General features: G+C 45.1%; 52 protein-coding genes and 1 riboswitch (1 of these 53 running past the window's edge). Of the genes, 26 read left to right on the forward strand and 26 right to left on the reverse strand.

Annotation, left to right across the window (positions count from 1 at the left end; all coding sequences use genetic code 11):
- Positions 1-326 precede the first annotated feature (326 nt).
- Together ACN0W5_RS10205 and ACN0W5_RS10210 are read left to right on the forward strand one after the other, a co-directional pair.
- Positions 327-2,342: an ASKHA domain-containing protein gene (locus ACN0W5_RS10205; protein WP_417454034.1), complete on the forward strand. Its 2,016-nt coding sequence runs from the start codon at positions 327-329 to the stop codon at positions 2,340-2,342.
- Between the two features lie 314 nt (positions 2,343-2,656).
- Complete coding sequence (locus tag ACN0W5_RS10210; protein ID WP_417454035.1) at positions 2,657-2,836, forward strand: hypothetical protein; 180 nt, start codon at positions 2,657-2,659, stop codon at positions 2,834-2,836.
- A 52-nt stretch (positions 2,837-2,888) separates the two neighbouring features.
- Here the strand turns inward: ACN0W5_RS10210 and yaaA are convergent, their stop codons facing one another.
- Positions 2,889-3,668, reverse strand: a complete 780-nt coding sequence (gene yaaA, locus ACN0W5_RS10215; protein ID WP_417454036.1) for a peroxide stress protein YaaA — start codon at positions 3,666-3,668, stop codon at positions 2,889-2,891.
- 279 nt (positions 3,669-3,947) lie between these two features.
- Between yaaA and ACN0W5_RS10220 the strand changes: the two genes are divergently transcribed.
- The 3 genes from ACN0W5_RS10220 (at position 3,948) to map (ending at position 6,313) form a co-directional block, all read left to right on the forward strand.
- A complete protein-coding gene (locus ACN0W5_RS10220; protein ID WP_417454037.1) occupies positions 3,948-5,177 on the forward strand; it encodes an alpha/beta fold hydrolase in 1,230 nt (409 codons plus the stop codon).
- Positions 5,178-5,264: 87 nt separating this feature from the next.
- Positions 5,265-5,519, forward strand: coding sequence for a ParD-like family protein (locus ACN0W5_RS10225; protein ID WP_417454038.1), 255 nt, complete (start codon positions 5,265-5,267; stop codon positions 5,517-5,519).
- Positions 5,519-6,313: a type I methionyl aminopeptidase gene (gene map / locus ACN0W5_RS10230; RefSeq protein ID WP_417454039.1), complete on the forward strand. Its 795-nt coding sequence runs from the start codon at positions 5,519-5,521 to the stop codon at positions 6,311-6,313. Before ACN0W5_RS10225 ends, map begins: the two co-directional genes overlap by 1 nt.
- A 32-nt stretch (positions 6,314-6,345) precedes the next feature.
- On the opposite strand, the gene ACN0W5_RS10235 is transcribed toward map, so the two are convergent.
- Complete coding sequence (locus tag ACN0W5_RS10235; protein ID WP_417454040.1) at positions 6,346-6,762, reverse strand: GNAT family acetyltransferase; 417 nt, start codon at positions 6,760-6,762, stop codon at positions 6,346-6,348.
- 154 nt (positions 6,763-6,916) lie between these two features.
- Positions 6,917-7,097: riboswitch (FMN riboswitch) on the forward strand.
- A 141-nt stretch (positions 7,098-7,238) separates the two neighbouring features.
- Here ACN0W5_RS10235 and ribB point away from each other — a divergent pair.
- Together ribB and ACN0W5_RS10245 are read left to right on the forward strand one after the other, a co-directional pair.
- Positions 7,239-7,928: a 3,4-dihydroxy-2-butanone-4-phosphate synthase gene (gene ribB / locus ACN0W5_RS10240; RefSeq protein ID WP_417454042.1), complete on the forward strand. Its 690-nt coding sequence runs from the start codon at positions 7,239-7,241 to the stop codon at positions 7,926-7,928.
- A gap of 208 nt (positions 7,929-8,136) precedes the next feature.
- Positions 8,137-8,622, forward strand: a complete 486-nt coding sequence (locus ACN0W5_RS10245; RefSeq protein ID WP_417454043.1) for a DUF1203 domain-containing protein — start codon at positions 8,137-8,139, stop codon at positions 8,620-8,622.
- Positions 8,623-8,704: 82 nt separating this feature from the next.
- Here ACN0W5_RS10245 and ACN0W5_RS10250 read toward each other — a convergent pair whose 3' ends face one another.
- The 3 genes from ACN0W5_RS10250 to ACN0W5_RS10260 form a co-directional block, all read right to left on the reverse strand.
- Complete coding sequence (locus ACN0W5_RS10250) at positions 8,705-9,280, reverse strand: FlgO family outer membrane protein (protein ID WP_417454044.1); 576 nt, start codon at positions 9,278-9,280, stop codon at positions 8,705-8,707.
- A 12-nt stretch (positions 9,281-9,292) separates the two neighbouring features.
- Complete coding sequence (locus tag ACN0W5_RS10255) at positions 9,293-10,081, reverse strand: hypothetical protein (RefSeq protein WP_417454045.1); 789 nt, start codon at positions 10,079-10,081, stop codon at positions 9,293-9,295.
- 149 nt (positions 10,082-10,230) lie between these two features.
- A complete protein-coding gene (locus ACN0W5_RS10260; protein ID WP_417454046.1) occupies positions 10,231-10,863 on the reverse strand; it encodes a hypothetical protein in 633 nt (210 codons plus the stop codon).
- Positions 10,864-11,106: 243 nt separating this feature from the next.
- Between ACN0W5_RS10260 and cysQ the strand changes: the two genes are divergently transcribed.
- Complete coding sequence (gene cysQ, locus ACN0W5_RS10265; protein ID WP_417454047.1) at positions 11,107-11,964, forward strand: 3'(2'),5'-bisphosphate nucleotidase CysQ; 858 nt, start codon at positions 11,107-11,109, stop codon at positions 11,962-11,964.
- A 14-nt stretch (positions 11,965-11,978) separates the two neighbouring features.
- A complete protein-coding gene (locus ACN0W5_RS10270; RefSeq protein WP_417454048.1) occupies positions 11,979-13,031 on the forward strand; it encodes an L-threonylcarbamoyladenylate synthase in 1,053 nt (350 codons plus the stop codon).
- A 19-nt stretch (positions 13,032-13,050) separates the two neighbouring features.
- Here the strand turns inward: ACN0W5_RS10270 and ACN0W5_RS10275 are convergent, their stop codons facing one another.
- A complete protein-coding gene (locus ACN0W5_RS10275) occupies positions 13,051-13,659 on the reverse strand; it encodes an HAD family hydrolase (protein ID WP_417454049.1) in 609 nt (202 codons plus the stop codon).
- A gap of 125 nt (positions 13,660-13,784) precedes the next feature.
- Between ACN0W5_RS10275 and ACN0W5_RS10280 the strand changes: the two genes are divergently transcribed.
- Together ACN0W5_RS10280 and ACN0W5_RS10285 are read left to right on the forward strand one after the other, a co-directional pair.
- Positions 13,785-15,230, forward strand: a complete 1,446-nt coding sequence (locus ACN0W5_RS10280; protein ID WP_417454050.1) for an FAD-binding oxidoreductase — start codon at positions 13,785-13,787, stop codon at positions 15,228-15,230.
- A gap of 69 nt (positions 15,231-15,299) precedes the next feature.
- Complete coding sequence (locus ACN0W5_RS10285) at positions 15,300-15,764, forward strand: GNAT family N-acetyltransferase (RefSeq protein WP_417454051.1); 465 nt, start codon at positions 15,300-15,302, stop codon at positions 15,762-15,764.
- 101 nt (positions 15,765-15,865) lie between these two features.
- Here the strand turns inward: ACN0W5_RS10285 and ACN0W5_RS10290 are convergent, their stop codons facing one another.
- Positions 15,866-17,365, reverse strand: a complete 1,500-nt coding sequence (locus ACN0W5_RS10290; RefSeq protein ID WP_299374488.1) for a CoA-acylating methylmalonate-semialdehyde dehydrogenase — start codon at positions 17,363-17,365, stop codon at positions 15,866-15,868.
- Positions 17,366-17,760: 395 nt separating this feature from the next.
- On the opposite strand from ACN0W5_RS10290, the gene ACN0W5_RS10295 reads away from it, so the two are divergent.
- On the forward strand, positions 17,761-19,227 hold the full coding sequence (locus ACN0W5_RS10295; RefSeq protein WP_417454053.1) for a PLP-dependent aminotransferase family protein: 1,467 nt from the start codon (positions 17,761-17,763) through the stop codon (positions 19,225-19,227).
- On the opposite strand, the gene ACN0W5_RS10300 is transcribed toward ACN0W5_RS10295, so the two are convergent.
- Positions 19,224-19,679, reverse strand: a complete 456-nt coding sequence (locus ACN0W5_RS10300) for a hypothetical protein (protein WP_417454055.1) — start codon at positions 19,677-19,679, stop codon at positions 19,224-19,226. The genes ACN0W5_RS10295 and ACN0W5_RS10300 overlap by 4 nt on opposite strands.
- A 192-nt stretch (positions 19,680-19,871) precedes the next feature.
- Here ACN0W5_RS10300 and ACN0W5_RS10305 point away from each other — a divergent pair, with 192 nt between their 5' ends.
- A complete protein-coding gene (locus ACN0W5_RS10305) occupies positions 19,872-20,198 on the forward strand; it encodes a PilZ domain-containing protein (RefSeq protein WP_417454056.1) in 327 nt (108 codons plus the stop codon).
- Positions 20,199-20,283: 85 nt separating this feature from the next.
- Here the strand turns inward: ACN0W5_RS10305 and ACN0W5_RS10310 are convergent, their stop codons facing one another.
- Both ACN0W5_RS10310 and ACN0W5_RS10315 read right to left on the reverse strand, forming a co-directional pair.
- Positions 20,284-21,276: a GlxA family transcriptional regulator gene (locus tag ACN0W5_RS10310; RefSeq protein WP_417454057.1), complete on the reverse strand. Its 993-nt coding sequence runs from the start codon at positions 21,274-21,276 to the stop codon at positions 20,284-20,286.
- 273 nt (positions 21,277-21,549) lie between these two features.
- Entirely contained in the window at positions 21,550-23,118 is a 1,569-nt protein-coding gene (locus ACN0W5_RS10315; protein WP_417454058.1) for a trimethylamine methyltransferase family protein, read from the reverse strand.
- Between the two features lie 513 nt (positions 23,119-23,631).
- Here ACN0W5_RS10315 and ACN0W5_RS10320 point away from each other — a divergent pair.
- Complete coding sequence (locus ACN0W5_RS10320; protein WP_417454059.1) at positions 23,632-26,151, forward strand: GcvT family protein; 2,520 nt, start codon at positions 23,632-23,634, stop codon at positions 26,149-26,151.
- An 82-nt stretch (positions 26,152-26,233) separates the two neighbouring features.
- Here the strand turns inward: ACN0W5_RS10320 and ACN0W5_RS10325 are convergent, their stop codons facing one another.
- A complete protein-coding gene (locus ACN0W5_RS10325; protein WP_417454060.1) occupies positions 26,234-28,045 on the reverse strand; it encodes a gamma-glutamyltransferase family protein in 1,812 nt (603 codons plus the stop codon).
- Between the two features lie 347 nt (positions 28,046-28,392).
- On the opposite strand from ACN0W5_RS10325, the gene ACN0W5_RS10330 reads away from it, so the two are divergent.
- Together ACN0W5_RS10330 and ACN0W5_RS10335 are read left to right on the forward strand one after the other, a co-directional pair.
- Positions 28,393-29,220, forward strand: coding sequence for a sulfite exporter TauE/SafE family protein (locus ACN0W5_RS10330; protein WP_299374511.1), 828 nt, complete (start codon positions 28,393-28,395; stop codon positions 29,218-29,220).
- A gap of 37 nt (positions 29,221-29,257) precedes the next feature.
- Positions 29,258-29,995, forward strand: coding sequence for a FadR/GntR family transcriptional regulator (locus tag ACN0W5_RS10335; RefSeq protein WP_417454061.1), 738 nt, complete (start codon positions 29,258-29,260; stop codon positions 29,993-29,995).
- A gap of 4 nt (positions 29,996-29,999) precedes the next feature.
- Here the strand turns inward: ACN0W5_RS10335 and ACN0W5_RS10340 are convergent, their stop codons facing one another.
- The 5 genes from ACN0W5_RS10340 to ACN0W5_RS10360 all read right to left on the reverse strand — a co-directional run bounded on the left by ACN0W5_RS10340 (position 30,000) and on the right by ACN0W5_RS10360 (position 36,699).
- Positions 30,000-31,505: an FMN-binding glutamate synthase family protein gene (locus tag ACN0W5_RS10340; RefSeq protein WP_417454062.1), complete on the reverse strand. Its 1,506-nt coding sequence runs from the start codon at positions 31,503-31,505 to the stop codon at positions 30,000-30,002.
- A 223-nt stretch (positions 31,506-31,728) separates the two neighbouring features.
- Positions 31,729-33,123, reverse strand: a complete 1,395-nt coding sequence (gene lpdA, locus ACN0W5_RS10345) for a dihydrolipoyl dehydrogenase (RefSeq protein ID WP_417454063.1) — start codon at positions 33,121-33,123, stop codon at positions 31,729-31,731.
- Positions 33,124-33,126: 3 nt separating this feature from the next.
- Positions 33,127-34,446, reverse strand: coding sequence for a dihydrolipoamide acetyltransferase family protein (locus ACN0W5_RS10350; protein WP_417454064.1), 1,320 nt, complete (start codon positions 34,444-34,446; stop codon positions 33,127-33,129).
- Between the two features lie 3 nt (positions 34,447-34,449).
- Positions 34,450-35,463: an alpha-ketoacid dehydrogenase subunit beta gene (locus ACN0W5_RS10355; RefSeq protein ID WP_417454065.1), complete on the reverse strand. Its 1,014-nt coding sequence runs from the start codon at positions 35,461-35,463 to the stop codon at positions 34,450-34,452.
- Positions 35,464-35,466: 3 nt separating this feature from the next.
- Positions 35,467-36,699 (reverse strand): 3-methyl-2-oxobutanoate dehydrogenase (2-methylpropanoyl-transferring) subunit alpha, encoded by a 1,233-nt coding sequence (locus ACN0W5_RS10360; RefSeq protein ID WP_417454066.1) that lies wholly within the window; start codon positions 36,697-36,699, stop codon positions 35,467-35,469.
- 232 nt (positions 36,700-36,931) lie between these two features.
- Here ACN0W5_RS10360 and ACN0W5_RS10365 point away from each other — a divergent pair, with 232 nt between their 5' ends.
- Complete coding sequence (locus tag ACN0W5_RS10365; protein WP_417454067.1) at positions 36,932-37,405, forward strand: Lrp/AsnC family transcriptional regulator; 474 nt, start codon at positions 36,932-36,934, stop codon at positions 37,403-37,405.
- A gap of 218 nt (positions 37,406-37,623) precedes the next feature.
- Here the strand turns inward: ACN0W5_RS10365 and ACN0W5_RS10370 are convergent, their stop codons facing one another.
- Positions 37,624-39,201 (reverse strand): hypothetical protein, encoded by a 1,578-nt coding sequence (locus ACN0W5_RS10370; RefSeq protein ID WP_417454068.1) that lies wholly within the window; start codon positions 39,199-39,201, stop codon positions 37,624-37,626.
- Positions 39,202-39,523: 322 nt separating this feature from the next.
- Between ACN0W5_RS10370 and bmt the strand changes: the two genes are divergently transcribed.
- Positions 39,524-40,609: a betaine--homocysteine S-methyltransferase gene (gene bmt / locus ACN0W5_RS10375; protein WP_417454069.1), complete on the forward strand. Its 1,086-nt coding sequence runs from the start codon at positions 39,524-39,526 to the stop codon at positions 40,607-40,609.
- A 119-nt stretch (positions 40,610-40,728) separates the two neighbouring features.
- On the opposite strand, the gene ACN0W5_RS10380 is transcribed toward bmt, so the two are convergent.
- From ACN0W5_RS10380 to ACN0W5_RS10395, 4 genes are all read right to left on the reverse strand, one after another.
- Positions 40,729-41,427, reverse strand: a complete 699-nt coding sequence (locus ACN0W5_RS10380) for an HAD family hydrolase (protein WP_417454070.1) — start codon at positions 41,425-41,427, stop codon at positions 40,729-40,731.
- 14 nt (positions 41,428-41,441) lie between these two features.
- Positions 41,442-42,641, reverse strand: a complete 1,200-nt coding sequence (gene choV / locus ACN0W5_RS10385) for a choline ABC transporter ATP-binding protein (RefSeq protein ID WP_417454071.1) — start codon at positions 42,639-42,641, stop codon at positions 41,442-41,444.
- Positions 42,642-42,661: 20 nt separating this feature from the next.
- Positions 42,662-43,522: a choline ABC transporter permease subunit gene (gene choW / locus ACN0W5_RS10390; RefSeq protein WP_417454072.1), complete on the reverse strand. Its 861-nt coding sequence runs from the start codon at positions 43,520-43,522 to the stop codon at positions 42,662-42,664.
- Between the two features lie 194 nt (positions 43,523-43,716).
- Entirely contained in the window at positions 43,717-44,667 is a 951-nt protein-coding gene (locus ACN0W5_RS10395; protein WP_417454073.1) for a choline ABC transporter substrate-binding protein, read from the reverse strand.
- Positions 44,668-45,025: 358 nt separating this feature from the next.
- Here ACN0W5_RS10395 and betI point away from each other — a divergent pair, with 358 nt between their 5' ends.
- The 3 genes from betI to ACN0W5_RS10410 all read left to right on the forward strand — a co-directional run bounded on the left by betI (position 45,026) and on the right by ACN0W5_RS10410 (position 47,619).
- Positions 45,026-45,613, forward strand: a complete 588-nt coding sequence (gene betI / locus ACN0W5_RS10400) for a choline-responsive transcriptional repressor BetI (protein ID WP_417454074.1) — start codon at positions 45,026-45,028, stop codon at positions 45,611-45,613.
- 69 nt (positions 45,614-45,682) lie between these two features.
- On the forward strand, positions 45,683-47,149 hold the full coding sequence (gene betB, locus ACN0W5_RS10405; RefSeq protein WP_417454075.1) for a betaine-aldehyde dehydrogenase: 1,467 nt from the start codon (positions 45,683-45,685) through the stop codon (positions 47,147-47,149).
- A 44-nt stretch (positions 47,150-47,193) separates the two neighbouring features.
- Positions 47,194-47,619 carry an HIT domain-containing protein gene (locus ACN0W5_RS10410; RefSeq protein ID WP_417454076.1) on the forward strand — a complete coding sequence of 142 codons (426 nt, stop codon included), beginning with the start codon at positions 47,194-47,196 and terminating at the stop codon, positions 47,617-47,619.
- 165 nt (positions 47,620-47,784) lie between these two features.
- Here the strand turns inward: ACN0W5_RS10410 and ACN0W5_RS10415 are convergent, their stop codons facing one another.
- Positions 47,785-48,933, reverse strand: coding sequence for a zinc ABC transporter substrate-binding protein (locus ACN0W5_RS10415; protein WP_417454077.1), 1,149 nt, complete (start codon positions 48,931-48,933; stop codon positions 47,785-47,787).
- Between the two features lie 115 nt (positions 48,934-49,048).
- On the opposite strand from ACN0W5_RS10415, the gene ACN0W5_RS10420 reads away from it, so the two are divergent.
- From ACN0W5_RS10420 to ACN0W5_RS10430, 3 genes are read left to right on the forward strand one after another with little or no spacing between them, the layout of a single operon-like run.
- On the forward strand, positions 49,049-49,546 hold the full coding sequence (locus ACN0W5_RS10420; protein WP_417454078.1) for a Fur family transcriptional regulator: 498 nt from the start codon (positions 49,049-49,051) through the stop codon (positions 49,544-49,546).
- Between the two features lie 38 nt (positions 49,547-49,584).
- Entirely contained in the window at positions 49,585-50,424 is an 840-nt protein-coding gene (locus ACN0W5_RS10425) for an ATP-binding cassette domain-containing protein (RefSeq protein WP_417454079.1), read from the forward strand.
- Complete coding sequence (locus tag ACN0W5_RS10430) at positions 50,421-51,236, forward strand: iron chelate uptake ABC transporter family permease subunit (RefSeq protein WP_417454080.1); 816 nt, start codon at positions 50,421-50,423, stop codon at positions 51,234-51,236. The genes ACN0W5_RS10425 and ACN0W5_RS10430 overlap by 4 nt, the downstream gene beginning before the upstream one ends.
- A gap of 38 nt (positions 51,237-51,274) precedes the next feature.
- Here the strand turns inward: ACN0W5_RS10430 and ACN0W5_RS10435 are convergent, their stop codons facing one another.
- On the reverse strand, positions 51,275-52,174 hold the full coding sequence (locus ACN0W5_RS10435) for a LysR substrate-binding domain-containing protein (RefSeq protein WP_417454081.1): 900 nt from the start codon (positions 52,172-52,174) through the stop codon (positions 51,275-51,277).
- 108 nt (positions 52,175-52,282) lie between these two features.
- Here ACN0W5_RS10435 and ACN0W5_RS10440 point away from each other — a divergent pair, with 108 nt between their 5' ends.
- Positions 52,283-52,513: a hypothetical protein gene (locus ACN0W5_RS10440; protein ID WP_417454082.1), complete on the forward strand. Its 231-nt coding sequence runs from the start codon at positions 52,283-52,285 to the stop codon at positions 52,511-52,513.
- Between the two features lie 7 nt (positions 52,514-52,520).
- On the opposite strand, the gene ACN0W5_RS10445 is transcribed toward ACN0W5_RS10440, so the two are convergent.
- On the reverse strand, positions 52,521-53,900 hold the full coding sequence (locus ACN0W5_RS10445) for a PLP-dependent aminotransferase family protein (RefSeq protein ID WP_417454083.1): 1,380 nt from the start codon (positions 53,898-53,900) through the stop codon (positions 52,521-52,523).
- Between the two features lie 149 nt (positions 53,901-54,049).
- Between ACN0W5_RS10445 and ACN0W5_RS10450 the strand changes: the two genes are divergently transcribed.
- Complete coding sequence (locus ACN0W5_RS10450; RefSeq protein ID WP_417454084.1) at positions 54,050-55,015, forward strand: threonine dehydratase; 966 nt, start codon at positions 54,050-54,052, stop codon at positions 55,013-55,015.
- 25 nt (positions 55,016-55,040) lie between these two features.
- On the opposite strand, the gene ACN0W5_RS10455 is transcribed toward ACN0W5_RS10450, so the two are convergent.
- A complete protein-coding gene (locus ACN0W5_RS10455) occupies positions 55,041-55,733 on the reverse strand; it encodes a hypothetical protein (RefSeq protein WP_417454085.1) in 693 nt (230 codons plus the stop codon).
- Positions 55,734-56,250: 517 nt separating this feature from the next.
- A protein-coding gene (gene phnY, locus ACN0W5_RS10460; protein ID WP_417454086.1) for a phosphonoacetaldehyde dehydrogenase crosses the window boundary here: on the reverse strand, positions 56,251-57,671 show its 3' portion. Its footprint extends 13 nt past the window's final position; the window shows 1,421 of its 1,434 coding nt (coding positions 14-1,434); the start codon falls outside the window, past its right edge; the stop codon is at positions 56,251-56,253.

Consider the following 57,671-nt stretch of genomic DNA (forward strand, 5'->3'; position numbering starts at 1 on the left):
GACGTTCTGCTTGCAAAAGATCAGGATTGCTTGAAATGGATCGCCAAATACCGCGAGCCAGCCCCGGAAGGTCAGGTCAGTGCACGCGGTGAACGTCGCAACAGACGCAAACGGGCCTAAGTAGCTCCACCGAATAGTTGGTAGTTATAAAAGGTCCTCTTCATATCATTTACGAAGAGGACCTTTTTACCTTAAAAAACAGTTTTCTTTGATATCGAACATGATTTTCCTGTTCCACACAAAGATCCTAAAACAAAAGCTCAGCCCCACGTGTCGCCAGCACGTATAATAACGCTAACAAGGGGCAAAAGTACGAGGAGAGATCCGTGGCTAAAAATGCACATATCGTATTTACCCCCTCTGGTCGGCGTGGTGATTTTCCGATAGGAACGCCTGTCTTAACTGCCGCGCGTAGCTTGGGCGTTGATATTGATTCAGTCTGTGGTGGACGCGGAATTTGTGGACGCTGTCAGGTTCAAGCCGGTGAAGGTGAATTTGCAAAACACAAGATCGTCAGCTCTTGTTCCAATATGACCGGATTTTCAAGTGTTGAAGAACGCTATGCCAGTAAAAAGGGAATGAAAGAAGGACGCCGCTTATCGTGCCAAGCTATGATCGAAGGCGATCTTCTGATTGATGTTCCAGCTGAAAGCCAAGTCCACAAACAGGTCGTACGTAAACGTGCTGATGTTCGTGAAATAGAAATCGATCCCCCCATTCGCCTGCATTATGTCGAAGTATCCGAACCAGATATGCACCATCCGTCTGGCGACTTAGAACGCCTAGAGGATGCACTTGAAGCGCAATGGGGTCTCAAGGAATTACACTGTGAGCTTCGCACACTACAAACGCTACAACCTGCGTTAAGAAAAGGGAAATGGCAGGTAACTGTTGCGGTTGAGAACGAAAAAACAATCATCGCTGTTTGGCCCGGCTATAAAGAAAATGCATTTGGCATTGCCGTTGATTTGGGATCAACCACTGTTGCGGCTCATCTGTGTGATCTACAAACAGGTAAAGTAACAGCGTCTTCCGGCATCATGAACCCTCAAATTCGTTTCGGGGAAGACCTTATGAGCCGCGTCTCATACGTCATGATGAACCCGGGCGGCGATAAGGAAATGACTGTGGCCGTTCGTGAGGCGCTTGATATTATCATCGGCGTAGTTGCAGACGAAGGTAAAATTGAACGGACCGATATTCTCAGCATGACCTTTGTGGGCAATCCCGTCATGCATCACCTTTTGCTGGGCATTGATCCAACTGAGCTTGGCGGCGCGCCCTTCGCCCTTACGTTGAATTCATCCATTAATCTCTATGCCAAGGAACTTGGGCTGAACATCAGCCCAGATGGTCGTGTTTACATTCTTCCCTGTATCGCAGGCCATGTTGGTGCCGATACAGCGGGTGTTATTCTCTCCGAAGGTCCTCACCTTCAGGACGAGGTTACATTGATCTGCGATGTCGGCACCAATGCCGAGATCGTTCTTGGTAACAAGGACAGGTTGCTTGCTTGTTCTTCACCAACAGGCCCGGCCTTCGAAGGCGCGCAAATAACAAGCGGACAACGGGCAGCTCCCGGTGCCATAGAGCGCATAAGAATTAACCCTGAAACGCTGGAACCAAGATATAGGGTCATTGGCTGTGATCTCTGGTCTGATGAGGACGGCTTTGCCGAGCAAACAAAATCAACTGGCGTTACGGGTATCTGTGGATCAGGTATTATCGAAGCGATCGGCGAAATGTTCCTCGCGGGCATTATTCAAACAGATGGCATCATTGATGGATCAAAGTCTGAAAAGTCTCCGCGTGTAAAATTTAACGGTAAAACCTATGACTACGTAATCAGTGAGAATGAACCTCTAATCACGGTAACCCAGACAGATGTCAGAGCTATTCAACTGGCAAAGGCTGCTCTTTATGCCGGGGTTAAATTGCTTATGGAAAAACTAGGCGTAGAAACAATCGACCGTATTCAGCTTGCTGGCGCTTTTGGCAGTCATATTGATGTTAAGTACGCCATGGTAATTGGCCTAATACCCGATTGCGACTTGGAACGTGTAAAATCAGCAGGTAATGCAGCTGGAACTGGAGCACGTATTGCCCTGCTCAATAAGGCGGCACGCAAAGAGATCGAAGATGTTGTTCGACGTGTTGAAAAAATTGAAACAGCAGTTGAACCCAAATTCCAGGAACATTTTGTAAACGCCATGGGAATGCCAAATACAGTCGACGAGTTTGTTAACTTAGCAAAGGTAGTTGACCTTCCAGCACGAAAGGTTGGAGGACCATCATCAGATGGTTCAGAAGAAGGCGGCCGCAGAAGAAGACGCAGACGCTAGAACCTAACACCAATACTTTCAGCTTTAAGAAGAAAAGAAAGAATCAACCCAAAAAAAGGGCGAATTTAGTTCGCCCTTTTTGTTATCTGTAATCTGGCTTTCAATAAATCGTAATCAAAAAGAAATGTAACCTTAAAATCCATGCTGTAAATTGGATAACTGACACATTAAGAACACAATCATTAACAAATTAACTTTTCATTAACTATTAGATACTGTATACTCTAGGCATGAATAGAGAATGTCACAGGCAAGACATCTATAATTTTCGTTTCGAATTATCCGTAATCGCGACGAAGTAAGGGAGGCAAAGAATGCCGTCAACAGAACAACTTGAAAACCGTCTTGCTGAAGATAACATCACACACCAAACTTTTGGAATCAGCAAACGTGCCTATGGTGGTGTTATTGCCTATCAGCTTGAAAAACATGGATTTAAGGGCGCTCTAAAGGTAATTAAAGCGCAAGTCCAAACACTACAAACAACACACTAAGATCTGTTCTTATTTAGTGTCGTAAATATTGCTGAGCTAGGGAAACAAGCTTTTACGCTTTGCCGTGCTCACGCGTAAAGACAAACTCGGATGTATTCGAAAGATCAGACCGATAAGAATAGCCGCCAGCCGTAAAATCTTTCAATCCTTCCACTTTGTCTATTCGCTCCTGAATCATGTATCGGGCCATCATTCCACGCGCGCGCTTAGCTGAAAAACTTATTATTTTGGCTACACCATCCTTAACTTCTTTAAAGACGGGGGTGATGACTGTGCCCTCTAAATTTTTGACCTGAACAGCTTTAAAGTATTCATTAGAAGCAACATTAACCAAGACTTTATCATCTTGGTCAGCAAGCTGCTTATTCAGTTCTTTTGTAATTTTATCACCCCAAAAATCATACAGGTCTTCACCGTGGGGATTCCGAAGCTTTGTTCCCATTTCCAAGCGATAGGGCTGCATAAGATCCAAAGGGCGAAGTAATCCGTAAAGCCCTGAAAGAATACGCAGGTGGTTCTGAGCATACTTTAATTCATCATTACTAAGACTTGCCGCATCCAGGCCAACATAGGTATCACCCTTGAAGGTATCGACCGCTACTTTTGCGTTATCCAAGGTAAAAGGAAAAGAGAACTGACGGTAGCGCTGATAATTTAAGTCTGCCAGATTTTCGCTAATACCCATCAGATTTCTAAGGTCTGCACGGGTTAAATCTTTCGCCACAGAAAGAAGATCTTGTATCTGGTCCTCAAAGACAGGCTGAGAAGTAAAAAAATCTGTTTTAGCTGCACTCTCGTCTAGTTTTTTGGCAGGAGAAACAACAGCTAACATGAGAACCTCGGCATTCAAATAAAAAAAGTTGAGTTGGTTTTATAACGTAAGAACTAAAGCATCAACAAACAAGAAGCATATCCCCTTTTTCGCTATTTTTTTGGCCCTATTCTAATCACAATTGCTCACCAAAAGCTTACAATCAAAAATGCTCATCACATGATACTCTGCTGGGTATGATAGTATACTTTGCTTGATAGATACTGAGCTTGGTAGATACTGGGTAAATAGATACTGGCGCCAACTTAATTAATCTCCAAACGTTCGACGGATGTCCTTATGCAACGACTTAAGCTTACATTTGAAAACTCTCAAGGTAATACTCTTTCAGGAGCTCTTGAATTACCTGATCAGAAACCATGGGGTTATGCTCTCTTTGCACATTGCTTTTCTTGTGGGAAAGACATTCCAGCTGCCACAAGAATTAGCCGTAGTCTTGTCGAAAAAGGATATGCCGTGTTCCGATTTGACTTCACAGGCCTAGGTGGTAGCAATGGTGACTTTGGGAACACAAACTTTTCATCCAACGTTTCAGATTTAGTTGCGGCATCTGAATTACTCAAAGAACAATACCAGGCCCCAAGCCTTTTAATAGGTCATAGTCTGGGGGGTGCTGCTGTTCTTGCTGCTGCGGGCCATATACCCGAAGCCCAAGCCGTAATCACGATCGGCGCACCAAGTGACCCGGAACATGTAAGTCATCTTTTCTCAGATCAGGTAGAAACGATTGAGAAAGAAGGCGTTGCCCCTGTTCAACTGGGCAGCAGAACTTTTAATATAACCAAGCAGTTTCTGACCGATATATCTAACCACAATATGAAAGAGCACATCAGTAACCTGGATAAAGCTCTACTGGTTTTTCATTCACCACGCGATACGACTGTCAGTATTGATGAAGCGAGTAAGATTTTTACAGCAGCCAAACATCCCAGAAGCTTTATTTCGCTTGATCAGGCCGATCACCTATTAACCGATGCTGCCGACGCTACCTATGTTGGTCATACAATCGCCGCTTGGGCAGAACGCTATGTATCAACCTCGCCTTTCCACAAAGAAAGTCTGCCGTCACCAGAAAAAGGACACGTCATTGTTAAAGAAGAAAACAAAGCTTTTTTAAGGCACATAAAAACTGACCATCATGACTGGCTCGCAGATGAGCCACTGGCATTGGGCGGCGGCAATCTAGGACCAGATCCATATGAAATGTTATTGGCAGCACTGGGCACCTGTACTTCTATGACAATTAGAATGTACGCCAACCATAAAAAATGGCCTCTGGATGATCTCGACGTAGAGCTTTCTCACTCTCGGGAACATTGCCAAGATAGTGCTGAGTGCGAACAATCAGGGCAGCAAATAGATCTTATTACCCGAAACATAACGTTAATAGGTGAAGAACTTACAGACGAGCAACGTCAACGTTTGTTACAAATAGCCGGAAAATGTCCTGTTCATAAGACACTTGAGAATAAGATTGTTGTACAGGATACCCTTACGCATAAAGAGTGAGTTGACTGACTAAACAACGATGTCACTTGAAAACTTTCACCGCACACTATATACATTTCATATACAAAACATATATGGATTCGTTAAATGGGAATTGTGAAGGTATCAAGCGAAATACACGAAAACATTCGTGTCGCGAGCAAAGCTATGACCAGATCAATCAATGCTCAGGCAGAACATTGGATGAAAGTTGGTATGCTTGCAGAAAGAAACCCTGGACTTAATTATGGTGAAATTCTGTCTCTGCTCCTCAAAGAAGCGGAACAATCCACCCAACCGGAAAATCAGAACACGCCTACGCGAAAAGACCCGAATAGCCGGGCAACGGGAACTGACAAATAATGCAACAACCCGTTATCAAAACCGCAACTGAAATTGTTAAAATGCGTGTTTCTGGCGCCCTTACAGCCAAAACCTTGGAAGAAGTCGAAAGAATTATCACACTAGGGATTTCAACGATGGAGATCAATGATTTTTGTGACGATTTCATCCAAAATCAAATCAATGCTACTCCGGGAAGCAAAGGGCAATACGACTATCCCTTTGCCGTTAATACATCCGTTAATCATGTTATATGCCACGGCATACCATCAAAAACTGCAAAGCTGAAAAAAGGCGATATCATCAACGTCGATTTAACCGTTCTGAAAAATGGTTACTACGGCGATAGCAGCAAGATGTTTGCTGTTGGTAAAATCCAGCCCCATGCACAAAAGCTAATTGATATCACGCGAGAATGTTTGTATCAGGCGATACAAGTTGTTAAACCCGGAAAAACTTTTGGCGATATAGGATTTACAATCCAAACCCTGGCCGAAAAGAACGGTTACTCGGTTGTACAAGAATTTTGTGGCCACGGTATCGGCGCAGAGATGCATGAACCGCCAGAAGTCAGACATTACGGGAATGCAGGTAAAGGTATTGTTCTCAAAGAAGGTATGACCTTTACAATTGAACCCATGATCAATCAGGGCAAGGCGGCCATAAGACAACATCCTGATGGTTGGACAGTGTCAACAAAAGATCGACGCTTATCAGCTCAATGTGAGCACACAGTACTGGTGACAGCCACAGGGTATGAAATATTAACCTACCGCGACGAAGAGAAAGAGTTTATCCCAAGGACAACGTCGTAAATGATGTTGATGGCAATGCCATAAATAACAACTTAATCACCTAACCTCTTCCCCATGCTAACGCGCGGCTCAATACTGTAGCCAAGGCTTTGATATAGCTTCACAGCTCCGTCATTGCCATCGCGTACTTGTAAATTCAATTTCGTACATCCGAGAGAAGAAAGTGCTTTTTCGGCAAGAGCAAGTAACTTACTGGCAATACCTTTTCGTCGATGGCTCGGCGTGACAACAACACTATATATCCAGCCTCGACGGCCGTCATACCCGGCCATAGTCGTACCGACAATCGTATCTCCGTCTGCTGCTACAAAGAGTAAGCCGGGTTGATAGCTTTCCTTACTATCCAAAATATCCGTTGCTTTATTCCAAAGCGACGGATTGGGATCATCTTCTTCCCATAAACGGATTACCCCTGCCCTGTCTTCTGGGCGATAAGACCTGATATCCATAGTTCCCTCTTTATTGGACAGCACCAGCGAACGCTTGCTTTCACAAGTCGCATATTTTGTCAAAGTTGGCGGTTTCAGACTTGCCTAAATCAAAGATATTGGTCTAGGGTTACCATACTTAAAAGAAGATTCTTTTAAGTATGTGCAATTAGGCGCTTGTTCTCAGGGCAGGGTGAAATTCCCGACCGGCGGTAACTTTTGAACGCGATATGCAGAAGAAAGAAGCCCGCGAGCGCCCTTGGCTTTAAGATCTTTCGGGATCGAAAACCAAGGGGTCAGCAGATCTGGTGAAACTCCAGAGCCGACGGTAACAGTCCGGATGGGAGAGGATAGGCAAGAATAAACATGGCGGTAAGCCTGTTTGTTCTGCGTGTGCGGGTGAGCTGTATCGAGCTGTGTCTCTGGCAGATATTAATCATTCGCCCTTTCTGAACACGCCCTGATTCTGGTTACGCCGCTTATTAGGAGTGACAACCATGAATCAGATCGCAAACGATCATAATAATAGCCACCAGTCTCTGCTGGCGCAGTTCGGTACGCCGTATGAAAGAGTTGAAAAAGCTCTTACTTTCATGCGCGCTGGTAAAGGTGTCCTTGTCGTTGATGACGAAGACAGAGAAAATGAAGGCGATCTCATTTTCGCTGCTGAGACATTGACGAATGAACAGATGGCAATGCTGATCCGCGAATGTAGCGGTATCGTATGCCTTTGTATGACGGACGAAAAACTTCGCAGTCTTGATTTGCCGCAAATGGTACAGGACAACAACTCGTCAATGGGAACTGGCTTTACGGTTACCATCGAAGCAAAGGTTGGGGTCACCACCGGTGTATCCGCAGCTGACCGTGTCACAACAGTCAAAACCGCAATTGCTGATGACTGTAAACCTGACGATTTGGCCCGTCCTGGCCATGTGTTCCCGTTGCGCGCCATGGCTGGCGGAGTTCTCACACGTCAAGGACACACAGAAGCTACCTGTGACCTATCAGCTATGGCGGGGTGGAAGCCAGCCGGGGTTCTATGTGAAGTGACCAACCCTGATGGCACAATGGCCCGCCTACCCGAAATTATTGAGTTCGGTCAAAAACACAATCTACCTGTTGTCTCTATTGACGATATTATCTTGTATCGCAAGAAAACAGAAACAGCTTCAATCGCTGTGTAAATAACAGCAGTTTATGCTTATTACGACAAAGAGGCCTCTTATTCTTAAGGGGCCTCTTTCTTTTCTAGGTTATCTTTATTGAATTACCCCTTTATTGAATTACCCCTTTATTGAATTACCCCTTTATTGAATTACAGGGCAAGAATCAGATATTCTGAACGAACCTTTATTCGTTACCCCATTCCTCTATAGATTTATGGAGGTAACAATGTCAGAAAAAACAACAAACATTCAGTTTATTGCAATTCCCACAGAACATGCACGACATCTTCAATACGGTGGTAAGGATGAAAATGGACACGAGCCAGAGACAATGGTTTCAGATGGCAAAGGGTTTCCTTGTCGCCATTGCTTGAAAGGCATCGAAAAGAATGAAGAAGTTCTGGTGGTTGCATATCGCCCCTTCCCAGAAAAACAACCATATGCTGAATCCGGCCCTATTTTCCTACACAAGAAAACTTGTACCTCTCAACAGAGCAACAGAAAAATACCAGATAATATAAAATCGCAGGGAATCACTCTTATTCGGGGATATAACAGTGAAAACAGGATTGTTTATGGCACAGGTAAAACCATCAAATCATTAGACATTGAAGTAGAAGCATTAAGAATGTTCGAAGCAGATAATGTTGCCTACATACATGCACGATCAGCGACAAACAATTGTTTTACATGTCGCATTGAACGAGCCTAATTGTCATATCAATCGGATCATCCTGAAATATAAAAAGCCCTGTGTAAACACAGGGCTTTTGTCTTTGAGCGAACAGAGCTTGTTATTGAACGAGCACCCATCCCCCATTGGTTTTCTTAGGTAGCATAGATGCTATATCAGCATCTTTTTCAATTCGAAAATCTGTTGCAGATAGGACGCGTCCATCCCCGGCACGAAGCAACCGCAGATTCACAAAAACACTATGTTCACTGATAGAATAGGTTCCAGTTAAAACAGCTTGAGCATTTTGACGACCAGCCAAAAATGCAAGATCCCGGGAAAGCATCAACTCACCTTGTCTTGGACGAACGGCCAAAGAGTCCCGCATTTTAACCTCTGAAACACTATAACCTAATTGTGCAATACGTCCGGAAAGCTGCTCACCAACTGTACGTCCAAATGTTGAACTGGTCTCCAGCGCATCAATATCAACAATCGACGAGACAAGAACAGACGCATTCTGATCCAACACTTGGTTAGATGTCATTACCAAGGTATCAGCAGCCCGATAAACTTCCGGGAGTAATTCAACGGTTGTCTTCGGTTTTTCAACTGGCTCACTATACACATTAAGAGATTGCGGCGAGCAACCTGCTAATCCAATGATCAACGCAGTCGACAGAAAAAGACGTTTCATAATCATAACTCCCTACTGCGTTACAATGGCGATGGTTTGCACAGGTAATTTTTCTTCCGATCCAGTGAGCGTAGCACGTGTTGGACGATCTGCCGGTAAACTTGTCATATACAAAGAAAGCTCTTCCGGGCGGATATAAAGAACTTCTGATTCCTGATGAACCAATTCTGCGCCATGAGCAACTGATGTCGTCAAAACTAATTCAGCATCTGTAACGGCGCCATAATCAATTAATCCACGAACGAGTTCCGTTGCAACCAATCCAGCACCAATTGTACTCAAAGATCCCCAAGTCCCGTATTCGCGAATACCAATAGCAGTGGCCAAACCAAAAACAGATTCAGGCGAAGCAGGCAAACGATACCCCTTATCATCATAGAAAAAGCTTTGTATCTGATAATTTACGATGATCGCATCTTTTGGAGAGGAAACAACAGGGACGCCTTTTGCCAGAAGTTCATTTTCAAGAATGCGTTTAAATGCGCGACTAAAGGGCATATCAAACGGGCCAGGTTGAACATAGAAAGGTTTAGGTGATGAATAGCTTGACGACGACTTCTCTTTCCCACCAGAAGAAACGGCCTCTATAACAGGCGAAACCCCAAAGTCAGGCATTGCAGATAAATCGGACACAATGCGTGTTGAAGATCTCTGTCCCAGAAGATTCCAGTCATTCCAGGTAAGAACTTTGTATTGGCTGTGGGTCGTTTGAGGCTCTTGATCACGCTTCACCCAAGGCTTTCCACAAGCAGACAAAGTAAAGCTGGCAATAGCCAAAAGTATCACGGCTGGCTTCAACATGAAGCATCTCCAATACAGATTCAACACACGGCAATGTTAGACATTCATACTTATGCCTAACACCTGTTTACCGATAAACTCTTTCTGTACCGTTAATTTTCAGATGAAACTTAGTTCAATTATGCATCAAATTGAAAGTTAAACGAGAATCAGTTCACGCCACCCTCTGGCACCCAGCCCGTTTGCCACTGTTCCAACGGGGATAAAGTTGCCTTTTCGCCATTCTTAAAAAAGGAACTATCGACAGACCACATATTGGATTCAGTGCTGTTATTCCCTGCGACCTGTTCCAGCACAGCCGTCGCATGAAGTATATTACCGTTAACCCAGCTGCGTAGCATCGGCTCTCTCAATGCATGATATTTCAATAGGCCATCTCTCTCTATCAGAGAGATAAAATTAGAGGCATTAACTGCTTCATCAATGCAATCCAGTTGTCGATCACCAACGTCACTGATAAAGGTGCCTGCCTTATCTTTATCAGTACCGTTTTGCTGACCTGCAATTGCTTCTATACGCCCGATGGCAATTGTTATCGCCTGTCGTTCTTCGGCAGGTGAAAGTTCTTTCGCTTTAAATAACTTCTGTATTTCAAGCCACTGACCTTCATTCAATGAAACCATACCTTTGTGTTGACACCCATGACCGTAACAGTAACCGACTTCATCAACGTCATAAGAGGTCGACAGGTGAGACAAAGCTTTCTCTGATGGTTTTGTAACATTGCAACCCGTGACTGCTAGTAACAAGAACACTCCAGAAATCAATAAGCTTTTGGACACAGAAAACTCCATTAAGGTAAAAATATCAGCCGCAGAAATGCCATTAGGCACCGTCGATTGCAACAAGATATCGACACAGAAAGGTTGAACGAGATAATTTTATGACGATATTTCCTAAGAGATCCACAGTTATCCATGTAAAATTCTAGACAGTGCAAGACAGATAAGCTACCAGCTTCATCTTGTAGAGACTGATAACGATATATCAGAGCTATAATTGACAGCTCACCCAAGGAGAAACCAATGAGCCAGCTGCAAATTCCAACAGAAATTCCTGTTCACGACGACAATCGTGATTTGATGAATGCGCTGCTCATGATTGCTCAACGGGCGGGTGAGATCATTATGGAAATTTACAACAGGCCTTCCGGAATTGAGGTAGAGGAAAAGGATGACTCCTCCCCCGTCACCGAAGCCGATAAAGCTGCGGAAGCATTCATACTTGGTGCATTGAATACTGTAACACCAGATATTCCCGTCGTTTCAGAAGAAGCTGCCTCCGCAGGCGAAACGCCTGAAATTGACAATGGGTTATTTTGGCTGGTTGATCCTGTTGATGGCACAAAAGAATTTATCAACAAAAACGGCGAATTCACCGTTAACATCGGCCTGATCGAAAACGGCATCCCCGTTGCAGGCGTTGTCCATGCCCCTGCAAAAGGATTAACCTGGGTATCTGCAGATATCTGTGTTTTCTTTGAAGAAGGATACGAGCCAGTTGTCGCTCAGGTACGTTCAATTCCTGCCGAAGGAGCCACCGTTGTCGCTAGCCGACGCCATGGTGATAACGACGACTTAAATGCCTTCTTGAAAACCCGTAAAATCCACGAACAAATCGGTGCTGGCTCTTCCCTTAAAATTTGTTTAATCGCGGCTGGCAGAGCAGACCTTTATCCGCGTTTTGGTCCGACAATGGAATGGGATACGGCCGCTGCGCATGCTGTTCTTCTTGCTGCCGGGGGACATCTGAGCGATGCGGATGGAGATCCTTTGACCTATGGAAAATTCAATTTCCGAAATCCCTATTTTGTTGCTGAAGGCGAACATCTGGATGCCGGTTTTGATTTATCTGACGAAGACCTTTCCACAGAAGAAGCGTAAACAGATTTAATCCGATGGAATCAGTTTCCCAAAACAGATATCCAAATATCTTTAATGCAGACCAAGCAGGGTTGTTGAATGCTTGCAACTTGCTGCGTTCTGGTGAACTAGTCGCATTCCCAACAGAGACTGTTTATGGGCTTGGGGCTGATGCAACAAACCCAAAAGCCTGCGCATCTATATACGAAGCAAAGGGCAGACCAAGCTTCAATCCTTTGATCGTTCACTTCCATGATTTATCAGAGGCCCAAAAACGGGCCGTCTTTAATACAAAGGCAGAAAAGCTTGCCCAAGTCTTCTGGCCAGGTCCTTTAACGCTCGTTTTACCCAGAACAGAAAACTGCGATATTGCTGAACTTTGTTCTGCTGGTTTACCCAGCCTTGCTGTGCGTGTACCAGGCCACTCAATCGCCCACGCTTTACTCAAGCAATCAGGCCTTCCGCTGGCAGCCCCCAGCGCCAATGCATCCGGCAAGATAAGTCCGACAAAATCGGAACATGTCGCCTATTCATTAGGAAACAAAGTATCCTGTATCCTAGATGGCAAAGACACAGCTTGCGCAGTTGGACTTGAATCAACAGTCATTGATTTAACAGGAGACATTCCCGTGCTTCTTCGTCCGGGGAATATTACCAAGGAAGAGATAGAAACTGTTATAGGTTCCATCCAACTTGGCAAATCCTTAATGGAAAGCAAAGCAGAGGATCAAGCTTCATCTCAGACTCGAACAACAGAAGATACATGCCAAACACAGGATCCTCTTAAATCCCCCGGCCTTTTGAAAAGCCATTACGCCCCCACACTCCCGTTACGGTTAAACGCTACAGAAGTAGCAGTAGATGAAGCCCTTCTCGCCTTCGGCAACAAACCGTTGTTAGGTTCATCATGTTGCCTCAATCTAAGTGAAAAAGGCGATTTGTTGGAAGCAGCAGCAAATCTTTTTTCAGCTCTTCACGAACTCGATCAAAAACAAGGTATCCAAGGCATTGCCGTCATGCCAATCCCCGAAGCGGGATTGGGCCTTGCAATTAATGATCGACTAAAACGCGCGGCTGCCCCCAGATAGATACACCCTTTAAATCTATCTAACCTTTTAAAACCCCTAACTCTTGCAACGCTTTATTCATGAGTGCTGGTTCTGTGAAGTGGATAGCTTTGAATCCCAAATCCTTGGCTACCATAATATTATCTTCACGGTCATCAATAAAAACGCACTCTTCCGCTTTTAAAGAAAAATCAGATAACAAACAGTGATAAATCCTTGGGTCCGGTTTTGCCAGTTTAACAGTGCCAGAGACCGTTATGCCTTTGAAATATTCCAAAAAAGGAAAGCGTTTTTGAGCATGAGGGAATGTCTCTTCCGACCAATTTGTTAAACCATAAAGCGGCGTCCGTTGAGCATGGAGTTTTTCAAGCGTTTCAACTGTTCCTTTGATTTCATCCCCAAGTGTATCCGGCCATCTTGTCAATAGCAGTGCGAGCGCATCTTTATATTCAGGAAATTTCCCCTGCAACTCACCAATGACACTGGAAAAACTTTCCCCGGCATCCAACCTGTGATTTGCCTCAAAGGTAAAGACCTCACTTAAGAAACGCTCCATTTCTTCTGTACTGGAAAATTCTGGTTGATAAAGATAACGCAAATTCCAATCAATAAGCACGCCACCAAAATCGAAAACAACATTTTTTATCATGAATCTCTCGAGAAAAATCTGTTAGAACAAACGGGTAAAAGAATATTTCTGGCCCCCCAGAGAAAAGAGATCTAGGCTTAAGCAATCCCTTATCAATCAATTTTGCAAGAAATCCTGTCAAAATAATGACCGACAAAAATATTTCTCCGAAGCTTCCCAAAAAATTTCTTTCTGACCTGGAAACAACTATCGGCGCCAAGGCGATGATTACCAACCTTGATGATATTGCCCCTTATATGGTTGAGCAACGGGGTCGTTTTGTCGGGGAAACATCTTTGGTTGTAACCCCCAAAAACACGCAAGAAGTATCAAACATAGTCAAACTATGTGCAGAACATAATATCGGAATAGTTCCCCAAGGCGGCCATACCGGGCTTGTAAGTGGCGGCATACCCTTTGTTGGTGACAATGCCATTGTACTTAACACCAGCCGCCTGAATAAAATACGGGCTATTGATCCGGTAAATAACACTATGATTGTCGAAGCCGGCTGTATTTTGCAAACAATACAAGAATATGCAGCAAAACATGACCGCCTGTTTCCTTTATCCCTTGGCGCAGAAGGCAGTTGTCAGATTGGCGGGAATATCGCGACGAATGCCGGCGGCATTAATGTCATCCGCTACGGGAATACACGACAACTTGTGCTAGGCTTAGAAGTCGTTACTCCTACGGGTGAAATATGGAATGGCCTCAGGGCCTTACAAAAAGATAATACAGGCTATGATCTGAAACAGCTCTACATTGGATCAGAAGGCACACTCGGGATTATCACAGCAGCCGTTCTTCAACTATTTCCAAAACCTAAAGAGCAACAAACTGCCGTTTTGGCTCTTAAAGAACTAGAAGACGCCCTGCCCTTACTTAATCTGGCTCAATCAATGCTCGGTGATGCGCTGACCTCTTTCGAGCTATTGCCACGGATTGGTATAGATTTCTCTCTTAAACATGGTCAAGGTGTGGTTGACCCAATTGAGGGGCGATACGACTGGTATATCCTGATGGAAGCTTCTGTTGCAATCACCCATTCCAACCTACAAGAACTTTTTGAAAATTATCTTGAAACAGCCTTTGAGCAGAACTGGGTACAAGATGGTGTCTTGGCGCAAAACAAAGCACAGTCCGATAGTTTTTGGTTACTTCGGGAAAACATCACACTGTGCCAGAAACCAGAAGGTGGTTCCATAAAGCACGATATTTCCGTACCTGTTTCATCCGTACCAGCCTTCATTAAGACTGCCAATGAAACCGTTCAGAAAATAATCCCCGGCATCAGACCTCACCCCTTTGGACATTTAGGTGACGGCAACATTCACTACAACCTATCCCAACCTTTGGAAATGGATAAACAGGATTATTTGAATCGCTGGGAAGAAGTAAACAGAGTTGTTCACGACATCGTACATAGTTTTAACGGATCAATTTCAGCTGAACATGGCATCGGTCGTGTCAAACGAGATGAAAACCAACACTACAAATCACCGGTGGAAATGCAGTTACTGAAAAGTATAAAAACCGCGTTAGACCCCAAGAGCATTATGAACCCCGGAAAATTGATACCTGAAAGTTAGCACCCAAAAAATCAAGACCCGTAAGCGAATACCCGTAAGTAAAATTTACTCAAAAAAGTGTACTCAGTTATGATTATTAGACCCCATAAAGTGAACGATGCAGCCGAGCTGTTGCAACTGTTTCACGATACAGTCCACAACGTAAATATTCAGGACTATAGCCAAGAACAAATAAATGCCTGGGCTCCGGCAAATTTTGATCTTGATCGCTGGAAAGAAAGAACAAAAGATTATTTTATTTTTGTTGCAGAGGACGATAGCGGCATCGTTGGTTTTGCAGAACTTGAAACCACAGGGCACATCGATTGCTTTTATGTCCACCATCAAAAACAGGGCCTTGGTATCGGACACAAGCTAATTAAAGAAATAGAGCGAAAAGCCAAGGCCCTCAACCTGAATGAAATCTACGCCGAGGTCAGCATTACAGCACGGCCATTTTTTGAGAGAAAAGGTTTCAGAGTTAAAGAAGAACAAGAAGTTTCTATCAGGGGACAGAACCTTAAAAACTATAAAATGAATAGACTTCTTGTATAACCAATAATGGGCATCACTCTGCCTAATCATACCTATTCAACAGATAGAAAAAGCCCCGGACGGTTGAGCGTTCCGGGGCTTCTACCGAATACGAATGAAATTTATTTCATTGTCGGCATCATAAATTCTGCACCACTACGAATGCCCGTTGGCCAACGAGTTGTGACCGTCTTCAAACGTGTGTAGAAACGAATACCCTCAGGACCGTGCATGGAATGATCACCAAACAGAGATCTTTTCCAGCCGCCAAATGAATGGAATGCCATTGGTACCGGAATTGGCACATTTACACCAACCATACCAATTTGGATTTTGTGCGAAAATTCGCGCGCGGAATCTCCGTCACGGGTAAAGATAGCGGTACCATTTCCATACTCATGATCGTTGACCAACTTAACAGCTTCATCAAAGGTATCGACACGAACAACAGCCAACACAGGACCAAAGATCTCTTCTTTGTAGATGGTCATATCCGATGTGACGTTATCGAACAAACACCCACCGATGAAATAGCCGTTTTCAAGGCCTTCCGGTTTTTTACCGCGACCATCCACAACCAACTTCGCGCCTTCATTCACGCCAGCATCAACAAAACCAGTGACCTTTGCGAGATGCTCCGCAGAGATCAATGCCCCCATTTCGGCGTCAGCAACCTCATAATGCGCAATTTTAAGAGCTTCAACTTTAGGCGCCAGCTTCTCAATAAGAGTATCCGCAGCTTCATCGCCAACCGCAACGGCAACTGAAATCGCCATACAACGTTCGCCTGCGGAACCGTAAGCAGCCCCCATGAGCGCATCAACAGCTTGATCCATGTCGGCATCCGGCATCACAACCATATGGTTCTTTGCACCACCAAGAGCCTGAACCCGCTTCCCGTTCGCTGTACCTGTTTTATACACATACTCGGCAATCGGGGTTGATCCAACAAAACTAATCGCTTTAACACGCTCGTCTTCCAACAGAGTGTCAACAGCTTCCTTATCACCATTAACAACGTTAAGAACACCATCTGGCAAACCAGCTTCTTTCAAAAGCTCGGCAAGTCGCAAGGGACAAGATGGATCTTTTTCAGAAGGCTTCAGGACAAAGGTGTTACCACAGGCAATTGCGATAGGGAACATCCACATAGGAACCATTGCTGGAAAGTTGAACGGTGTGATCCCCGCACAAACACCAACGGGTTGACGCGCAGAATGGCTATCGACCCCAGTACCAACATTTTCGCTGTGCTCACCCTTCAGAAGGTGCGGAATACCGCAAGCAAACTCGACAACCTCGAGACCACGAGTGATCGATCCCACAGCATCGCTGATCACTTTACCATGCTCGGCACTTACCATGGCCGCTAACTCATCCATGTTCTGTTCAATAAGCTCTTTGAACTTGAACATGACCCGCGCACGACGCAATGGTGGTGTTGCCGCCCACCCAGGTAACGCAGCTTCTGCTACAGCAATAGCGTCCCGAACTTCTTCAGCAGATGCCAATGCCACTTCACCAGAAACCTGCCCCAAAGCAGGGTTGTGAATCTTGGCTGATCGGCCGCCTTTTCCTGCGATCTTTTGTCCATTAATAAAGTGCCCAATTTGTTGGCTCATTCGCCTGCTCCCACATTACTAGTTTCAGCGATTTACACGCTGAAACAAGGTTTTCAATTTCGTATTTATCATTTTGAATTTTCACATTTTCGCTAGATGGCATTCGCAAAAATGACTTCTATTCTTCACTCATATTTAAGAGTTAGAGCGTCCTTGCTCATATATCCAGTTTTCTCTATTCTCTATATCCAGATAAAAATTCACGCCTTCTTCGTCTATATTTTCTGTGGATAAATTCCATACCAAATATACGTAAGGAAATTTTTGGATTTAACAGCCAACACAACATTTAGAATATATTATTCAAAATAATAAATTTCAGAATATTAATTCTACACGGAGTAAGTATCAGGAGCGTCCCCTGAATTCAAGAAAAAGACAAAGGATTCCACATAATGTCAGAAAGCCTTTTCATTCTGGACAAGGAAAGCAATGAATCTCTCCAATTACAAATCAGGAGAAAGTTTGTTTCTGCGATTTTAGGGGGAAGCTTACCAGCTGGAGAACCTGTCCCCTCCAGTCGAAAACTGGCAGAACAACTAGATGTGTCTCGCATCACAGTCACTCAGGCTTATAATTCTCTGATCGATGATGGCTATCTGACTTCCAGAGAACGCAGTGGTATCTATGTCAGCGATCGTCTAACCCTTCCATTAACCCGAGACCAGTGTCAACAGACAAAGAAATCCCCTTTACCTAGCCCTGTTTTTCAGCAAATGAAACATCGGCCTAGTCACCAACAAAACATTGAAAAACCATCAAACTGGCGAGATTACCCTTATCCTTTTGTGACAGCCCAGGTAGATAAGTCACTCTTCCCGATTGCCGCGTGGAGAGAGTGCTCTAGACAGGCTTTAAGCCTGAATGCGATGGCTGATTGGACTGAAGATCGCCTAGGAACTGACGATCCCTTTCTCGTTGAACAGATCAGAACGCGGCTACTTCCCACACGCGGCATTCATGCAAGTGAAGAAGAAATCTTGGTAACAGCTGGTGCTCAGAACAGCCTTTATATTCTTTGCCGCCTTTTCCTTAACAACAATACCTTGTTTGGTATGGAAAACCCGGGTTACCCGGACCTGCGGAACATTATTCAGTGTATCGGTTCACGTATACAGTACTTGAAACTGGACAATTATGGACTAATTCCAGACCAACAAATTGACACCTGCAATGTCCTAGCCGTCACGCCAAGCCACCAGTTTCCAACAACCGTCACCATGCCTCTACAAAGAAGAAAGGAATTGCTTGAACGTGCTGAAACCAACAACACATTAATCATTGAAGATGATTATGAGCCTGAATTAAATTTTGAAAACTCTCCAACCCCTGCCCTAAAATCCCTCGATAATAACGGACGTGTCGTTTATGTGGGCAGCCTTTCCAAATCGTTCTTTCCCGGATTACGACTTGGATACCTCGTTGCTTCAAAAGAAATTATCCAAGAAGCAAGAGCACTTGGCCGACTTATGCATCGACATACCCCAACCAACAATCAACGGACGATGGCATTGTTCCTCGCTCTTGGGCATCACGATGCTTTGCGCAAAAAATTAAGAAAAATTTATAAAAACAGATGGATCGAGATGAGAACAGGATTGGAAAAAATCGGTCTTAATTTTCAAAAATCATCCGGAGGATCAAGCTTTTGGGTCAACGGGTCCAAAGACCTTAACAGTAAAGAGTTGTTGCAAGAGGCCCTAAAAAAGGGTGTTGTTCTAGAACCCGGTGCGATTTACTACTTTGACGCAATTCCACCAAAATATAATTTCCGTCTTGGATACACAGCAATCGAACATTCATCAATCAAGAACGGCTTAGAGCAGCTTCATCTTGCATTGAACAGGATAAATAAAACTTAATGAAGTGTCAGCCCAACAGTCGGAACCAAAACAAACTCTTCATCATCAATTAATTCCGGCATAACCACCATTCCATCGTCTTGTAAGGAATCATCAGAATGCATATAAAAAGAAAGCATTCCCTGATTGAGGAAGGGGGTGGGACGATAAGAGTAGTCAGCATCTGTTGCTACAATATCAATCTCAGTAAGGGCCTCACCAACATCGTCCAAAAATAAATCCGACATTTTGGACGAAATTGTTTCAATAGATCGAAGAGATTGATTTAAATCGCCAGAACCGGGCTGGGCATGGTTTTCAAAAGCAACTGAATTCGCCAACATATCCTGCAAAGCATGCACTCCTTGCTCTGAAGCAACTGGTATACTCAGAATGCCTCTTTCTGCCTCTACCAGATGTTCTTCCCTGAATGTGTCAGAATAGCTTTCGCTCAATTGTGCAACAGCAACCATAATACCCTCCTACAAGCAGGACTATTTTAGAAAATTAAATCTAAAATTTGCGTTAAATATTCGTTGACAAAAATTAACCATAAATTGTGATTTGTATTCTTTTCCCCGTTAGCTACAAACTTCTTAAAGTTTTTTTAATCACAATCAGTTATCGATAATTTCAAATCAAATGCTGTAAGGGAGATCTAGACGGTGAATAAATCAGCTGAAGATCGCAGGGTATTTCCAAGGGCAGAAGTAATTCTGGCAGGGCGTGTTGATGGTAACCTGCGGAAAAAAGACTGCGCCGTAATGGACATCTCTTTAACCGGGGCAAAGCTCGAGTTTGATCGACCTTTAACAGGCGAAACGATCGAAACTCTTCGCTTTTCAAAATCAGCAGCTCTCAATGTTTCTGTTGCTTGGGATCATGGCACAAATGTGGGCGTTAACTTCACCGATGCGCCCCATGACATCGCCAACGTTCTTGAGCCTCTTTTACCCAAAAGCTGCTTCGAGCCTTTTGATAACAAAAAATAAAACGCCTATTATTAATAGAAAACAAAAAAATCCTGCGAAACAATTTCGCAGGATTTTTTAATACATCGATTGTTTGGTCAGAAAACTAAACGTCTTCTTCTTCCCCAGGAAGCCCCGGCAGGCCCCGTTCTTTTCTTGGTGTTCTGCCAAAGAAATCGCGATAACATTTTGAAAAGTGGGACGCTGATACAAAACCACACGCCAAAGCCACATCAATAACAGACATATTTGTTTGCAGTAGGAGAAGTCGAGCTTTGTTTAATCTCAGTTCCAAATAGTATCGCGCAGGAGAACGGCCAAGATATTTACGGAAGAGTCGTTCTAGCTGACGGGTTGAGAGCCCCGCATCTTTGGCCAACTGAATACGCGTCAAAGGCTCTTCCAAGTTTTCTTCCATTAACTTGATAACTGCCAACAATTTTGGATGCCGCACGCCCAATCGAACTGGCATAGACATGCGCTGTTGATCATGCTCATCACGAATACGATCATGCATAAACTGGTTTGCGACTTCCCCTGCCAGCTCATGTCCGTATTGGGACGAAATAATATTAAGCATCATATCAAGCGAGGCAGTTCCACCAGCACAGGTGAAGCGGTTACGATCGATTTCGAACAGTTCTGGGGTAACTTCGATTTCGGGAAAATCCTCTAGAAATCCAGCTAAATTTTCCCAATGAATTGTACAGCTGTAATCATCAAGCAACCCAGCTTTTGCCAAAATATGGGCTCCGGTACAAAGAGCTCCAATATCAACACCTTTTCTCTCAATACGACGTAACCAGGAATGAATACGCCTATCTTCTATCTTATGCGCGTCTTCCCCGCTGCAAATAATTGCCGCATGAAAATTATCCAGCTCATCAAGGTTAATATCAGGAGAAATAGGAATACCACAAGACGACAATACAGGCTGGTCATCTACACTGACTAAATTCCAGCTATAGAGTTTTTTTCCTGCTTCTCTGTTAGCAAGTCTTAACGGCTCTATAGCAGATGTAAAAGCGATAAGAGAAAACTTTGGGATAAGGAAAAAAACGATGCGCTGTGGCAATTCTTGCGGGGCTTTTCTAATCATCTCTAAACTTTCACCTGACACGCATGTTAGCAATACGAAGATACATTTATTAGTAAGTGCGTATAAAGTATCACAAGAATGAAGGATAACATCATTCTCTTGCCCTAACCTTAAAAAGTACACTTATTTTATCTTGAGCTTTTTACTCTTTAAAAGGCCAATTATCAGAAAGTTTAAAAGTAAACAAGAACCGAATACTACTTTTATTATCCGCGCATAAGAAAAGGCGACAAAAGTCGCCTTTTCTCTACAAATAAGATCTAAGTGGGAGACTTAGGTAAAAGCATCCGGCATAGACTCTTTTTTCTTGGTGATGAATTCATTCAAAGCTTCATCAATCGATACATCAAGATCAGGCGCGACATATTGCTCCAAAGTCTTTTTTACAACGGCATTTGCACGTTGATAAGCATCAAGGGAACCTTCAGATTCCCACTGTTCGAAAGAATTGTTATCCGCAATATTAGAACGATAGAAAGCTGTCTCAAAGTTTGCCTGAGTATGAGCACAGCCAAGAAAATGGTTACCCGGTCCAACTTCGCGAAGGGCATCCATAGCTTGACCGTTCTCAGTCATATCATAACCTTCCAACATACGCTGCATCATACCCAATTGGTCTGCATCCATCACGAGTTTCTCATAAGATGAAATCAGACCACCTTCGAGCCACCCGGCAGAGTGAAGGGTAAAGTTCACACCAGCAAGCGACGTTGGCAGGATTGTATTTGCTGACTCGTATGCCGCTTGCGCATCAGGAACCTTGGAACCACAAAGCGATCCACCAGAGCGGAATGGAACCCCAAGACGACGCGCGAGCTGTGCCATACCATAAAGAACCAAAGCAGGCTCAGGTGTTCCAAAAGTCGGCGCGCCAGACTGCATTGAAATCGAACTCGCGAACGACCCCAGAACAACCGGAGCCCCTTTGCGAACCATCTGAGCAAAAGCAATACCGGCCATTCCTTCGGCAAGGGATTGCGCCATCACACCAGCTGCGGTCACTGGCGCCATAGCACCCGCGAGAATGAATGGAGTGACAATACAAGCCTGCATGTGACGAGCATATACCTTCAAGGCACCAAGCATGGTATCGTCAAATGTCATCGGTGAATTCGCGTTGATCAGACTGATCATTACCGTATTGTTTTCGACGAAATCATCGCCAAAAACCAATTTAGACATCGCAATAGAATCTTCAGCGCGTTCCGGTGCGGTAACTGATCCCATATAGGGTTTGTCTGAATAACGTATATGGGAATACAGCATGTCCAGGTGACGTTTGTTCACCGGAATATCAACAGGCTCACAAACCGTACCACCAGAATGGTGAAGCGCAGGCATAGAATATGTCAACTTCACAAAGTTCCGGAAATCTTCAATCGTTGCATAGCGACGACCACCGTCGAGATCACGGACAAAAGGAGGTCCATATACGGGGGCAAAAACAGTATTCTTACCACCAATAATCACAGACCGTTCAGTGTTACGGGCGTGTTGGGTAAACTCACTAGGTGCGTGGGCACACCACTGCCGTGCAAGACCGCGCGGGAAACGAACACGCTCGCCCTGTACATCACAGCCATTGTCTTTGAGAATTTGAAGGGCTTCAGGATCGTCACGGAATTCAATCCCGATTTCTTCCAGAACAGTTTCAGCATTGTGTTCGATTATTTCAAGCGCTTCTTCATTCAGTGTCTCGAAATAAGGAATATTACGTGTAATGTATTTTAGTTGCTCTGCTGAACCACTTGATCTGGCAGCACGTCGTGAAGCAGCACCACCGCCACTACGACCTCGACCGGCGCGCCCAGCACGACCTGATCTTGTTTCTGTATCACTCATTAAATGCCCTCCTATAGAGATCTCGAATATTCCCTTCTGGCGGATAAGGCTCTGTCTAGATTGCGACCGACAAAAAACCAAATGCGGCAAGGAGGGTTAACAAGCTTATTTCCCTAGTAAAAACCGTGAGAACAGACTTAAATTTCTCCTCATTAAATCACACTTTTGAGAAATTTTTAAATTGAAGGCCATCTTCTTCAACCGTAACACATACGAGTCGTTTTCAATAAACATGAGATAAAACGACTTTCTTTGTCCCTAAAAGGTCAAAATCTGCTAACGTCAAAAATGTCGTAAAAGATCACTAATGTCGTAAACTGCGAGTGTGGTGACGCAAACCGATAGGACGTTCAGCGGACTGTTCCCCATCATCATAGCAGGATGTAATCGGTGGCTGCTACTGTACAAAAATTACCAAGTCTTTTTGTCGTCTCGCAAAAAACACCGAAACATAACATACAACTTTGACCCTGTGCATAAGCACGTTTAGTCGCATTAATTTGGAGTCAGGCGATGAAATCTCACTACAAAGCCGTCGTTATCGGTGGTGGTGCTGTTGGTGTTGGTACACTTTACCACTTGGCAAAAAAAGGTTGGTCAGATGTTGCGCTGCTAGAGCGCCACGATCTGACATCTGGTTCCACCTGGCACGCTGCTGGCCTGCTGCCTCTGTTCAACATGAGCTACTCTGTTGGAAAAATCCACCAGTACTCTGTAGATCTCTATGCCCGCCTGGAAGAAGAAACCGGTCTGAATTCAGGCCTTAAACAGGTTTCGAACATTCGTCTAGCCCGGACACAAGACCGTATGGACGAGTACAGATACTATGTTGGTGTGGCTAAAACACTTGGTGTTGATGTTAAATGGCTTTCCGTTGAAGAACTGAAAGAAATTTGGCCTCTGTGTAACACAGACGGTATTCTTGGTGCGATCCAGCATGTTGAAGATGGATACGTACAGCCTGCTGAACTGACACAGGCGCTTGCAAAGGGTGCCCGTAACAACGGCGCTGAAATTCACCAGCACACAACTGTTCTGGGCATGGAACAGCAAGACGATGACAGCTGGATTGTTCAGACTGACAAGGGCGATATCTCTTGTGAGCACGTGATTTCCTGTACTGGTAACTTTGCCCGCAAGACAGGTGAAATGGTTGGACTGGACATTCCGGTCATTCCAGTTGAACACCAGTTTATCGTTACTGAGCCTCACCCGGACATTAAAGCACGTCATGCTGCAGGCCTTCCTGAAATGGGTGTTCTTCGTGAATCAGATTCTTCATGGTACATGCGTGAAGAAGCTGGCGGTCTGTTGCTTGGTCCATACGAAGTTGGTGCGCCTTGCTGCTACGTTGATGGTCCAGCGCCTGATGCCAAGTACGAACTGTTCAACGGTGAGCTAGAGCGTCTGATGCCATACATCGAGACCGCTTTTGAGCGTGTACCGGCCTTTGCTGAAGTTGGCATCAAAGAAGTTTATAATGGCGCGATTGCCTACACGCCTGATGGATCACCAATTATTGGTCCAGCTTGGGGGCTAAAGAACTTCTGGCTGAATGAAGGTCACTCCTTTGGCATTACAGCAACCGGTGGTGCTGGCTGGCAGTTGGCAGAATGGATCGTCGACGGCGAACCGACAATTGATATGTCTGGCGTTGACCCACGTCGCTTTGGTCCTTATGCAGGCCGCGGTTTCTTGAAAGAGAAAAACGAAGAAGCCTACGCGAATGTTTTCACTGTTCACTATCCTGACGAATCTCGTCCAGCAGCCCGTGGTCTAAAGCGTTCACCTTGTTATGACCGCATGAAAGAACACGGCGCGGTTATGGGAACAATCTTTGGTTGGGAACGTCCAAACTGGTTCGCCCCGGAAGGTTATGGCCTGACCGAAGAAGATCTGAACCAGGATGATACAATCACACGTGAGAACCATGCCCCTGCTGAAGAAGGTAAACTACCAGTAGAGAAATGGTCTTTCCGTCGCTCTAACTACTTCGAGCACGTTGGCAACGAATGTAAGAACGTTATGGAAAACGTTGGCCTGCTTGACATGTCAGCTTTCTCTAAGTTCATCGTAAAAGGTCGTGGTGCAGAAGCTTGGTTGAGCAGCTTGGTTGCCAACAAAATCCCTAAAAAGATCGGCCGTATGGCGTTGACACATATGTTGACCCTGCACGGCGGTGTTCGAGCTGAATTCACCATTCTTAAAACAGGCAAGCAGAGCTACTACCTCGTATCTGCTGGTGCTCAGGAACGTCACGACTGGGATTACCTTACGAAGCTAAAACCAACAGACGGTTCAGTTGAACTAGAGAAGATCACAACTCAGCAAGGCGTTTTCATTATTGCTGGACCAAAATCCCGCCTCTTGATGGAAAAACTGTCTGATGCTGATTTCTCTAACAAAGCCTTCCCATGGTTGACCGCACAACAGATCTCTGTTGGCATCGCACCAGTCACTGCTGCACGCGTTAACTTTGTCGGTGAGTACGGTTGGGAGCTTCACCACCCAATTGAAATGCAGAACTATCTTTTTGATGTTCTCATGGAAGCTGGTGCTGAATTCGGCCTGAAACCATTTGGTATTCGCGCCATGGATTCCATGCGTCTGGAAAAATCCTACCGTTTGATCCCAACAGAAATGTCCATCGAATATTCTGCGCTCGAGACCGGCCTTGATCGTTTTGTGCGCCTAGATAAAGAAGATGATTTCATCGGGAAACAGGCGTTGGCTGATTGGAAAGAGCGTGGTTTTGACAACCAGTTCGTTACAATGGAAGTCCATGGGGTGACCGATTGTGATGCCCGTGGATCTGAACCAATTTATCTCAACGGTGAAATGGTTGGCCGCGTAACATCCGGTGGATACGGTTTCCGTACTCAGAAATCTATTGCCCTCGCTATGGTACGCCCGGATTTGGCCGAAATTGGCACAGAGCTGGAAGTCTATATCCTTGGAAATCTTTTCAAAGCAACGGTTGTTGAAGAATCACCGTATGATCCAGAAAACAAAATTCTGCGTAACGTCGAATAACATCGACTTACGTTAAAAATAAAAAGCCGCAGAGTTATCCCAACTCTGCGGCTTTTTTATTTTGCACACTTTACTAAGACAATTACCGCCCTGCAGCATATCCTTGCATTGAGCGAGGATTTGCTGCCGCTTTCAACAAACCGTTTTCTTTGGTTGCTGCAGCCATGCGCCCCAGTGACCAATCTGGCTCGATAACGACTTTATGGCCCCGACGTTTCAATTCTTCAATGGTTTCCGAAGGAAAACGTCCTTCGAGTGAGAGATTACCCGGATCACATTCACGCGGATAAAACGAGCTTGGGAAATGCGCGGTTTGGAAAGCAGGCGCATCAATAGCTTCTTGTAGGTTCAGGCCAAAATGAACATGGCGCAGGAAGAAATGGAGCGACCATTGATCCTGTTGATCCCCACCCGGTGTTCCAAAAGCCATGTATGGCACACCATTTTTCAAGGCGAGTGAAGGTGTTAACGTTGTTCTTGGTAGTTTTCCGGGAGCGATACATGCCGGAGAAGTTTCATCAAGCCAGAACATCTGCGCCCGATTTGTCAGGCAAAACCCAAGTCCTGGAATGACCGGTGAAGACTGTAACCACCCACCACTTGGTGTTGCTGAAACCATATTTCCCCAACGATCAATAATATCGAGATGACAGGTATCTCCCTTTACGCCGCCTTTATCGTCTGGTGTTGGTTCATCATTAAACCGCGCAACTGTTGGCTCACCAAGATCGGTATTATCTTTGCCTTCGTCTGTGGTTCCTTTGATCCGAACCACCACATTTCCGCCCTTACCGGGAACAGTTCCCGGCCTGATTTCCAGAGATGCTTTGTCCGTGATGAGTTTACGGCGTTCATCGTTATAAGCTTCGGACAGCAGTACATCCATCGGCACATCAACAAAATCTGGATCGCCATAAAAAGCTTCCCGATCCGCAAAAGCCAACTTTGCACTTTCTGTGACAAGATGTACAAAATCTGGAGATTTTTCATCCAGACTATCCAGATCGAAACCTTTCAACAACGCCAGTTGTTGCAAGAAAACGGGCCCCTGCCCCCATGCCGCAGTCTTACAAACGGTATAACCATGATAATCGAATGTAAGAGGTTCTTCGTAAGAAGCGGACCACGCAGTGAAATCACTTTTATCCAATAAGGCCTTGTGACGTCGTCCTGTCGTATCCATAATCTCTGCGGTTTCACAGAAATCCAAAATTGCCTGCGCGACAAAACCTTCTGACCAAATTTTTCTGGCAGCCTTGATTTGCTCTTCCCGACTATCTGATACAGCTTCCGCTTCAGAAACAATCCGTTCGTACATATCAGCCAGTTCAGGATTTTTAAAAAGATCACCAGCTTCCGGTACTTTACGGTCTTTCAGGTAAATATCAGCCGAAGAAGTCCATTCGGTCTCAAAGAGGTCCTTAACCCGGTTTATTGTATGCGAGATATTGGGAACCAAAGGATAACCATCACGCGCAAAATTAATCGCATAGGATAGAACGTCCCGCAAAGACATCGTGCCATAATCCAACAGCATCAACATCCATGCATCAAAGGCACCGGGAACTACGGCAGAAAGCATACCCGACCCCGGTACAATAGATAAATCCAAGGCCTGATAAGCTTCCAATGTCGCTTTCTTCGGCGCAGGTCCTTGCCCATTAATAACTTTAACGGGCCCATCTTCCGGAGCCACAATGATCGGCACTTCACCACCAGGACCGTTAAGATGTGGTTCGACAACTTGCAATGCAAAACCCGTTGCAACGGCAGCGTCATAGGCGTTTCCACCTCGTTCCAGAATGCCCATACCCGCTGCTGTAGCCAGCCAGTGGGTTGAGGTCACAACACCAAAAGTGCCTGTAATTTCCGGGCGCGTGGTGAAATCGCTCATACTCTACTCTCCTGATCGAATAAGATTCCCCGAATGCGGATATCTAGGAAAAACAAGTGACTAGACCCGTAAAAAGGTATCAAAACAACATAACTTGACAGGTAAGATAGATCATGACGATAATTGGTACAACCAATATAACTTGGTAAAACCAAAAAATTATTGAGACCATACGAAAGACAACTTGATTATCGGAGAGTTTCCCAACCAAGCATCAAGGCATCAAAACCCTTCACGCTATATGGCATCAAGGTAATAGGTGCTGTAAGATTCAGTAAAAATAAATCTAAGCCGAGATAACACTCATTCTCTAACTTTAAAAAAATTACTAGTCAGGCTTTACATAGATGGACGCACTCCTTTCCACAGATCTGCTTATTCTAGCAGCTATCCTATTGGCCACAGGCGTTGTTGCCGGGCTTATTGCCGGCCTTTTAGGCGTCGGCGGCGGCATTGTTATCGTTCCCGTTCTATATCACCTTTTCAGTCTAATAGGTGTCGACGAGTCCGTTCGCATGCACACCGCCGTTGGGACGTCATTGGCAACTATTCTTGTCACTGGTTTTGCCTCTGCCCGTTCTCATTATGCCAAAGGAGCTGTAGATACAGACCTCTTGAAAAGCTGGGGGCCTGCCATTGCGATTGGCGTCTTGATCGGGGTTGTTGTCGGCGGAAATATTGGCTCGGAAGCTTTGATTGCAGTCTTTGCAGTCATAGCGTTAGTCGTCGCTATGAATATGGCTTTCCGACCTGAAGGAGCACATATTTCAGACCAGCTCCCCGGCTCCCCCTTTAAACAACTAATTGGAGTTTTCATCGGCGGAATATCGGTGTTAATGGGTATCGGCGGCGGAACCTTATCTGTACCTATTCTCACCCTTTTTAACTACCCTATTCGCAAAGCTGTTGCGACGGCTTCTGCCATCGGTCTTATCATCGCGGTTCCCGGCTTTCTTGGTTATATTTATTACGGTTTGGGGCTACCCGGCAGACCAGATTTTTCCCTTGGCTACGTCAATCTAATTGGCTTTGCTCTCATCATTCCTACATCAGGGTTCTTTGCCCCAATCGGCGCGAAGATTGCCCATGCGATCCCGCCAAAACTTCTTAGACTGTCTTTTGCCTTTTTCCTCTTTATCACGAGCTTGCGCATGATACATGACTTGCTAACATAAGAACGCTGCCTTAGAAGGCAGTTAAGGGAGAGCAAGTATGACAGAGCAAAGTCAATCCACGACGCTAGAGCAAGAAACTGAAACGAACGATAATTCAGTTTCAACAGCGCGCGCCTATGAAGACGTTATCGCCAAGATCAGAAAGTTGATCAGCGATGAAGACATGGGTCCTGGGGACGCGCTTCCTTCCGAACGACGTCTATCTGACTTGTTTTCTGTCTCACGCCACTCTGTCCGTGAAGCCATTCGTGTCTTACAGGAACAAGGTGTCCTAGCGCCGAAACGTGGAAGTGGCAACTACATCCGATCTTCAACAAGGGAAGAGCTAACCCGCGCTTTGTCCTCTTTGGTTTCCGGCGACGTAAGACGTCTTTTCGAAGTCTTCCAACTACGTGAATTAATCGAGCCGCAAATTACTGCTCTTGCCGCAGAAATGATCCTTCCCGAACAGTTAGCTGAAATGGATCAGCTTCTGAGAACTCAGATGACGACGGAAGATCTAAGTGAACTTCAAAAGATCGACAGGAGCTTTCACGCACTCATCGCCAAGGCAACAGGGAATACACTCCTATCTGATCTCATGGACAAGATCAGCGCATCTATAGACCCATCCCGTACCGAGGGCCATCAAAGTGAAGAACGTCGTGTTGCTTCCATCACGGGTCACTGCCGGATCTTAACTGCACTTCAGGCCCATGACCCCGATGCCGCAGCCGAAGCAATGCGGGACCATATCAACGATATAAAACACGCAGTTTCACCCGATACCCCATAAAGCTCTATTCAGCTGCCAATACCGTTGGATATGGATAAAGCTCATCCATTGAAACGCTGCGCCCTGTATCAAGAACGATCCGCGCGTGATAACGCTTCAAGGCCCGTGCATCTGCCGCACCACAACTATGGGCGATGATTCCCACTTCTTTCCGCATATTCTCGGCATAGCTCGCAACCCGTACTGACTTCGTTTCAGGGTCCAGACCAAATTGTAGTTTTTTATTGTGAGTAGTGATCCCTGTCGGGCATGTATTCTTATTGCATTGCAACGCCTGAATACACCCAAGCGCGAACATAAATCCACGCGCCGAGTTGACAAAATCAGCCCCTGCGCAATAGGCCCACGCCACATCAGACGGGTTAATCATCTTACCACTGGCACAGACTTTAATACGATCACGCAGCCCATGCCTGATCAGGGTATCGACCACATGAGGTAAGCTTTCCCGCAGAGGCACCCCCATGTTATCAATCAAGCTCATCGGGGCTGCCCCAGTTCCCCCGTCAGCACTATCAATTGTGATAAAATCAGGGGCGCTTTCAATGCCTCTTTTTTTAATTTCTTCACACAGGTTATCAAAAAACCCATAGGTCCCAACAACCATTTTAAAGCCAACAGGTTTCCCCGTTGTATCACGGATGTAAGCAAGCATATCCAGAAGTTCGCTCTCGGATTTCACTTCTGGATGACGATTTGGACTGATGGCAGATTGCCCGATAGGAATACCACGGATTTTGGAGATTTCTTCGGTGACCTTTTCTCCGGGTAAAATGCCTCCTTTCCCCGGTTTAGCCCCCTGTGAAAGCTTTAGCTCAAACATTTTAACCTGATCATGGGCCGCAATTTCCCGGAGTTTGTCTTCGTCAAAACCACCTTCGGGCTTGCGAACACCAAACTTGGCGGTTCCAATCTGAAATACAATATCTGCCCCACCTTCCAGATGATAAGGCGATAAGCCGCCCTCGCCTGTATTCAACCAGATACCAGCCTTCTTGGCCCCTTTTGATAAAGCCCGCACAGCCGGAATAGAAATCGCGCCATAACTCATCCCTGAAATGTTAAAAATACTATCTGTTTCATATGGTTGCTGACAATAAGGACCAATGATCACGTTACCGGGTTCAATTGCGTCTTCCGCCTGTGTCGGGAAAGGACAGTTCACAAAGAAAACCGTTCCCGCAGGCCTGAGATCACGGGTAGAACCAAAGGCCACGGTGGAATCAACATTCTTAGCCGCACGATAGACCCATGATCTTTCAGCACGATTAAAGGGCATTTCTTCGCGGTCCAAGGCAAAGAAATACTGGCGAAAGAACTCCCCCAGATGCTCAAAGAAATAGCGAAAACGTGCGATGACAGGATAATTTCGACGCAGTGTACTCTCTGTCTGCGTTACATCAGTGATGTAGGCATAAATCAACCACAGAAACCCGGCGCCGACAGCCGTTATAAAAAGAAAAGAGAGAAGCTCCAGAAAGGTGACAACGAAGTCAGGTATCTGTTCCATTAAAATCTCTCCCCATTATAATTTTCATTACAAAACTATAATAGGAAAACTCTCTTAAAAGCCAGTCACAAGAAAAGTAGCCGTTTGTGACAGCGTAAATTTTATGCCTTTCCTATCTCATACATAGCGAGTTACCCAAAAATAAAAGCGCTGGAAAACCAACGCTTTTATTTCGAGTATTTCTTCTAAATGCCTTTTGAACATAGACGCATTCAGATCATGACTAAATATGTAATGCATGTCCCAAGGTTTTAAGGGCGGCCTCTTGAAAGGCTTCGCTTTGTGTTGGGTGGGCGTGGATTGTTCCAGCGATATCTTCCAGACGCGCGCCCATTTCAAGGGCTAGCGCAAAACCTGCCGACATTTCGGAAACACCTGCACCTACGGCCTGAATGCCAAGAACCAGATGATTATCTGCCCGGGCAACAATGCGGACAAACCCATCTTCGCGTTCGGCAGACATGGCACGACCATTTGCCTGAAATGGAAAGAGATCCACTTTAATCTCATGTCCCAACTTCTTGGCCTCTACCGGTGACAATCCTGCCGTTACGATTTCCGGGTCGGTAAAGCAAACCGCTGGAATACAAACTTTATCCCAAACGCGTTTTTCCCCGGCAATGATTTCAGCAACCATTTCTCCTTGCGCCATGGCACGATGGGCAAGCATTGGTTCCCCGGTAACATCACCAATCGCAAAAGTTCCACGCATAGAGGTTTCGCATTTATCGTTGATATGAATGAAAGATCCATCCATACGCAAGTCAATCTCTTCCAAACCCCAGCCTTCAGTTACAGGTTTTCGCCCGACAGTCACCAGAATTTTATCTGCCGTAACCTTAACGTCAGTGCCTGCACTATTCTCAACAAGCAAGGAATTCCCTTTTGTGGAAAGTCCCTTTGCTTTGGCATTGGTCATGACCTTGATACCAAGACTGCTTAATCGCTTGTTTATTGGGCGCACCAAATCTTTGTCATACTGTGGCAAAATAGATTTAGCCGCCTCGACAACCGTAACCTTCGCCCCCAGTTTTGCATAGGCAATACCAAGCTCAAGCCCGATATACCCGCCACCAACAACAGCCAGCTTTTCGGGTACTTCGGTTAGTGACAGGGCCTCAGTCGATGAAATAACCTTATCCCCGAAAGGTAGGAAAGGCAGTTCCACTGGCTTGGAACCTGTGGCAATCACGACATATTCAGCCCGTATAATCTGCGGCCCTGTCGGCGTAGCGACCTCTACAGTTTTACCGTCCCGAAACTTTGCCCAACCTTCAACGGTCTTAACACCATGCTTTTTTAAAAGTCCAGCAACACCAGAATTCAGGCGGCTCACAATGCCATCTTTCCACTCCATTGTCTGTGCAAGATCAATAGAGGGTTTTGTCGTCGAAATTCCGAGCGCGTTTTCACCCGATAAATGAGCGACTTTGTCGAACTCTTCTGCGGCATGGATCAGGGCTTTTGATGGAATACAACCAACATTAAGACAAGTGCCGCCGGGTTTTCCTGCTTCGATAACAACGGTATCTATCCCCAGCTGCCCCGCACGGATGGCACAGATATACCCACCAGGGCCAGCACCGATAATAAGAAGCTTTGTTTTAATTTCCTTCACGGCTTAGCCCTCCATAAAAATGATTGCCGGGGTTTCAAGCAGGGATTTAATCCGTTGCACAAAAACGGCCGCATCCCAGCCATCAATAACCCTGTGGTCAAAGCTGGAAGAAATATTCATCATTTTACGCGGGACAAAATCATTCCCATCCCACATAGGACGTACAGCCATTTTGTTAACCCCAAGAATGGCGACTTCCGGATGATTAATAACAGGTGTAGTTGCAATAGCCCCCAAAGGCCCCAGTGACGTGATGGTAATGGTCGATCCACTTAACTCTTCGCGTGTTGCGGTCCCTGCTTTGGATGCAGCTGCGAGACGATTGACTTCTGCCGCACAGCCCCAGACATCCCTTGCTTCCGCATGTTTTATAACTGGCACCACCAATCCGTTCGGTGTTTGTGCAGCCATGCCAATATGGACACCACCGTATTGATGAACAACACCCGCCTCATCATCGAAAATTGCATTGAGGTTGGGTTGTTCAGCGACAGCCTTGACCAATGCCCGCATCAAGAACGGTAAGAGTGTCAGTTTAGGATGATCTTCGGATCTGTTCCTATTCAATGTCGCGCGCAGTTCTTCCAAAGCTGTCATATCGACTTCTTCGACAATCGTGATATGCGGTATCCGAGATTTGGAAATCGACATCTTTTCCGCAATTTTACGACGTAAACCTACGATCTTGACTTCCGAGACCGACGTATTGGGGACAAGCCCCCCTTTTGGATGAACCGCAACACTGCTGCCATCAAAATAAGTATCCAGATCTTCGTGGGTAATGCGTCCGGCTGGCCCCGTTCCCGTGACTTGCCGAAGATCAACACCACCGTCCTGTGCACGTTTTCGAATGGCCGGAGATGCAATAGGCTTCTCCCCTTCTGCTCTGGCAGGACCAATAGACTGTTTACGGACTTGAGATGCCGATGGCTTTTCTATCTCCACCTTTGTTTTTGGCGGTTCAACAACAAAACCTTGCTCTTGTTTTGGAGACACCTTCTTCTCTACTTTTCCCGACTTAGGGGTTTCAGGTTCAGCAGATAGAGGTTTTGACGTGCTATCCTCTGTAGTGTTCCCCTCACCATCAACTTCTAGTTTGATAATCGGGGCACCAACCGACATTACATCTCCAGGCTCGGCTCCAAGCCAAATAACACGACCATCCACAGGGGATGGAATTTCGACCGTTGCCTTGTCAGTCATCACAGCGGCAAGGACAGCATCTTCCTGGACCACATCGCCAACTGAAACTTCCCACTCGACGATCTCGGCTTCAGCAACACCCTCGCCAACATCAGGAAGCTTGATTACATATTCACCCATTGATCAGGCCTCCATCACTTGTTTTAACGCACGGCTTACTCTTTCCGGTCCGGGGAAATAAGCCCATTCCTGCGCATGAGGATAAGGTGTGTCCCAGCCTGTCACCCGTTGGATTGGTGCTTCGAGATGATAGAAACAGGTTTCCTGAACACGAGAGAGAAGTTCGGCACCAAAACCAGATGTCAACGTAGCTTCATGAACAACAACACAACGCCCCGTCTTTTTAACCGACGCGATGATTGTTTCCTCATCCAGAGGCAATAAACACCGTAGATCAATTATCTCTGCATCAATTCCGGTTTCTTTGGCCGCAGCCTCAGCCACATAAACCATGGTGCCATAAGCAATAATTGTAACATCCGCTCCCTCACGGGTCACTTTGGCTTTGCCCAATGGAACATTGTAATACCCATCCGGCACTTCACCCATCTCATGTTTTGACCAAGGAGTTACCGGCTGGTCATGGTGACCATCAAAAGGCCCGTTATAAAGGCGCTTTGGTTCCAGATAGATAACGGGGTCATCATCCTCTATCGCCGAAATCAAAAGACCTTTGGCATCTGCAGGGTTGGAAGGCACAACAACCTTTAGGCCCGATACCTGGGTAAAGACCGCTTCGGGGCTTTGACTGTGTGTTTGTCCCCCAAAGATACCACCGCCCGTCGGCATTCTGATTGTTATCGGTGCCGTAAAATCGCCCGCAGAGCGATAGCGCAACCGCGCAGCTTCCGAGACGATCTGGTCATAAGCCGGATAAACATAATCAGCAAACTGGACCTCTACGCAAGGGCGCAAACCATAGGCCGCCATACCAATTGCCGCACCGACAATCCCGGATTCATTAATCGGAGCATCAAAGCAGCGGTTCTTACCGTATTTTTCCTGCAATCCGTGCGTACAGCGAAAGACACCCCCGAAGTAACCAACGTCTTCACCAAAGACAACCACGTCATCATTTTTCCCCATCATGACATCCATTGCATCACGGATGGCTTCAATCATCGTCATCCTGCTCATGAATTAAATCCCCGCTTCCTGACGTTGACGCCGTAAGTGTGGCGGCATTTCTTTATAAACATCTTCGAACATTTCACGCGTTGAAGGCGACCCCCCGGAATGGAGCGTACCGTGACTTTCTGCTTCTTTTTGTGCTGCCAGTACGGTGTCTTTAATTTCAGCTTGTGCCTGTAAGTGACGATCTTCCGACCAAATTCCCTTGCTAATCAGATGAAGTTTCAGACGCTCAATCGGATCGCCCAATGGCCAGGCATCGGACTCTTCCTTTGGACGATAGGCCGCAGGATCATCAGAAGTAGAGTGCCCACCAGCCCTATAGGTCACGTATTCAATCATAGTTGGACCAAGGTTCAAGCGTGCACGCTCAGCAGCCCACTTTGCAACTGCATAAACAGCGAGATAGTCATTACCATCAACACGCAGTGCCGGGATTCCAAAGCCATGCCCACGGGCGGCAAAGGTTCCTGATCCTCCCTTAGCAATTCCCTGGAAGGTAGAGATCGCCCACTGGTTATTTACCACATTAAGAATGACAGGCGCTTTGTAGGTGGATGCAAAGACCAATGCAGCATGAAAATCTGACTCAGCCGTAGATCCATCACCGATCCAGCCCGCTGCAATCTTGGTATCATTTTTAATCGCAGAAGCCATCGCCCAGCCAACAGCCTGAATATACTGCGTGCCCAAGTTACCGGAAATGGAAAAAAATCCGTACTCTTTCTCAGAATACATAATTGGAAGCTGGCGGCCTTTTAACGGATCTTCTTCGTTAGAGTAGATCTGGTTCATCATCTTGACCATGGGATAGTCTTGGGCCAACAACAGGCCTGCCTGACGGTAAGTCGGAAAATTCATATCCCCTTTTTCCAGCGCACATTGAAAAGCAGTTGAAACAGCTTCTTCACCAAGATGTTGCATGTAAAAGGATGTTTTTCCCTGTCTTTGTGCCATCATCATACGCGCATCGAAGGCCCGAAGCGTCATCATATGACGCAGGCCTTTGATCAATTCATCACCACTCAACAGATCCGCCCAAGGGCCAACAGCATTCCCATCCCGATTCAAGACGCGGATAATAGAATAGGCAAGATCCCTGATTTCCTCGGGCGAAACATCAACATCAGGACGCCTTACAGAACCTGCTTTGGGTATCGTAACATTGGAAAAATCCGGGGTATCTCCGGGACGAAATTCTGGCTCTGGCACATGAAGATGAAGCCGTTTTTTTTCAGTCATCAATTTTCTCCGGCAATATATTTTCCAATATATTTTTCTTTCGCATTTATCGCTCCCTAGGTTCCGCCCTTTTCTGCCAATTACAGCTTATTTTTAAGTAGATTTAAAATTTGGGGCATTATCTCTGTCAGTAATTATGACATATTATCACTGGTGATTATTCCCAAAATCATTATCATATCTGCTTAATTGAGCTATTTATCTCTAAAATTAACAACAAAAGTAGTGATTAATGGAACTTGATACGATTGATATAAAGATTTTGCGAATCCTTCAAACGGAAGGACGCATTCGTTCTATCGAACTGGCTGAGCGTGTGGGTTTGTCGCCAACCCCCTGTGCTCGACGCGTAAAAATGCTTGAAGATGAAGGCGTTATTACAGGCTATGCCGCCCGGGTAGATCAAACCAAACTGGGGTATATGATCAACATCTTTGTTTCGGTTGAATTGGAAAAACAGGCCTCGGAGAACTTGAAAAAATTTGAAGAGGAAATAGATAAGTTTGAAGAAGTTGTAGAGTGTTACCTGATGACGGGTAGCCAAGATTTTTTGCTTAAAGTCGTCGCGACCGATCTTATGGCCTTTGAAAAATTCCTTCAGGAAAAACTGACCCGCATTCCAACAATCAGGGCCGTAAGATCTCGTTTTGCCCTGCGCAGCATTGTAGAAAGAAATGCACTTCCCAGCCCACAAAGACCATCCTAGAAATGCAAAAACCCAATTAAAGTTAAGCATCCTGAACATTATTGCTCCTGTTGCGATGCTCCAAGAACCTATTGATCAACTGCTACACATCATTACCGCATAAGTTGAACATAATATTCATAGTACCATCGACTGAACGAAAGAGATACGAAAATGGCCACCACAATAATGTGATGACCATTTTCATAAAACTATTCGACTATTTTTGTTGGTGTTTTTTACTCCGCAGCTTCCGGTAAAGCATTACGATTGCGAATCAACAAATCGCCAATACTGTTGGCCTTGTGTTCCACCAACGTGTCTGGACCACCCCAAATCGGGACCGCACGACCAAGTCTAGCCATAATATCATAGATAATGAACTTCGCGACGCCATTCCCACCACGCGTTCCCTCATATAGCAATTGCAAGGGATAAGCAGCATTCCCAAGAACCGGGATGAACCCCAAAAGCAATGCAAACCAAGGTCGGCTTGTGCCCCGAGCGGTAGAAGCAAGAATACGGCACGTCGTATAGATCGTGCGCACAATCACCCCCCCACTAAAATAACCAATAATACCACCTAAAAGGCCTATAACATCGAAGGCCCCCAACCCAAAGACAATAGCTAGGGTTGTAACTTTCACAAACGGTTTCAGCGCCATTAACACACCAAAGTCAGTGATATAAAGGCTACTTTCACTGTTTTCCATTTCATGCTTCAAAACATCGGCTTCACGCTCGGTAAGCTGGCGACGTTTTTGCCAGTCTTCAATACTGCGTCCAACCAATAGCCTACTCAGTTGCGTTCTATAGGACGGCAAAAACATAAAAGCTTTTATTTTAGGCAGCAAGCTACCAAGTTGTTTGATCAATTTGCTTTCTTTAAAGAACGAACTTACTTTTCCTGCAACTTTTTTCAAACCCTCTTTAGCTTGTCGCCCATACCAGCGAAGAGGATGTTTTTTGTAATAATGTGTTTCTTCTTCAGAAATTTTACCGCGCGCAAATTTTGACTGAATGCTACGCTGTAGGCGTGACATAAAGCGCCAATCATCAGGCTTGTGAATAAGACCTGATACATCAACACAAAGTGCCTCGTATTCCTGTTCGCTCATCGCCCCAAGAAGCGCGTTTTTATTTTTAGCAATATAATCGCGAAGTTTCGGAACATCCACATCATCATAAAGCGGACGGCCATTCACAAGAGTCCGCTGTAAATAATAAGAAAACAAGAGCTTAGGATTTGCTGGGAACAAAGCTGGCACACCGGATTCCAGATCAACCCAGACCCAACGTGTTTCCCCAGTTTCAGTTGTTTCCAATAGGAAGTTACTGGTCGCAACCGGATTGCCATAACCAGCCTGCCAAGCAAGTCCATCAAACCCAGCATCAAGAAGTAATCCCTGCAAGGGTTTCATCACGTTCTCAATCAGGTCCTGAATTTCGGTCTCTTTTTGCGAAGAATACGGATGGTGTAATGATGGCGCCCGCCCATCAATAAATTCCATGGTAATTTCATTGGCTCGGAATTCTTCGTTCCAAGATACAGAAATAATCTCTGCGATACGAAGTTTACCGGGTAGCCAGAGCTTCATCAGAGCAGAAAGAACACGACGACGACAAGCAGCTTCAAGTATTGATCCCTGATGCCAAATATAAGGGTTATTCGCGCCAAAGATCACATTGTGAACGAGGCCAGCCAAAGTGGAGCCTACAAATATCTTACGTGCTGTCGCCCGACCATCAGGAAGATGATCCAGATAGACAGTAGCAGATCGGCCAGCGCCAATCTTTCGATCTTTTAAACTCGACATTTAATTATTTTCCAAGCCTTGTACGGTGCCCGTATTCGCCCCTTCGGTTCATAAAATACCGAAAATAGAAATCAAAGCTGCGGGGAAATTTTTCGCGAGCAGCATATATCTATACTTTTTCTGTAGAAAAAACCACCCATTGCGAAACAAAAATGTCATTTTTATGCCTCAAATGATTCATGAGCGATCTATCTTATTGTGAAATCACCACTAAGCGAGCACAAAATCCATATAAAGAAATCCTGATATAGCTTGCGTCACGTACAAAAAGAGCATAGTTTCTTCAATAAATATAAATCTCAATTTTGTGCGGCGAGTAACCATGGCCAATAAATTTCTAGATCTTTTAAAAACACGCGACTGGCTACTTGCCGATGGCGCAACAGGCACCAACCTTTTCGAAGTAGGCTTGGAAACCGGCGATGCTCCTGAGCTTTGGAACATCGACGAGCCTGAGAAAATTTACAACCTTCAAAAATCCTTTGTTGATGCAGGATCAGACATTATTCTCACCAATACCTTTGGGGGGACTCGCAACCGTCTCAAGCTTCACAAAGCTGACGACCGCGTTGCAGAAATAAACACTGCCGCCGTAAAGATCACCAAGCGCGTTGCTGACGAAGCGGGCCGCCCTGTGGTTGTCGCCGGGTCTATGGGCCCCACAGGCGATATCTTTGAACCTGTAGGATCACTTACCCGCGAAGAAGGTATTGCTGCATTTCGTGAACAAGCTATCGCCCTTGCCGAAGCTGGTGCAGATGTTCTTTGGCTGGAAACAATCTCAGCACCGGAAGAGCTGGAAGCCGCGGTCACGGCATGTAGTGAAACTGGCTTACCTATTGTGACAACGTTAAGCTTTGACACCAATGGCCGCACAATGATGGGCCTAACCCCCGGTGATTTTGCCGGACGCGTCAAAGAGCTTTCAACAGTACCTGTCGCTTATGGTGCTAACTGTGGTGTCGGGGCATCTGAAATGGTTACCGCACTTCAAAACATGGCAATGTGCGCACAAGAAGGCGATGTTCTTGTCTCAAAAAGTAACTGTGGCATTCCTGAATACGTTGATGGTGCCATTCGGTACACGGGCACGCCGGAGCTAATGGCAGATTATGCCCGCATTGCAGTAGATTCCGGTATCAAGATTATCGGTGGTTGCTGTGGTACATCCCCAGATCACGTCAAACATATGCGTGACGCTTTGGACAACCATGTGCGAGGTCCGAAACCAAGCCTTGACGAAATAGTCGCACGACTTGGTGAAATTTCTAACGGTGCACGCGAAATGAACGAAGCCGGACCACTTGGGGCGAAACCAAAAGAGCAGACCGGTGGTGGTCGCCGACGGCGCGGTCGCGACCCAAAACGTAAAGCTGCAGATGATGGAAAAATGCCCGGTCAGGAATAAACGGACCAAGCATAAACCACAACCTGATAACCGTTTAAACATACGAAAAGGGGCTTCATCTGAGGTCCCTTTTGCTTCATCAGCTCAGTAACTACCATTCAGAAAGATTTACAGAGAAATTAACTTAATACGCCCTCAAGCTCTTCAATCGACAAGAGAACATGATCCGCCAGGGTTGAAAGCTCTTCACGTCCGGTTGTGCCTGTCAGAACACCGACTTTCAAACCAGCCCCAGCATTCATTCCCATTTCCATATCATGCAAGTTATCGCCAACAACAACCACATTTTCCGGGGCTACGTCCATTGCCTTACAAAAGCCCTGAACCATGCCCGCGGTTGGTTTCAGTCCATGCCCAGAATCATAACCCGCAATAAAGTCGAGCTTATCAATACAATCAAACCGCGACAAAGAACGCCTCGCCCCTTGTTCACTATCACTTGTTGCTACACCAAGTTTAAGCCCCCGCTCTTTCAAGCGGATAAACAAAGCAGATAGATCAGTAACGGCAACCGCAGCAGCTTCCCCCTCGTCCTGAAAAATTTTCTCAACCGTACCAATAAGAACGTCATAATTCGCATCAGGCAAAAACTCACACCATTTCGCAACGATTTCACCATTGCTACTGGCAGCCAGCATCGAACCGGGCAAAACCCGCCCCAGTTCAGCATCATATCCCGTTGCAGCCAACAGCTGTGCAGCAAGCCCCGCATCCCCTTTGGCAGCCATTAAAGCGGCTTTTTGGTTAAGGGGCGTCCAACTTTGTTCGTAATCAAGAAGGGTTCCATCTTTGTCGAACAGGATCGCCTTAATCGTCATTAGATCAAAACCCTTTATTCTGCCGCATCAGCAATCGAGCTTTGACGAAGAATACCTTGATAGATCTCTTCATCGCCAACAACCCCGACAAGCACACCATCTTCTTCAAGCAATACAGGATTACCTGTTGATTGGCGAAGTTCAATTGCGCGCTTCATCGTTATGTCAGGCGAAGCGGCCACAATATTACAATCGGGAATATCATCTAGCGCATGATCAGGGCCAAAACTAAAGACACGCAATTCCTCTTTATCTTCAAAGGTTACTTTCTGCACAGATCCCTTACCATCCATGGCCACCTTGAAGGCGTCGTACTTATCAAGAATAACACGGGCACCATCTTTACGAAGTTCGCTTACAGGCGTCATCAACGACGCGCAACGCAGAACATTCAGCGGGTTCATATGAGCCACAAATTCAGCAACATATTCATTCGCAGGATTCAAGACGATCTCTTCCGGTTCGCCATATTGAACAATACGTCCACCTTCCATAATCGCGATATGCGTGCCGATTTTCAGCGCTTCATCCAGATCATGGCTTACAAAGACAATCGTTTTTTTCAGGTTTCTCTGAAGTTCAAGCAGCTCATCCTGTAAGTGGTCCCTAATCAAAGGATCCAAAGCCGAGAAAGGCTCGTCCATCAACAAAATATCTGCATCCGTTGCGAATGCGCGCGCTAGCCCCACACGCTGTTGCATTCCGCCAGACAATTCATGCGCGTATTTATCTTTCCACTGATCAAGACTAACCATCTTCAGCTTTTCTTCGACGATGGCTTCACGTTCAGCTTTTGGCACGCCCTTAAGCTCTAGTCCGAGGCCAACGTTTTCCGATACAGTACGCCAAGGTAGAAGCGCAAATTGCTGGAAAACCATGGAAACCCGTTCCATGCGCATATGACGCAGTGTTTTGGCATCGCACGAAGCGACATCAACAAGGTCATCGCCATCACGCACAAGAACTTCACCGCGCGTGACTTTATTCAGACCATTCACTGCGCGTAACAGTGTTGATTTACCAGAACCGGAAAGCCCCATCAGAACACAAATTTCGCCTTCTTCAATTTTGATGGAACCATCAGCGACCCCCAGAACACATCCGGTTTTCTCAAGAATTTCTTCTCGTGTTTTGCCCGCATCAACCATTGGGATGGCTTCTTGCTGGTTATCGCCAAAAACAATATCGACGTTTTTAAATTCTACAGCTGTCATTTTATTGCTCCATCCCTACCTTAAGCGCCATCAACCGGGGCATTACGCTGCTTACACAGACGATCCAACAAAATCGCAACAACAACAATCGCGAGCCCCGCTTCAATTCCCATATCAATCTGGCGGGAATTCAAGGCACGCACAACAGGCTTACCAAGGCCGCTTGCGCCAACCAAGGCTCCAATCACCACCATTGAAAGTGAGAGCATGATACACTGTGTTACCCCAGCCATAATCGTTGGTAAGGCATAAGGAATTTCAACTTTCCAAAGCAATTGTTTCTTCGTAGCGCCAAATGATTCAGCTGCTTCAATCAAAGGCTTGGGAACAGAAGACACGCCGAGGTGCGTCAAACGGACAGGCGCAGCAACAGCAAAGATCACTGTCGCGACAAGCGCAGGCACCATTCCTAAACCAAAAAGTGTCATCGCCGGAATAAGATAAACGAATGTCGGAATTGTTTGTAGAAGATCAAGAACTGGCCTTAACATTGAATACAACCAAGGACGGTGAGCTGCCGCAATACCGAGAGGGACGCCAGTAATCATGCAAACGACAGTCGCATAAACCACAAGAACAAGCGATTCAATCGTCTCTGTCCAATACCCAAGATTTACAATGAACAAAAGAGATAGAAAAACAAACAGAGATAGTTTCCATGTTCTTTGTAAATATTGCGCAAGGCCTGTAATTAAAAGGATTAATATGATTGATGGCACAAACAAAAGCATGTCCACGGTTCCATCAATCAGGAAAGTACCGCCATCAGTTATCGCGTCAAAAAAACCTGCAAAGTTATCGATCAGAAAGTCAAAAAAACTTTCCCCCCATTTCCCTACGGGAATTTTATGGTCAACTAACCACTGTTCGATGCCGGACATTGCTAATCCCTCTGCTCATTAGTGAACCCATAAAATGACTGTTTATGTGTTCTTTTGTTCATTATCACCAGTTTCTTTGATAAATAAGCTATTATTCACAAGCTCTAATTCTATCACTGGTTTTATTTTGATCTAACATACAAGAGGGCCGACAGAATGCCAGCCCTCTTTAACAAATTTATCTGGCGTAAGACTTAAAGGCCTAAGTGGCTTTTCACTGCTGCAAGCCCCTCATTACCATCAAATGTGGTTACACCTGCAAGCCATGCATCCAATGCACCGGGGTTTGCTTTTAACCATTCAGTTGCAGCAACCGGACCTTCTTTACCATCATCTAGGATAGCACCCATGATTTCATTTTCCATGGCAAGTGTGAAGCCCAGATTACCGAGAAGCTTACCCATGTTCGGGCATTCACTCACATAGCCTTTTCTAACGTTTGTATGCACATTCGCACCACCAAAGTTAGGGCCAAAAATGTCATCACCACCTGTTAGATAGGTCAGTTCAAAGTTTGCGTTCATTGGGTGTGGAGCCCAGCCAAGGAAAACAACGCCTTTATCACGACGCGTAGAGCGCGCAACCTGAGACAGCATGCCAGCTTCGGATGATTCAACAACTTCAAAATCTTTGAGGCCAAAGGTATCTTTGTCTATCATATCCTGAATAAGGCGATTTCCGTCATTCCCAGGCTCGATACCATAGATTTTACCATCAAGATCATCTTTGAATTTTGCGATATCTGCAAAATCTTTTAGACCTTTGTCAGCAAGATAAGTTGGAACGGCAAGCGTATATTTAGCCCCTTCGAGGTTAACACGAACAGTCTCAACGGAACCTTCATCACGATAAGGTGCGATATCAGCTTCCATCGTTGGCATCCAGTTGCCAAGGAAAACATCAACATCGCCGTTCTTTAGACCTGCATAGGTCACAGGAACAGAAAGAATTTGCGTTTCAGGTTGATAACCAAGACCTTCCAGAACAACAGATGCTACAGCAGTTGTTGCTGTGATATCGGTCCATCCAACATCGGAAAAAGTAACAGATTGACAGCTAGCTGGGTCAGCAGCTTGTGCCCCAGTTGAAAAACCAGCTGCAGCGATGGCCAGTGTGCTAGCCGAAATCAAGTGTTTGAGGTTCATTCACTTGTCTCCATTTTTACGCCACAAGAGGACCCTGTGGCTCTAATTGATTTTAGCAAGATACCTGCAAGTTCATTATTATTCTAGCAGGATTTTTGCCTGATTTAACTCCCTAGTACGATAGAAACTACCGTCGTAATCTCACTATCAATAATTTATTTTGATTGAACGTTCAATCAAAATAAATTATTGATAATTATACCGCAGTCATCAATTCAAGAACAACGCTATAACTTTGCAAATGAAATCATAGACTAAGTTCAAAAAAATGCGTCACAAAACAGGACATAAATACATCATTTTTTTGTTTCAATGCCTCTACAAAGGCTGAAACATTGAATAAAGAGGAAACAAGGTCTTGCCAAAAATCGGAATGGAAGAGATTCGGAAAACCCAGCTGATCAAAGCGACAATTGCAACGATCCACGAGGAAGGGTTTACTAATGCCAGCATTTCGAAAATAAGCAAACATGCAGGTCTGTCTTCGGGAATTGTCGCCCATTACTTTGATGATAAATCAGGGTTATTAACGGCAACGTTGCAATACCTCATGAGAAAATTGGGCGAAGAAACAAAAAAACAACTGGAACACGCCAACACACCAATAGAACGTCTGCTTGCCGTCGTGAATTCAAATTTTTCAGATGAGCAGTTCAAACCAGGCGTGGTTGATGTTTGGTTGGCGTTTTGGGCTTTGGTTCCAACTTCAGGAAAATTGGGACGCCTGCACAAAATCAATGAACGCCGCATGCAGAGCAATTTTCAACACGCATTGAAGCCTTTGCTTCCTGAACAGATGGTCGCCAGTACCGCCACAGGCTTGGCAGCCATGGTCGAAGGCCTCTGGATACGCTGTGCCCTGACAGAAGGCGGGGTCACACCAAAAGAAGCCATCGCGATTATGGAAAGTTACATCAGCAGCCAGATATTGGCTCATCAGAAATAACTTAAGACATTAGATTTAAACAATTCAGATATATTTGAACAAAATATTAGAACTTTAGGGATCAAGATAATGGCAAAGCTTCCTACTCAACAGCTTTACATCAACGGTAAGTACACAGACGCCACATCCGGAGAAACATTTGAAACTACTAATCCGGCGACTGGTGACGTTATTTGTGATGTCCAAATTGCATCAACAGCAGATGTTGATAAAGCCGTCAAAGCCGCCCAGGCAGGTTTCAAGATCTGGTCCAAGATGAGTGGCACAGAAAGAAGCCGCATTCTTTTAAAAGCCGTTGCCTTGCTCCGCGAACGAAATGATGAGCTTGCTATTCTTGAAGTCATGGATACAGGTAAACCGATGCAAGAGGCAAACTGTGTTGACGTAGAATCAGGTGCTGAGTGCATAGAGTATTTCGCAGGGCTCGCGGCCTCTATCAATGGCGAACATATTCAACTCGCAAACGGCAACTTTGCCTATACGCGCAAAGAGCCGCTCGGTGTCTGTGCTGCCATCGGCGCATGGAACTATCCAATTCAGATTGCTTGCTGGAAATCTGCCCCTGCCCTCGCATGTGGCAATGCGGTTATTTACAAAGCATCAGAAGTCACGCCGCTTACCGCACTAAAACTCGCAGAAATTTATACAGAATCTGGCCTACCCGATGGTGTTTTCAATGTTGTATCCGGTTTGGGCTCCGTTGGCCAAATGCTCGCTGAACACGAGGGTATCGAAAAGATCTCACTGACCGGTTCAGTTCCTACGGGCAAGCGCGTCATGGAATCAGCCTCGAAAACCCTCAAACATGTGACACTTGAGCTTGGTGGGAAATCCCCTCTTATCGTGTTTGATGATGCAAATCTGGACAACGCCGTGTCAGCCGCCATGCTTGCAAACTTTTATACTCAGGGGGAGATCTGTTCCAACGGAACCCGCGTATATGTCCATAAAGACATCAAAGAAGCCTTTTTGGAGAAACTCATTGAACGCACTTCCAAGATGATTATTGGCGATCCTATGGATCTGGAAACACATGTCGGATCACTCATCCACAAGGATCACATGGAAAAGGTTCTGAACTATATCGAAATTGGTAAAAACGAAGGGGCAACCCTCGCTTATGGCGGAAACAAAGTCACCGTTGAAGGCTTCGAAAAAGGCTGTTTTATTGAGCCGGCAATCTTCACAGATGTAAAAGCCGACATGCGTATTGCACGCGAAGAAATCTTTGGTGCTGTTATGTCTGTTATTACTTTCGATAGTGAAGACGAAGTCGTAGAAGCCGCCAATGATACACAATTTGGCTTGGCTGCTGGTGTCTTTACACAGGACATCAATCGTGCCCATCGCGTGATTGAAAACCTGGAAGCCGGAACCTGCTGGATTAACAATTACAATATAACCCCGATCGAAATGCCTTTTGGTGGCTATAAACAATCTGGTATTGGTCGTGAAAATGGCACAGCGGCAATCAATCACTTCACACAACTAAAATCAGTTTATGTTGAGATGGGTGATGTGGATTGTCCTTACTAGAATACTCTTCTGGGAAACCTTACTGGGATAAAGGCTAAATCATCATGGAATTTGCACTTCACGAACGTCTTGAAGCCGACACGATAACCATAGCAGACCTCTCTCATTGTCGGGTTCTGCTTATGAACGACAGCCAGTATCCCTGGTTGATTCTGGTACCGCGTTACAACGACCTTCGTGATTTGCATGACCTACCAAAAGATCTCTTTTCGGCTGTAATGGAAGAGATTAAGTATATATCAGAAATACTTACAGAAGAATGCACAGCCTTTAAGATCAATGTCGCTGCGCTGGGAAATATGGTTCCACAGCTCCACATCCATGTCATTGCACGTTTTGAAAATGACGCAGCCTGGCCAGGTCCGGTCTGGGGAGTAAAAAAACCACAGCCCTATAGGACAGATGATCTAGAGACAATAAAAGTTAAACTTGGAACCGCAATCGAAAGTGGGCGCAAATTACCTGAGTAAAACTTCCTCCCTGAGCCATGCTCAAGTTGTTTTCCTCAGGCCTCCTGCCTTACCATACCCACCAATCGATTGCGGTTTCCTTTTTCGATCAATAATCTTTATGTGAAGAGTTCCCATCCCATACAGATTACTTGATGAAGCCATGAGCTAACAAATAAAACACACTTATTTCTTAGCCAAACAAGACACCAAATTGTCACCTAGGCTCGTCATTAGGGCTTTATAGGCATGAGGACCCTTCGCAAGGTTTGATCCCAAAGGATCTAACTCACCGATATTCGTATCAAGATTTTCCGCTAAGACATCAACCACAACTGGTTTGAACTGTGGTTCTCTAAATATACAAGCTGCCTTTCTTTCCCGAATAATCTCACGTAACTCTGTAATCCGCTTGGCACCTGGCTTTCTTTCAGCATCAATGGTTACTGACCCAACAGTAGAAAGGGAAAATTCTTTTTCAAAATACTGATACGCATCATGGAAAACCAGATAAGGCTTGTCCTGTACAACAGATAGCTGACCATCCAAATCCTGTTTTAACATCCCGAGATCAGCCATAACCTTTTTCACATTGGCTTGATAGGTGGGGGCATGATCAGGATCAATTTTGGCAAGCTCATCACCAACTCTCTCTACAATTGCCTTAGCATTGTTGATAGAAAGCCAAATGTGCGGATCAAATTGTCCGTGATCATGATCATGATCTTCTTCATGGACATGCTCGCCATGGTCTTCTTCTTCATGATGTTCATTCGCATGCTCTTCATCATGAGCATGGTCATCATGATCTTTTGCATGATCGTGATCGTACTCTTTATCATGATCATGTTCTGCCTCATGCTCATGCTCTTCTTCGTGATCATGAGCACTATGTACATCCGCATCATGCTCATCATCATTATGGTGATGGTCATGCTCCCATTGTCCAGAGCTACGATTTTCAAGAAGAGTGATACCTTTAATGTCCATCAACTCTAGGACTGTTTTTTTCCCTTCTTGCTGAGAAAGAGGCTTTTTCAGAAATGTTTCGAGGCCTTCTCCAACCCAAACGACCATGTCAGCATCATTCAACATACGAACTTGGGAAGGACGCATACTATAGCCATGTGGAGAAGCACTCTTATCCATAATAAGCTCAGGCTCTCCAACGCCTTCCATTATTGACTGCACAAGAGAATGAACTGGCAGGATCGATACAGCAACTTTAGGTGCCTCGCCCGCAGCAGCACTCATACTAAGTCCAGAAATGATAGAACTGGCCAGTAAAGAAACACGAAGAGGATTTCGTAACCCTGATTTTCTAGAGAGCATCATAGTGAACCTTATAATTACACCTAAATCGGTGATGAAAAGTAAGATAATGGAGTAAATTTAAATAATGATATGTTATAACATTTACAGAAATGTCAAGACAGGATATCTATAGGGCATGAAAAACTTTGATACTGTTTCTCTCTCTTTTTGCGGTGGATCTCACGATCATAAACACTGTGTAAAAACAGCTTTAAACGACGCGGAAGCGCTGTGCTCGGCTCGTGGTGCCCGCTTGACTGATGCTCGTAAACGCGTGTTGGAATTGGTGTGGGAAAGCCACCACCCCGTTGGTGCTTACGATGTACTTTCCAAACTTTCTCAGGAAAGCGGAAAAACAGCCCCACCGACAGTTTATAGGGCTTTGGATTTTCTTTTGGAGCAAGGCCTTATACACAGAATTGAATCTTTAAACGCCTATGTGGGCTGTTCTCATCCATCAGAAGAACATTCTGGTGTTTTCCTTATTTGCAATAACTGTGGGTGCGCAGCTGAAGTTCATGACTCAGCAATAGATCAAGCAATTTTAAAGAAGACAGATAGTCTTGGCTTTAAAACCGATCAGCGAATGCTGGAAGTTCGGGGGACTTGCCCGGATTGTCATTCAACACAGTAAGACAAAAAGCCCTTGGCTAAGAGTTAGCGACACATACCATGGAAGATATCCTTAGCGATAAAACCCCTAATTTCAGTGACCCAAGTTGTGGTTGCGGACATGACCATAACGCACCCGAGCCAAGTGGAGCGCCCCTCATCCAAGCCGAGAACCTGACAATTAATTTTGGTGGGAAAACAGCTATCCACGACGTCAGCTTAACAGTTCACAAGAATGAAATTGTTACTCTGATCGGGCCAAACGGCGCTGGAAAATCAACACTCCTTCGTGCATTACTAAAGGCAATAAAGCCAACAAAGGGTGAAATTTGGCGTAAACACGGCCTCGTCATTGGCTATGTCCCCCAAAAGTTAAATATCGACCCAATTATGCCTATGACTGTCGAACGCTTTTTGTCCATACCGGACAAGCGTCCACTTTCAGAACGAGAAACAGCCCTCAAAGATGTTGGTGCTCATCACACTCTAAAGCAAGCCGTGCAAAGCTTATCAGGTGGCGAATTCCAACGTGTTCTTCTCGCCCGCGCTATTCTCAGAAAACCCGATCTTCTGGTTTTAGATGAGCCAGTTCAAGGGGTCGACTTTCAAGGCCAGACCGAACTCTACAAACTGATTTCCCGCCTTAAAGAACAATCAGGCTTTGGCATATTGATGGTCTCTCATGACCTGCACATTGTCATGGCCGAAACAGATCGAGTTGTTTGCATTAACGGCCACGTCTGTTGCTCTGGTGCTCCGACACAAGTCAGCGACAGCCCGGAATATCTCGCGCTATTTGGCGGACAAACAAAACCCGGCCTTGCCGTCTACCACCACCTTCATGATCACTCTCATGATTCTAGCCATGACCAACCCCATACGACGTCGGACCAAGCATGATATTTGAAGATTTCTTTCTGCGCGCACTTGTTGCAGGAATTGGTGTTGCCTTAATTTCCGGCCCCTTGGGTTGCTTTGTCGTCTGGCGTAGAATGGCTTATTTTGGGGACACGCTTGCGCACTCTGCTCTGCTCGGTGTCGCCCTTGGATTACTGCTGGGTTTTAATCTAACTGTTGGCATTATTGGAACTGCCATCATGATCGCTTTAACAGTTACGCTATTCCAACATCAAAAAAGAATAGCAAGCGATACATTACTCGGGATCATGGCCCATTCAAGCCTTGCGATCAGCCTTGTTGTCCTTGGGCTATTACAAGGCTATCGAGTTGATTTGCTATCCTATCTTTTCGGGGATGTTCTTGCTGTAAATTATGAAGATATTTACTGGATTTATGGTGGGGGTGCTGTTGCCCTGTCTCTCCTTACCTATATCTGGAAAGACCTCCTTGCCCTCACGCTCCATGAAGAACTCGCACGGGCAGAAGGCATAAATGTCATGCTTATTCAGACCTTGTTTATGATCACAGTCGCTATCGTCATAGCCATTGCAATGAAGGTGGTTGGCGTTCTTCTCATCACTTCTTTGCTCATTATTCCCGCAGCTGCTGCAAGAAGGTTTGCCAAAACACCAGAACAAATGGCCGTTATTGCATCCTTGATAGGTAGCCTTTCAATTATCATTGGTCTCTTCGGTTCTTTGGAATGGGATACACCATCAGGTCCATCCATTGTTGTCGCCGAAGTTATACTTTTTCTAGGCGGATTAATTTTTGGTGGCTTGCTGATGAGTAAAAGCCGCCATCTTTCTTAATCAATAAGTTTTACTAAAGACACTCATGAGCTACGCTCTTATTGATTACAGTGCTCTTTAACTTCATTCAGCAACCAATCTCTAAATTTTTTGATCTTTGGCATATTTCTGCGAGCTTTAGGATACACAAGCCAATACCCTCGCCCTTCATCATGACAAACATCATCAAACGGTTGAATTAAGCTCCCTCTTTTTAGGGAATCTCGGTAAAAATCTGGCGTTAAAATGGCGACCCCTTGCCCTGCCTCCGCCGCCCTTGCTTCTAACATCTGAATCCCCATTCGACTTCGCTTATTACCGTGAAGCCCCTCAGATTGTACCCCCATAGAATCAAACCAGAGTTTCCACCACGGATCAGAGGCATCAATTAATGGCAACTTCAAGAGATCTGAAGGCTTTTTAATACCACCAACTGATTGAGCTAAATCAGGACTTAACATTGGAGAAAACTTAGCTGGTATCAGCAAGTGAGTCTCAACTCCTTGCCATTGACCATCGCCAGATCGAATGCCCAAATCAAAATCTTCACGCGAAAAATCTACGACGGACATAGAGGTATCCAAGCGAACAGCGAGATCGTCATGTAAAATTTGAAAATTACCTAATCTTTCAGCAAGAAAGTTAGTCGCAAAAGTCGTAACGGTTGTTATAGACAAAAGATTATGACTTGCATCTTCAGCCATAACAAATGCTGCACGCAATAGTTCAAATGCCTCTGTTACAACTGGCGCAATACGTTCACCCGTCTCAGTCAGACTCACCTGCCGAGGCTTACGTAAAAAAAGCGGTGTACCCACTCTCTCTTCAAGGATCTTCATTTGATAACTAACTGCGGCTTGGGTCATACCCAATTCTTTTGATGCACGCGTAAAGCTACCATGACGCGCCGCAGCTTCAAAAACACGCAATGATGAAAGTGGGGGTAATTTTGAAGCCATAATACATAAAATCTCCTTATGTATAGTAATCAGAATTTAGTTGGATATTCAAGAAAACATTACGCACATTGGAAACAAGAGATAAAGAAACCATCAGGAGAAAAGAAAATGGCTATCGCAAATAATCCATGTAATTCGCATCATGTCGCAACATCAATCAAAAGTAGAAATAGCTTATGGACTGTCCGTAACCTGTTTAAAAATTTATTTAAATTAAATAAAACGAAGAAAATTATATCCCTTAAAGATATGCATAACCTTCCAATGCATATAAAAGAAGACATTGGCTTTTGGAATATAAGACCTGCTGAACGCCACCGTTTAACGAGCTACCACTAATAATAATCTAAATTAAGCGCAGCGAGCCTGACAATACATTGCACTCAACCACCTTATCAATTGCGTGACTAAGAAGTGATCGACTTTCAGGGGCAGTCAAACAGATACGGATGTGATTAGTCGGCTGAGGGACGGTCGAAAATAAATCCCCAGAAACCACATCAACACCGGCGTCATGAAGCCTGTCAACAACGTCACTCACCTTACCTGAAACCGCGAGCCAAATATGGGGGCATGGTATTTTCTCCCAATTCACAGATCCCATCTTTTTAAATCGCGATTTCGCGAGGCTCCACCGAGCCTCAACTTCTTGCCTTTGCCAGTCAACCCTGGCAAAGGCACGTCCCTCTAAGATCCACATGTTTGCTAATTCAATCATAAAGGGGCTCATAGCCCAGTTTGTTGCATGAACTTCTGCATCAATTGGCTTGACCAGACGCTGACACCCACTGACAAACCCATATCGTAGACCCGGGGCCACTGACTTGGATAGGCTCGAAATCAAAACAGCATGATCTGGGAGAAGGACAGATAGCGGCTTATTACCACTTAAAGGCCCGTACACATCATCCTCAATAACAACGACGTTGTAACGTTTGATGATTCCAACGATATCAGAGCGCCTTTGCTCTGAAGTCGTAAAGCCGGTGGGGTTGTTCAAATTTGGGTTAAGGACAAGAATTTTCGCACCACTTGCAGTTAAGGCCTTTTCCAAACTCTCTGGTTCTATACCATCGTCATCACAGTCAACCCCAACCAACTTAAGTCTTAACTGGCGGGCAACCGCCTTCATCCCGGGAAAGGTATATTTTTCAACAATGACTTTATCTCCGGGTTCACACAGAGCGAGCAGAGATGCCAAGAGTGCCTGCTGCCCCCCGGCACAAGGAACAATATCACTTGGTTTCACTTCATAGCCGCGCCAAGACAACCACTGGCTCGCAGCAAATCTAGTTCGCATAAGCAGATCAGATGAATGATAGGCGAAAGCCTGGGTTCCAGCACCTCTCTCAACTGCCTCAAACAGCAGTTTTTGCGCGTTCTGATCATCCGGATGTATGGCAGGAATATTGGTAGATAAATCAAAACTCCTGCTCGTATCTGAATTTTCCCCAGAATCTTTAAGGGCAAAAAGCTCTGCTTCTCGGCTTGTTGCAAGAACATAGGTTCCCCGCCCAACTTCCCCGCCAATCAAATGTCGTCTTGTCGCTTCCTTATAGGCCTGACTAACCGTACTGACATTTAACTTCAACTCCCAAGCAAGATCACGATGGGTCGGCAAACGCTCTCCAGACAATAGTTCACCTTGTTGGATCGCCGTTGAGATAGCCTCAACAATTGCCAAATATTTAGTTTTGATTTTCGGATTTAATTCAGGTTTCCACATAACATCCACTTTATTGTATGCCATACAATATTAATATTGAACCATACAATCAAGCTGCTACTCTTTAAAAAATCACAATGAGGAATAGTCAATTCTCATCATCAGCAAGATAACCCCACTGCTGACAAAGCATTCAGAAAGAGACGACCATGTTTACAAAGCAACAGCTTGAAAGTGCTGCGCAATATATCTATCAACATATGTCTGCGACCCCGCAATACAGCTGGCCACAGATCAATACCAAAGCAGGCTGTACAGTCGTTGTTAAGCATGAAAATCACACGCCCATCGGCGCTTTCAAAGCACGTGGCGGATTAACTTTCATGAGTTGGTTGCGTGCAAATCATCCTGACATAAAAGGAATCATTACCGCAACACGGGGTAATCACGGACAGGCACAAGCTTTTGCAGCGACAATGGCCGGGATCAAATCTGTTATTGTTGTTCCTCACGGAAATTCATCAGAAAAAAACAATGCCATGCGTGCTTTTGGTGCCGAGCTGATTGAATATGGGGCCGACTTCAACGAAGCCCTTGTCGAAGTTGCCCGGCTAGCAAAGGAAAGAGACCTATTTGTCGTTCCTCCTTTTCACGAACAAATAATGTTGGGCGTGGCAACCTATGGATTGGAACTCATGACAGCCCATCCGAATTTGGATTATATTTACGTCCCTATCGGCTGCGGTTCAGGCATATGCGGTACCATAACCGCCAGAAATGCTCTGAATTTGAAAACAAAAATAATTGGTGTCGTTTCTGACCAGTTTCCAGCGGCAAAAAAATCCTTTGAAAGCGGGCAAATTATAAATACAGAAGCTGCAAACTCCTTCGCTGACGGAATGGCCGTTCGTGCACCAATCGCAGATGCCTATAGTATCTATTCGAAAGGCACAGAACGTATTGTAGAAGTCAGTGATGATGAAATCGCCGAAGCGACCAGAATATATTTCAGCGATACACATAATAACGCAGAGGGAGCAGGCGCTGCCTCACTCGCCGCAGTGATGAAAGAAAGAGATAAATTAACACATAAAAAGGTCGGTGTTATTCTTACAGGGGGTAATATTGATACTAATCAGTTTAAAACTATTCTGGAGGGAATCACGCCAACTTGATAACGATTAAGTGAAGAGCTCAGCGTTAGTTAACAAAATCATCACCCAATAGCACTTCCATTTCAGAAAACGAAGAATGCAATAAAATATATTTTGAAAACCGTTTCATAAAGGGGGCGAATTCGCCCCCTAAGTAGTGATAAAGAAAGGCCGTTTTAATTTTCTGGAATCTTTTTGGCATAATCTGAAAGCCGTTTTTATTCAAATGGGAAACAACGGAAAAATCAGACGACAAGAATGCACCAACCTCTCCATTATCAAAGGCACGAAAAGCATCTTCAACACTGTTAAATATCTTACCACGACGTCCATCCATGTAATTTTCCTGCCACAAAACTCCCCGCACATACCCGACAGGTAATTGAGATGACAAGTCCTGGTTGGGATGTCTCCACAATGAATGGTTAACCGTAAAAATAGGAGTATCCGATCGGACGAAAGTTCGCTTGTATTTACTCTCTGCGATACGTAATCGATAGAGCTCGCCATCTGAAGAAGCATTATTGAAGGCGGCAAGAGCTCTTCGCCCCGGCAAAGCTTCAACAATTATATCACAGCCAAGAGCTTTATATACTTCCTTGAGAATACGCGCGCCGGTATCTGCTATAACACTTTCGCTAATACTGGCAATTTTCCGAGGACAATTACTCTTTACCTCTTCAGAGTATGCCATTGAAGAGGTAAAAAATATTAAGATAGTAACTATCCAGCGTATCATAATACTGAATCACCGTAATAAACGACAAGCAAAGCGGTTTGCCGATATTAAGAAAAGGATATTAACTTTCGATTACTTTTTTCCAACCTTTATTTACTAAGGGGAACCACGAGTATTTCATCATTCACGTGATAGCATTACAGCAAGGCCTAAGAAAAAAGGGCTGTAGCAAATGCCACAGCCCAAGTTTAGCTAACCTGACACAAACACCTAAAATGTCAAGCCGCCTTCCAATTCCTCTAATACCTCAATTTATAGTATTATGGCAACGTATAAGTTAAATTTGCTGAAACAGATTAGGTATTTATCACCCAGCAAACAGTTACCATCATCATTCATTCTGACTGCAAAAAAAGAAGGGGAAGCTTTTGCTTCCCCTTTAGTCATATCACCTAATCTATACGAGATTCCCAATTTTAAGCATCACTAAATACTTAAAACAAACCAACTGGGCGTGGTTAAAACCAACCAGAAACACCACGAGGCTCAGATACTCAGCAGAGTGTCATTATGTTCCTCAAAGCCAAGGCAATGAGTAGGTTTTTACGTTTGTATAGCTCTTCATAGCTTCAATAACGCCCTCTTTATACCCAAGGCCGGAATCTTTGATACCGCCAAATGGTGACATCTCGATACGGTATCCAGGAACTTCCCAAACGTTTACCGTTCCGGTACGGAGCTCTTTGATGAAGCGCTGAATATATTTGAAGTTATCCGTACAAACGCCAGATGAAAGACCGAAAGCCGTTGAGTTTGACACACGGATCGCATCATCAATATCTTTTACGCGGATAATCGGAATAGCAGGTCCAAAGGTTTCTTCGCGTACCAATTCACAATCGAATGGAACATGGTCAACAACCGTTGGCGGATAAAGTGCGCCTTCACGATTATTACCATAAAGAAGCTTAGCGCCTACTTCGACGGCATCGTTCACACGACGTTCAAACATTGACGCAGATTCAGCATCGATAACGCACCCAAGATCTGTTTCCGGGTCCATCGGATCGCCGTATTTGATCTTCTGTGCTTTTTCAAGAACAAGCTTGGAAAATTCGTCTGCGATTTCTTCAACAACAAGAATACGCTTAACAGCGGTACAGCGCTGGCCAGAGTTCTTCGTTGCACCTGCTACAGCAAGTTCAGCGGCCTTATCAAGGTCGGCATCTTCCATCACAATAAGCGGAGCATTACCACCAAGTTCAAGAACTGTACGGCGATATCCTGCATTTTCAGCGATGTATTTGCCAACAGGCACACCACCAGTGAATGTCACCAGTTCAATATTCTTATTCGTGATAAACTCATTACCAAGATCTTCTGGGAGCCCCGTGATAATGGTCAGCATTTCCTTTGGTAAACCAGCTTCATAAATGATATCAGCCAATATCAAAGCCGTTAATGGCGTTTTCTCGGTTGGCTTACAAACAATACAGTTGTTTGTTGCAATTGCAGGCGCAATCTTATGAGAAATCATATTCAAAGGATGATTAAACGGTGTGATGGCAGAAATTGCTTTCAAGGGTTCACGCTCTGTGAAGATTTTACGTGACTTACCCTGAGGTGTGATATCACAAGAGAAAATCTCCCCATCGTCCAGAATACACATCTGACCAGCCAGTGTATAAACATCATAGGCACGACCAACTTCGTATAATGAATCTTTCTTACAAAGGCCAGATTCAGCAGTGATAATGTCAGAAATCTCTTCTTTACGACTGTTCAAAATCTCTGCCACGCGGAAGAGAATTTGTTGACGCTCATAACGTGTCAACTTTGATTCGTAATTTGCTGCAATTTCAAAAGCTTCTTTTGCATGTGCTGCTGTACCGCGAGGCACAGACCCGATCACTTCGTTAGTGTAGGGGTAATGCACATCAATACGGCCCTCGGTATCAACCTTCTTACCGGCGATACGCATTGGTTCATGACCAACAA

It is taken from the genome of Kiloniella sp., from assembly GCF_048270245.1.
Lineage (GTDB): Bacteria > Pseudomonadota > Alphaproteobacteria > Kiloniellales > Kiloniellaceae > Kiloniella.

Coding starts and splice junctions, on each gene's coding strand:
- ACN0W5_RS10210 (WP_417454035.1), top strand. CDS start 2,657: ATGCCGTCAACAGAACAACTTGAAAACCGTCTTGCTGAAGATAACATC.
- yaaA (WP_417454036.1), bottom strand. CDS start 3,668: ATGTTAGCTGTTGTTTCTCCTGCCAAAAAACTAGACGAGAGTGCAGCT.
- ACN0W5_RS10220 (WP_417454037.1), top strand. CDS start 3,948: ATGCAACGACTTAAGCTTACATTTGAAAACTCTCAAGGTAATACTCTT.
- ACN0W5_RS10225 (WP_417454038.1), top strand. CDS start 5,265: ATGGGAATTGTGAAGGTATCAAGCGAAATACACGAAAACATTCGTGTC.
- map (WP_417454039.1), top strand. CDS start 5,519: ATGCAACAACCCGTTATCAAAACCGCAACTGAAATTGTTAAAATGCGT.
- ACN0W5_RS10235 (WP_417454040.1), bottom strand. CDS start 6,762: ATGGATATCAGGTCTTATCGCCCAGAAGACAGGGCAGGGGTAATCCGT.
- ribB (WP_417454042.1), top strand. CDS start 7,239: ATGAATCAGATCGCAAACGATCATAATAATAGCCACCAGTCTCTGCTG.
- ACN0W5_RS10245 (WP_417454043.1), top strand. CDS start 8,137: ATGTCAGAAAAAACAACAAACATTCAGTTTATTGCAATTCCCACAGAA.
- ACN0W5_RS10250 (WP_417454044.1), bottom strand. CDS start 9,280: ATGAAACGTCTTTTTCTGTCGACTGCGTTGATCATTGGATTAGCAGGT.
- ACN0W5_RS10255 (WP_417454045.1), bottom strand. CDS start 10,081: ATGTTGAAGCCAGCCGTGATACTTTTGGCTATTGCCAGCTTTACTTTG.
- cysQ (WP_417454047.1), top strand. CDS start 11,107: ATGAGCCAGCTGCAAATTCCAACAGAAATTCCTGTTCACGACGACAAT.
- ACN0W5_RS10270 (WP_417454048.1), top strand. CDS start 11,979: ATGGAATCAGTTTCCCAAAACAGATATCCAAATATCTTTAATGCAGAC.
- ACN0W5_RS10275 (WP_417454049.1), bottom strand. CDS start 13,659: ATGATAAAAAATGTTGTTTTCGATTTTGGTGGCGTGCTTATTGATTGG.
- ACN0W5_RS10280 (WP_417454050.1), top strand. CDS start 13,785: ATGACCGACAAAAATATTTCTCCGAAGCTTCCCAAAAAATTTCTTTCT.
- ACN0W5_RS10285 (WP_417454051.1), top strand. CDS start 15,300: ATGATTATTAGACCCCATAAAGTGAACGATGCAGCCGAGCTGTTGCAA.
- ACN0W5_RS10290 (WP_299374488.1), bottom strand. CDS start 17,365: ATGAGCCAACAAATTGGGCACTTTATTAATGGACAAAAGATCGCAGGA.
- ACN0W5_RS10295 (WP_417454053.1), top strand. CDS start 17,761: ATGTCAGAAAGCCTTTTCATTCTGGACAAGGAAAGCAATGAATCTCTC.
- ACN0W5_RS10300 (WP_417454055.1), bottom strand. CDS start 19,679: ATGGTTGCTGTTGCACAATTGAGCGAAAGCTATTCTGACACATTCAGG.
- ACN0W5_RS10310 (WP_417454057.1), bottom strand. CDS start 21,276: ATGATTAGAAAAGCCCCGCAAGAATTGCCACAGCGCATCGTTTTTTTC.
- ACN0W5_RS10315 (WP_417454058.1), bottom strand. CDS start 23,118: ATGAGTGATACAGAAACAAGATCAGGTCGTGCTGGGCGCGCCGGTCGA.
- ACN0W5_RS10320 (WP_417454059.1), top strand. CDS start 23,632: ATGAAATCTCACTACAAAGCCGTCGTTATCGGTGGTGGTGCTGTTGGT.
- ACN0W5_RS10325 (WP_417454060.1), bottom strand. CDS start 28,045: ATGAGCGATTTCACCACGCGCCCGGAAATTACAGGCACTTTTGGTGTT.
- ACN0W5_RS10330 (WP_299374511.1), top strand. CDS start 28,393: ATGGACGCACTCCTTTCCACAGATCTGCTTATTCTAGCAGCTATCCTA.
- ACN0W5_RS10335 (WP_417454061.1), top strand. CDS start 29,258: ATGACAGAGCAAAGTCAATCCACGACGCTAGAGCAAGAAACTGAAACG.
- ACN0W5_RS10340 (WP_417454062.1), bottom strand. CDS start 31,505: ATGGAACAGATACCTGACTTCGTTGTCACCTTTCTGGAGCTTCTCTCT.
- ACN0W5_RS10350 (WP_417454064.1), bottom strand. CDS start 34,446: ATGGGTGAATATGTAATCAAGCTTCCTGATGTTGGCGAGGGTGTTGCT.
- ACN0W5_RS10355 (WP_417454065.1), bottom strand. CDS start 35,463: ATGAGCAGGATGACGATGATTGAAGCCATCCGTGATGCAATGGATGTC.
- ACN0W5_RS10360 (WP_417454066.1), bottom strand. CDS start 36,699: ATGACTGAAAAAAAACGGCTTCATCTTCATGTGCCAGAGCCAGAATTT.
- ACN0W5_RS10365 (WP_417454067.1), top strand. CDS start 36,932: ATGGAACTTGATACGATTGATATAAAGATTTTGCGAATCCTTCAAACG.
- ACN0W5_RS10370 (WP_417454068.1), bottom strand. CDS start 39,201: ATGTCGAGTTTAAAAGATCGAAAGATTGGCGCTGGCCGATCTGCTACT.
- bmt (WP_417454069.1), top strand. CDS start 39,524: ATGGCCAATAAATTTCTAGATCTTTTAAAAACACGCGACTGGCTACTT.
- ACN0W5_RS10380 (WP_417454070.1), bottom strand. CDS start 41,427: ATGACGATTAAGGCGATCCTGTTCGACAAAGATGGAACCCTTCTTGAT.
- choV (WP_417454071.1), bottom strand. CDS start 42,641: ATGACAGCTGTAGAATTTAAAAACGTCGATATTGTTTTTGGCGATAAC.
- choW (WP_417454072.1), bottom strand. CDS start 43,522: ATGTCCGGCATCGAACAGTGGTTAGTTGACCATAAAATTCCCGTAGGG.
- ACN0W5_RS10395 (WP_417454073.1), bottom strand. CDS start 44,667: ATGAACCTCAAACACTTGATTTCGGCTAGCACACTGGCCATCGCTGCA.
- betB (WP_417454075.1), top strand. CDS start 45,683: ATGGCAAAGCTTCCTACTCAACAGCTTTACATCAACGGTAAGTACACA.
- ACN0W5_RS10410 (WP_417454076.1), top strand. CDS start 47,194: ATGGAATTTGCACTTCACGAACGTCTTGAAGCCGACACGATAACCATA.
- ACN0W5_RS10415 (WP_417454077.1), bottom strand. CDS start 48,933: ATGATGCTCTCTAGAAAATCAGGGTTACGAAATCCTCTTCGTGTTTCT.
- ACN0W5_RS10420 (WP_417454078.1), top strand. CDS start 49,049: ATGAAAAACTTTGATACTGTTTCTCTCTCTTTTTGCGGTGGATCTCAC.
- ACN0W5_RS10425 (WP_417454079.1), top strand. CDS start 49,585: ATGGAAGATATCCTTAGCGATAAAACCCCTAATTTCAGTGACCCAAGT.
- ACN0W5_RS10430 (WP_417454080.1), top strand. CDS start 50,421: ATGATATTTGAAGATTTCTTTCTGCGCGCACTTGTTGCAGGAATTGGT.
- ACN0W5_RS10435 (WP_417454081.1), bottom strand. CDS start 52,174: ATGGCTTCAAAATTACCCCCACTTTCATCATTGCGTGTTTTTGAAGCT.
- ACN0W5_RS10440 (WP_417454082.1), top strand. CDS start 52,283: ATGGCTATCGCAAATAATCCATGTAATTCGCATCATGTCGCAACATCA.
- ACN0W5_RS10445 (WP_417454083.1), bottom strand. CDS start 53,900: ATGTGGAAACCTGAATTAAATCCGAAAATCAAAACTAAATATTTGGCA.
- ACN0W5_RS10450 (WP_417454084.1), top strand. CDS start 54,050: ATGTTTACAAAGCAACAGCTTGAAAGTGCTGCGCAATATATCTATCAA.
- ACN0W5_RS10455 (WP_417454085.1), bottom strand. CDS start 55,733: ATGATACGCTGGATAGTTACTATCTTAATATTTTTTACCTCTTCAATG.